This is a genomic window from Streptomyces sp. NPDC056160 (assembly GCF_042268205.1).
GTDB lineage: Bacteria > Actinomycetota > Actinomycetes > Streptomycetales > Streptomycetaceae > Streptomyces.
Map to the genome: position 1 here is coordinate 1 of NZ_JBHJUW010000038.1, position 56780 is coordinate 56780.

General features: G+C 72.1%; 53 protein-coding genes, 1 pseudogene and 2 riboswitches (1 of these 56 running past the window's edge). Of the genes and pseudogenes, 36 read left to right on the forward strand and 18 right to left on the reverse strand.

All coding sequences use genetic code 11. The annotated features are described in order from the left end of the window. Window positions 1-43: 43 nt before the first annotated feature. Window positions 44-1228, reverse strand: a complete 1185-nt coding sequence (nadA, locus tag ACFC02_RS16420) for a quinolinate synthase NadA (RefSeq protein WP_376357070.1) — start codon at window positions 1226-1228, stop codon at window positions 44-46. Window positions 1229-1539: 311 nt separating this feature from the next. Between nadA and ACFC02_RS16425 the strand changes: the two genes are divergently transcribed. Continuing rightward, a complete protein-coding gene (locus ACFC02_RS16425; protein ID WP_061919812.1) occupies window positions 1540-1896 on the forward strand; it encodes an iron-sulfur cluster assembly accessory protein in 357 nt (118 codons plus the stop codon). Between the two features lie 96 nt (window positions 1897-1992). Here the strand turns inward: ACFC02_RS16425 and ACFC02_RS16430 are convergent, their stop codons facing one another. Both ACFC02_RS16430 and ACFC02_RS16435 read right to left on the reverse strand, forming a co-directional pair. Next, window positions 1993-3708 carry a hypothetical protein gene (locus tag ACFC02_RS16430; protein WP_376357073.1) on the reverse strand — a complete coding sequence of 572 codons (1716 nt, stop codon included), beginning with the start codon at window positions 3706-3708 and terminating at the stop codon, window positions 1993-1995. A gap of 243 nt (window positions 3709-3951) precedes the next feature. Next, complete coding sequence (locus ACFC02_RS16435; protein WP_376357075.1) at window positions 3952-4209, reverse strand: hypothetical protein; 258 nt, start codon at window positions 4207-4209, stop codon at window positions 3952-3954. Window positions 4210-4340: 131 nt separating this feature from the next. On the opposite strand from ACFC02_RS16435, the gene ACFC02_RS16440 reads away from it, so the two are divergent. Further along, window positions 4341-5312, forward strand: a complete 972-nt coding sequence (locus ACFC02_RS16440; RefSeq protein ID WP_376357077.1) for a carbohydrate kinase family protein — start codon at window positions 4341-4343, stop codon at window positions 5310-5312. Window positions 5313-5363: 51 nt separating this feature from the next. On the opposite strand, the gene ACFC02_RS16445 is transcribed toward ACFC02_RS16440, so the two are convergent. Then, window positions 5364-6743 (reverse strand): cysteine desulfurase/sulfurtransferase TusA family protein, encoded by a 1380-nt coding sequence (locus ACFC02_RS16445; protein WP_376357079.1) that lies wholly within the window; start codon window positions 6741-6743, stop codon window positions 5364-5366. A 322-nt stretch (window positions 6744-7065) separates the two neighbouring features. Here ACFC02_RS16445 and coxB point away from each other — a divergent pair, with 322 nt between their 5' ends. The 4 genes from coxB (at window position 7066) to ACFC02_RS16465 (ending at window position 11567) form a co-directional block, all read left to right on the forward strand. Next, window positions 7066-8025 (forward strand): cytochrome c oxidase subunit II, encoded by a 960-nt coding sequence (coxB, locus tag ACFC02_RS16450; RefSeq protein WP_376357081.1) that lies wholly within the window; start codon window positions 7066-7068, stop codon window positions 8023-8025. Then, window positions 8022-9758 carry a cytochrome c oxidase subunit I gene (ctaD, locus tag ACFC02_RS16455; RefSeq protein ID WP_360963153.1) on the forward strand — a complete coding sequence of 579 codons (1737 nt, stop codon included), beginning with the start codon at window positions 8022-8024 and terminating at the stop codon, window positions 9756-9758. The genes coxB and ctaD overlap by 4 nt, the downstream gene beginning before the upstream one ends. Next, window positions 9755-10153 (forward strand): cytochrome c oxidase subunit 4, encoded by a 399-nt coding sequence (locus ACFC02_RS16460; protein WP_360963150.1) that lies wholly within the window; start codon window positions 9755-9757, stop codon window positions 10151-10153. Before ctaD ends, ACFC02_RS16460 begins: the two co-directional genes overlap by 4 nt. A gap of 142 nt (window positions 10154-10295) precedes the next feature. Then, window positions 10296-11567 carry an Ig-like domain-containing protein gene (locus tag ACFC02_RS16465; RefSeq protein WP_376357084.1) on the forward strand — a complete coding sequence of 424 codons (1272 nt, stop codon included), beginning with the start codon at window positions 10296-10298 and terminating at the stop codon, window positions 11565-11567. 130 nt (window positions 11568-11697) lie between these two features. Here ACFC02_RS16465 and ACFC02_RS16470 read toward each other — a convergent pair whose 3' ends face one another. Continuing rightward, entirely contained in the window at window positions 11698-12093 is a 396-nt protein-coding gene (locus tag ACFC02_RS16470; protein ID WP_376357086.1) for a hypothetical protein, read from the reverse strand. A 207-nt stretch (window positions 12094-12300) separates the two neighbouring features. Here ACFC02_RS16470 and ACFC02_RS16475 point away from each other — a divergent pair, with 207 nt between their 5' ends. The 6 genes from ACFC02_RS16475 to ACFC02_RS16500 all read left to right on the forward strand — a co-directional run bounded on the left by ACFC02_RS16475 (window position 12301) and on the right by ACFC02_RS16500 (window position 19421). Further along, window positions 12301-12921, forward strand: a complete 621-nt coding sequence (locus ACFC02_RS16475) for a heme-copper oxidase subunit III (protein WP_360963142.1) — start codon at window positions 12301-12303, stop codon at window positions 12919-12921. A gap of 62 nt (window positions 12922-12983) precedes the next feature. After that, window positions 12984-13793 carry a c-type cytochrome gene (locus ACFC02_RS16480; RefSeq protein WP_376357088.1) on the forward strand — a complete coding sequence of 270 codons (810 nt, stop codon included), beginning with the start codon at window positions 12984-12986 and terminating at the stop codon, window positions 13791-13793. Further along, complete coding sequence (locus ACFC02_RS16485) at window positions 13790-14848, forward strand: Rieske 2Fe-2S domain-containing protein (protein ID WP_376357090.1); 1059 nt, start codon at window positions 13790-13792, stop codon at window positions 14846-14848. The genes ACFC02_RS16480 and ACFC02_RS16485 overlap by 4 nt, the downstream gene beginning before the upstream one ends. Beyond that, entirely contained in the window at window positions 14845-16482 is a 1638-nt protein-coding gene (locus ACFC02_RS16490) for a cytochrome bc complex cytochrome b subunit (RefSeq protein WP_376357092.1), read from the forward strand. Before ACFC02_RS16485 ends, ACFC02_RS16490 begins: the two co-directional genes overlap by 4 nt. Before the next feature lie 149 nt (window positions 16483-16631). Continuing rightward, entirely contained in the window at window positions 16632-17696 is a 1065-nt protein-coding gene (gene trpD / locus ACFC02_RS16495; protein WP_376357094.1) for an anthranilate phosphoribosyltransferase, read from the forward strand. A gap of 83 nt (window positions 17697-17779) precedes the next feature. After that, window positions 17780-17896: riboswitch (SAM riboswitch) on the forward strand. Window positions 17897-18059: 163 nt separating this feature from the next. Beyond that, on the forward strand, window positions 18060-19421 hold the full coding sequence (locus ACFC02_RS16500) for an aminotransferase class V-fold PLP-dependent enzyme (protein ID WP_376357096.1): 1362 nt from the start codon (window positions 18060-18062) through the stop codon (window positions 19419-19421). A 60-nt stretch (window positions 19422-19481) separates the two neighbouring features. Here ACFC02_RS16500 and ACFC02_RS16505 read toward each other — a convergent pair whose 3' ends face one another. After that, entirely contained in the window at window positions 19482-19763 is a 282-nt protein-coding gene (locus tag ACFC02_RS16505) for an Lrp/AsnC family transcriptional regulator (RefSeq protein ID WP_018567420.1), read from the reverse strand. After that, window positions 19760-20512 carry a rhomboid family intramembrane serine protease gene (locus ACFC02_RS16510; protein ID WP_376357099.1) on the reverse strand — a complete coding sequence of 251 codons (753 nt, stop codon included), beginning with the start codon at window positions 20510-20512 and terminating at the stop codon, window positions 19760-19762. Before ACFC02_RS16510 ends, ACFC02_RS16505 begins: the two co-directional genes overlap by 4 nt. 155 nt (window positions 20513-20667) lie before the next feature. Here ACFC02_RS16510 and ACFC02_RS16515 point away from each other — a divergent pair, with 155 nt between their 5' ends. The 6 genes from ACFC02_RS16515 (at window position 20668) to ACFC02_RS16540 (ending at window position 27635) form a co-directional block, all read left to right on the forward strand. Further along, window positions 20668-20907, forward strand: a complete 240-nt coding sequence (locus ACFC02_RS16515) for a hypothetical protein (protein ID WP_376357101.1) — start codon at window positions 20668-20670, stop codon at window positions 20905-20907. A gap of 58 nt (window positions 20908-20965) precedes the next feature. Next, window positions 20966-22315: an NYN domain-containing protein gene (locus tag ACFC02_RS16520; protein ID WP_376357102.1), complete on the forward strand. Its 1350-nt coding sequence runs from the start codon at window positions 20966-20968 to the stop codon at window positions 22313-22315. Between the two features lie 335 nt (window positions 22316-22650). Continuing rightward, window positions 22651-23685 (forward strand): NlpC/P60 family protein, encoded by a 1035-nt coding sequence (locus ACFC02_RS16525; protein ID WP_376357104.1) that lies wholly within the window; start codon window positions 22651-22653, stop codon window positions 23683-23685. A 368-nt stretch (window positions 23686-24053) separates the two neighbouring features. Continuing rightward, window positions 24054-25109, forward strand: a complete 1056-nt coding sequence (locus tag ACFC02_RS16530) for an NlpC/P60 family protein (RefSeq protein WP_376357106.1) — start codon at window positions 24054-24056, stop codon at window positions 25107-25109. Between the two features lie 31 nt (window positions 25110-25140). Further along, window positions 25141-26331 carry a hypothetical protein gene (locus tag ACFC02_RS16535; protein WP_376357108.1) on the forward strand — a complete coding sequence of 397 codons (1191 nt, stop codon included), beginning with the start codon at window positions 25141-25143 and terminating at the stop codon, window positions 26329-26331. A 161-nt stretch (window positions 26332-26492) separates the two neighbouring features. Beyond that, window positions 26493-27635: a glycosyltransferase family 4 protein gene (locus tag ACFC02_RS16540; protein ID WP_376357110.1), complete on the forward strand. Its 1143-nt coding sequence runs from the start codon at window positions 26493-26495 to the stop codon at window positions 27633-27635. A gap of 48 nt (window positions 27636-27683) precedes the next feature. On the opposite strand, the gene ACFC02_RS16545 is transcribed toward ACFC02_RS16540, so the two are convergent. Beyond that, window positions 27684-29480 (reverse strand): AMP-dependent synthetase/ligase, encoded by a 1797-nt coding sequence (locus ACFC02_RS16545; protein ID WP_376357112.1) that lies wholly within the window; start codon window positions 29478-29480, stop codon window positions 27684-27686. A 348-nt stretch (window positions 29481-29828) separates the two neighbouring features. Between ACFC02_RS16545 and ACFC02_RS16550 the strand changes: the two genes are divergently transcribed. From ACFC02_RS16550 to ACFC02_RS16575, 6 genes are all read left to right on the forward strand, one after another. Further along, window positions 29829-30584 (forward strand): metallophosphoesterase, encoded by a 756-nt coding sequence (locus ACFC02_RS16550; RefSeq protein WP_376357164.1) that lies wholly within the window; start codon window positions 29829-29831, stop codon window positions 30582-30584. Between the two features lie 202 nt (window positions 30585-30786). Beyond that, window positions 30787-31227 carry an SRPBCC family protein gene (locus ACFC02_RS16555; RefSeq protein WP_376357114.1) on the forward strand — a complete coding sequence of 147 codons (441 nt, stop codon included), beginning with the start codon at window positions 30787-30789 and terminating at the stop codon, window positions 31225-31227. Window positions 31228-31306: 79 nt separating this feature from the next. Beyond that, on the forward strand, window positions 31307-32476 hold the full coding sequence (locus ACFC02_RS16560; RefSeq protein ID WP_376357116.1) for an ArsA family ATPase: 1170 nt from the start codon (window positions 31307-31309) through the stop codon (window positions 32474-32476). Between the two features lie 57 nt (window positions 32477-32533). Continuing rightward, window positions 32534-33175 carry a DUF5304 family protein gene (locus ACFC02_RS16565; protein WP_376357118.1) on the forward strand — a complete coding sequence of 214 codons (642 nt, stop codon included), beginning with the start codon at window positions 32534-32536 and terminating at the stop codon, window positions 33173-33175. 55 nt (window positions 33176-33230) lie between these two features. After that, entirely contained in the window at window positions 33231-34184 is a 954-nt protein-coding gene (locus ACFC02_RS16570; RefSeq protein WP_360963087.1) for an ROK family glucokinase, read from the forward strand. A gap of 225 nt (window positions 34185-34409) precedes the next feature. Next, a complete protein-coding gene (locus ACFC02_RS16575; protein ID WP_376357121.1) occupies window positions 34410-35156 on the forward strand; it encodes an endonuclease/exonuclease/phosphatase family protein in 747 nt (248 codons plus the stop codon). Between the two features lie 40 nt (window positions 35157-35196). Here ACFC02_RS16575 and ACFC02_RS16580 read toward each other — a convergent pair whose 3' ends face one another. Together ACFC02_RS16580 and ACFC02_RS16585 are read right to left on the reverse strand one after the other, a co-directional pair. Then, window positions 35197-35913: a hypothetical protein gene (locus ACFC02_RS16580; RefSeq protein ID WP_376357166.1), complete on the reverse strand. Its 717-nt coding sequence runs from the start codon at window positions 35911-35913 to the stop codon at window positions 35197-35199. 166 nt (window positions 35914-36079) lie between these two features. After that, window positions 36080-36859, reverse strand: a complete 780-nt coding sequence (locus tag ACFC02_RS16585) for an alpha/beta fold hydrolase (RefSeq protein ID WP_360963320.1) — start codon at window positions 36857-36859, stop codon at window positions 36080-36082. A 212-nt stretch (window positions 36860-37071) separates the two neighbouring features. On the opposite strand from ACFC02_RS16585, the gene ACFC02_RS16590 reads away from it, so the two are divergent. The 5 genes from ACFC02_RS16590 to ACFC02_RS16610 all read left to right on the forward strand — a co-directional run bounded on the left by ACFC02_RS16590 (window position 37072) and on the right by ACFC02_RS16610 (window position 42138). After that, complete coding sequence (locus ACFC02_RS16590) at window positions 37072-37899, forward strand: lysophospholipid acyltransferase family protein (protein WP_376357169.1); 828 nt, start codon at window positions 37072-37074, stop codon at window positions 37897-37899. 41 nt (window positions 37900-37940) lie between these two features. Then, the gene (gene macS, locus ACFC02_RS16595) at window positions 37941-39179 is read left to right on the forward strand and encodes a MacS family sensor histidine kinase (RefSeq protein ID WP_376357123.1); all 1239 of its coding nucleotides are present in this window, start codon (window positions 37941-37943) and stop codon (window positions 39177-39179) included. After that, window positions 39176-39859 (forward strand): response regulator, encoded by a 684-nt coding sequence (locus ACFC02_RS16600; protein WP_376357125.1) that lies wholly within the window; start codon window positions 39176-39178, stop codon window positions 39857-39859. Before macS ends, ACFC02_RS16600 begins: the two co-directional genes overlap by 4 nt. 154 nt (window positions 39860-40013) lie before the next feature. Continuing rightward, entirely contained in the window at window positions 40014-41042 is a 1029-nt protein-coding gene (locus ACFC02_RS16605; protein WP_376357127.1) for a 6-phosphofructokinase, read from the forward strand. A 100-nt stretch (window positions 41043-41142) separates the two neighbouring features. Beyond that, window positions 41143-42138 carry a 2-hydroxyacid dehydrogenase gene (locus ACFC02_RS16610; protein WP_376357129.1) on the forward strand — a complete coding sequence of 332 codons (996 nt, stop codon included), beginning with the start codon at window positions 41143-41145 and terminating at the stop codon, window positions 42136-42138. Here the strand turns inward: ACFC02_RS16610 and ACFC02_RS16615 are convergent. Both ACFC02_RS16615 and ACFC02_RS16620 read right to left on the reverse strand, forming a co-directional pair. After that, a pseudogene (locus ACFC02_RS16615) lies at window positions 42090-44041 on the reverse strand (anthranilate synthase family protein). The gene ACFC02_RS16610 and the pseudogene ACFC02_RS16615 overlap by 49 nt on opposite strands. Window positions 44042-44188: 147 nt before the next feature. Beyond that, the gene (locus ACFC02_RS16620) at window positions 44189-44251 is read right to left on the reverse strand and encodes a trp operon leader peptide (RefSeq protein ID WP_107474434.1); all 63 of its coding nucleotides are present in this window, start codon (window positions 44249-44251) and stop codon (window positions 44189-44191) included. Between the two features lie 75 nt (window positions 44252-44326). Between ACFC02_RS16620 and ACFC02_RS16625 the strand changes: the two genes are divergently transcribed. From ACFC02_RS16625 to ACFC02_RS16635, 3 genes are all read left to right on the forward strand, one after another. Further along, window positions 44327-45658 carry a glycoside hydrolase domain-containing protein gene (locus ACFC02_RS16625; RefSeq protein WP_376357131.1) on the forward strand — a complete coding sequence of 444 codons (1332 nt, stop codon included), beginning with the start codon at window positions 44327-44329 and terminating at the stop codon, window positions 45656-45658. A 174-nt stretch (window positions 45659-45832) separates the two neighbouring features. Next, the gene (locus ACFC02_RS16630) at window positions 45833-47152 is read left to right on the forward strand and encodes a class II 3-deoxy-7-phosphoheptulonate synthase (RefSeq protein WP_360963311.1); all 1320 of its coding nucleotides are present in this window, start codon (window positions 45833-45835) and stop codon (window positions 47150-47152) included. Between the two features lie 154 nt (window positions 47153-47306). Continuing rightward, window positions 47307-47567, forward strand: a complete 261-nt coding sequence (locus ACFC02_RS16635; RefSeq protein ID WP_360963064.1) for a (2Fe-2S)-binding protein — start codon at window positions 47307-47309, stop codon at window positions 47565-47567. Window positions 47568-47593: 26 nt separating this feature from the next. Here the strand turns inward: ACFC02_RS16635 and bfr are convergent, their stop codons facing one another. Further along, entirely contained in the window at window positions 47594-48112 is a 519-nt protein-coding gene (gene bfr / locus ACFC02_RS16640) for a bacterioferritin (RefSeq protein ID WP_376357134.1), read from the reverse strand. A 180-nt stretch (window positions 48113-48292) separates the two neighbouring features. On the opposite strand from bfr, the gene ACFC02_RS16645 reads away from it, so the two are divergent. Then, the gene (locus ACFC02_RS16645; RefSeq protein ID WP_376357136.1) at window positions 48293-48949 is read left to right on the forward strand and encodes a sulfite oxidase-like oxidoreductase; all 657 of its coding nucleotides are present in this window, start codon (window positions 48293-48295) and stop codon (window positions 48947-48949) included. A 9-nt stretch (window positions 48950-48958) separates the two neighbouring features. Here ACFC02_RS16645 and ACFC02_RS16650 read toward each other — a convergent pair whose 3' ends face one another. From ACFC02_RS16650 to thiO, 5 genes are all read right to left on the reverse strand, one after another. Beyond that, window positions 48959-49876, reverse strand: coding sequence for a deoxyribonuclease IV (locus tag ACFC02_RS16650; protein WP_376357138.1), 918 nt, complete (start codon window positions 49874-49876; stop codon window positions 48959-48961). A 62-nt stretch (window positions 49877-49938) separates the two neighbouring features. Next, window positions 49939-51879 carry a Stk1 family PASTA domain-containing Ser/Thr kinase gene (gene pknB, locus ACFC02_RS16655; RefSeq protein WP_376357140.1) on the reverse strand — a complete coding sequence of 647 codons (1941 nt, stop codon included), beginning with the start codon at window positions 51877-51879 and terminating at the stop codon, window positions 49939-49941. A gap of 594 nt (window positions 51880-52473) precedes the next feature. Then, the gene (locus ACFC02_RS16660; RefSeq protein WP_376357142.1) at window positions 52474-53268 is read right to left on the reverse strand and encodes a thiazole synthase; all 795 of its coding nucleotides are present in this window, start codon (window positions 53266-53268) and stop codon (window positions 52474-52476) included. A 3-nt stretch (window positions 53269-53271) separates the two neighbouring features. Continuing rightward, on the reverse strand, window positions 53272-53484 hold the full coding sequence (gene thiS, locus ACFC02_RS16665; RefSeq protein ID WP_360963051.1) for a sulfur carrier protein ThiS: 213 nt from the start codon (window positions 53482-53484) through the stop codon (window positions 53272-53274). After that, on the reverse strand, window positions 53481-54647 hold the full coding sequence (gene thiO / locus ACFC02_RS16670; RefSeq protein ID WP_376357145.1) for a glycine oxidase ThiO: 1167 nt from the start codon (window positions 54645-54647) through the stop codon (window positions 53481-53483). Before thiO ends, thiS begins: the two co-directional genes overlap by 4 nt. Further along, window positions 54645-54756: riboswitch (TPP riboswitch) on the reverse strand. (Overlaps the previous gene by 3 nt.) Window positions 54757-54808: 52 nt before the next feature. Between thiO and ACFC02_RS16675 the strand changes: the two genes are divergently transcribed. The 3 genes from ACFC02_RS16675 to ACFC02_RS16685 form a co-directional block, all read left to right on the forward strand. Continuing rightward, entirely contained in the window at window positions 54809-55150 is a 342-nt protein-coding gene (locus ACFC02_RS16675; protein WP_376357147.1) for a hypothetical protein, read from the forward strand. A 136-nt stretch (window positions 55151-55286) separates the two neighbouring features. Beyond that, window positions 55287-56516 (forward strand): NAD(P)/FAD-dependent oxidoreductase, encoded by a 1230-nt coding sequence (locus tag ACFC02_RS16680; RefSeq protein WP_376357149.1) that lies wholly within the window; start codon window positions 55287-55289, stop codon window positions 56514-56516. A 79-nt stretch (window positions 56517-56595) separates the two neighbouring features. Further along, on the forward strand, window positions 56596-56780 hold the 5' portion of the coding sequence (locus tag ACFC02_RS16685; RefSeq protein ID WP_360963036.1) for an Rv2175c family DNA-binding protein. 181 nt of this gene lie beyond the right edge of the window; the window shows 185 of its 366 coding nt (coding positions 1-185); it begins with the start codon at window positions 56596-56598; the stop codon falls past the right edge of the window.

Genomic DNA, 56780 nt, shown 5'->3' on the forward strand with positions numbered 1-56780 from the left:
CATCAAACCCCCTGGAAGCGCCCCTTTTCCATGCCTGTGCCTTCTACGGCAGCGCCAGCATGCGTTCCAGTGCCAGCTTCGCGTAGGTCTCCGTCTCCTTGTCGACCTGGATGTGGTTGACCAGGTTGCCCTCGGCCAGGGATTCGAGGGCCCAGACCAGGTGGGGGAGGTCGATGCGGTTCATCGTCGAGCAGAAGCAGACCGTCTTGTCCAGGAAGACGATCTCCTTGCCCTCGGGGGCGAAACGGTTCGCCAGGCGGCGGACCAGGTTCAGCTCCGTGCCGATGGCCCACTTGGAGCCGGCCGGAGCGGCCTCCAGGGCCTTGATGATGTACTCCGTCGAGCCGACGTGGTCCGCCGCGGAGACCACCTCGTGCTTGCACTCGGGGTGCACCAGGACGTTCACGCCGGGGATGCGGGCGCGGACGTCGTTCACCGAGTCGAGGCTGAAGCGGCCGTGCACCGAGCAGTGGCCGCGCCACAGGATCATCTTCGCGGCGCGCAGCTCCTCGGCGGTCAGTCCGCCGTTCGGCTTGTGCGGGTTGTAGACGACGCAGTCGTCCAGCGACATGCCCATGTCCCGCACCGCCGTGTTGCGGCCCAGGTGCTGGTCGGGCAGGAACAGCACCTTCTCGCCCTGCTGGAAGGCCCACTCCAGGGCCCGCTTCGCGTTCGACGAGGTGCAGATCGTGCCGCCGTGCCTGCCGGTGAACGCCTTGATGTCGGCCGAGGAGTTCATGTACGACACCGGAACGACCTGCTCGGCGATGCCCGCCTCGGTCAGTACGTCCCAGCACTCGGCGACCTGCTCGGCCGTCGCCATGTCGGCCATCGAGCAGCCGGCCGCGAGGTCCGGCAGGACCACCTTCTGCGCGTCGGTCGTCAGGATGTCCGCGGACTCCGCCATGAAGTGCACACCGCAGAAGACGATGTACTCGGCCTCCGGCCGCGCCGCCGCGTCCCGGGCCAGCTTGAAGGAGTCGCCCGTGACGTCGGCGAACTGGATGACCTCGTCGCGCTGGTAGTGGTGGCCGAGCACGAAGACCTTGTCCCCGAGCTTCTCCTTGGCCGCGCGGGCGCGCGCCACCAGGTCCGGGTCGGACGGGGCGGGGAGGTCACCGGGGCACTCGACGCCGCGCTCGCTCCTCGGGTCGGCCTCGCGGCCGAGCAGCAGCAGGGCGAGGGGCGTCGGCTGAACGTCGAGCTCCTGGGGCTGGGCGGTGGTCACGACACGCACCCTTTCTACTTTTCGTCGAATTGACGTTATCTATCATAACTGCTTCACGTCACTTTGACGATGCCCATCGTGTCGGTGTGACGTGAATCCCGGCGTGACGTGAATCCGGTCGCCGCCTCGCAGCCCGCCCGGCGCCGCTCCGGTTGTCCACAGGGCTCTGCCCCCTCTCCGACGGGTGTGCGAGCATGAAGGGGGCGAGCATGGACAAGAGAACAATCAAGTGCCCGGCCCGGAATGAATCCGCGGCCTTGCCGGTTGCACTCGTCGGCAAGCAGTCTCCGTACAACCCGGGAGAGATGTAGATGTCCGTATCGGACGAGACCACCACCGTCACCGACGGCATCATCCTGACCGACGCCGCCGCGTCGAAGGTCAAGGCCCTGCTCGACCAGGAAGGCCGCGACGACCTCGCCCTGCGGGTCGCCGTCCAGCCCGGCGGCTGCTCCGGCCTGCGCTACCAGCTCTTCTTCGACGAGCGTTCGCTCGACGGGGACGTTGTGAAGGACTTCGGCGGCGTCAAGGTCGTCACCGACCGCATGAGCGCCCCCTACCTGGGCGGCGCCACCGTCGACTTCGTGGACACGATCGAGAAGCAGGGCTTCACGATCGACAACCCGAACGCCACGGGCTCCTGCGCCTGCGGCGACTCCTTCAGCTGAGCCGCGGCCCCGGCGCGCCGGGAGCACGACGGCAGACGAACGGAAAGGCGGCAGCCCCCGCGAGGGCTGCCGCCTTCCGTTCGTTCCCGCCGCGGCTCACCGCACCGGCGTCCCCGACTGCGGGAGTCCGGCGCCCGCCGCCCGGGAAGGAACGGCCCTGCCGTCCGGCCCGACCACCGACCGGCCCTCCAGCGCCCGGTCCAGGTGCACCGTCCGGTGGTACACTTTCGCGATCATGATGCAGACCTTGCCCTGCCAGGGCGTCTCGGTCACCGTGACGGTCACCCGCCCGGACTCCTCCTTCGCCGACACCCGGTAGTCGGCGCACACCCCGCCCTCGAAGGTCACCGTGAGGTCCTTGCCGTGGGCGCTGTAGCCGGCCGGCCGCACCTCACGGGTGGCCGGGGCGGCCGTATCGCCCGATCCGTTCGACCCGCCCGACCCGCCCGGCGCGGCCAGGTACTTCGGGTCGACGGCCGGGTACGTCACCGTGAAGGCGTCCGGCCCGGTCGCTCCCCGCACCTGGAACAGCCAGGACGGCACCAGCGCCTGCCGCCCGCCGGACGGGTGCGCCGCCAGACCGAACACGGCCTTCTCGACGGTCAGGGTGTCCCGCGCGCCACTGCCCGGAGCGGACGCGGTGCTGCCCGCGGCGGAGGCTCCGGCGCCCGATGCGGACGTGCCGCACGGTGCCTCCAGCCGGTCCTTCAGCGGTACGGGACTCGCGCAGCCGCCGATGCCCATCCGGTGGCCGGTGCCCGGCGCCGCGTTCATCAGCTCCAGCGTCCGGCGCGCGCTCAGCACGGGATACGTGTCCGTCTCGACCGGTGCCTTCAACCGGCCGCTGCCGCCGATCACCTCGCCCTGCGGGCCCACGGTCAGGCTCGTCGCCCAGCCGTGGGTGGGCAGCCCGCCGACGACCGGGTCGGCGTCGACTACCCGCTGCGCGCCCATGGTCCCGCTCGCGTCCGCCTTGGCGTCGTCCTGCCCGGCCGCCTTGAGCACCGGTGCCGCCGCCTTCATCGCGGCGGCCACGCTCACCGGGTGCGCGGCGGGGGCCACCGGGTCGTGCGCGCACAGCACGCCCTTGCCCTTGCAGTCGTCGGTACCCGGCACGTACCGGTTGAACGTCCAGTTCCCCGGCGCCGACCGGCCGACCCGCAGTACCGGACCCGCGCCGTCCTTCGCGTTCCCCACCTGCCAGGCCTGCCCGTCGGTCACCGGCGTGCCCGTGATCCCGAGCGCCGCGGCGAGCCGAGCCGCCTCGTCCCGCGTGACCTGGCCCCGCGCCGTGTACACCGGCGCCGAACCGGGACCTGCGGGCAGTGTCCCGGCGGCCTGGTAGACGGCGCCGTACGGGTTGGGCTCCCCGGGCGCGATGCCGTTCGCGCCGCCGGTGGCGCCGGTTCCGCCCGTGGCACCCGCGCCCGCTTCCGTGGCCGTACCGGTGGATACGTGGTCGTCCAGGACGAGCGGCGGGGGAGTGCCGTGTCCGCCGGACGCCGCTGTGCCCGTACGGTCCTCGTTGCCGCCGGAGGCACCCGTGGCGAGGTATGCCCCGCCGCCGCCCACCAGCAGCACGGCCGCCGCGACCGAGGCGGCGACCAGCGGCCCCCGCCCCCGCCGAAAGCGCCCGCCCCCGCCCTCGCCGGACTCTCCTCCGTCGCCCTCGCCCTCGCCGCCGCCCGCGCCGCCGTCCGCACCGGGCCCGCCGCGGGGGACGCCGCCCGCGGCGGCCCCGGCCCCGGCCGCCGCCTCGACCGCGTCCTCGTCGCCGGGTCGCTCGGGTCGCTCCGGTCGCTCGGTGTTCACCGCATCGCTCCTTCGACTGCACAGCCGTCCCGGTGTGTTTCTGACCCGCCCCTGACAAAGTCAGCGGCCGACGGGTCGTACACCGCCTCCCCCATACGGGGGACAGCGATGGGACGTGCCGGGGGAGCGCCCGGTTCCACCCGGTGCACACCGGGTACCGAGCGCGCCGCCCGGCCCCGTGGTCCGGCGCGGCCCCGGAGCCGGACTCGGTCCCCGTGGTCCGGCGCGGCCCCGGAGCGGGACTCAGTCCCCGTAGTCCGACATCGACTCCAGCAGCCGGGCGGAGGAGTCCGGGACCGACACGCCGTGGATACGGGCGGGCGAGACCGGCCCCGGCCGGGAGGCGGCGCCGCCGCCGCCCGGCCGGGAGGCGGCGCCGCCGCCGTCCCCGTCCGGCGCCGACCAGCGCGGGGCCATCCGGGCGCAGTCCCCGCGCAGGGACGCCAGATCACCCTCCAGGTCGGCCGGGGCGGGGGCAGCATGGACCTCGTGGTTCGTCATGACCGAACCGTAAGCACGTCCCGGGCCGCCGAGAAAGATCTACTATCGGGTAGTTTCGCCCGCTTCAGCGCCCCGCACGGAACGGGTAGCGTGAACTGTCAGTCCCTCCGCCCACCAGGAGCGTCCACGCCGTGCGCATCGCAGTCACCGGCTCCATCGCCACCGACCACCTCATGACCTTCCCCGGCCGCTTCGCCGACCAGCTCGTCGCGGACCAGCTGCACACGGTCTCCCTCTCCTTCCTGGTCGACCAGCTGGACGTGCGGCGCGGCGGGGTCGGCGCCAACATCGCCTTCGGCATGGGCCAGCTCGGCACCGGCCCGGTGCTCGTCGGCGCCGCCGGCCCCGACTTCGGCGAGTACCGGGCCTGGCTGGACCGGCACGGCGTCGACACCGCCTCGGTCCGCATCTCCGAGACCCTGCACACGGCCCGCTTCGTGTGCACCACCGACGCCGACCACAACCAGATCGGCTCCTTCTACACCGGCGCGATGAGCGAGGCCCGCCTCATCGAGCTGAAGACCGTCGCGGACCGCGTCGGCGGCCTCGACCTGGTGCTGATCGGCGCCGACGACCCGGAGGCGATGCTGCGGCACACCGAGGAGTGCCGCTCGCGGTCCATCCCGTTCGCCGCCGACTTCTCCCAGCAGATCGCCCGGATGGACGGCGACGAGATCCGGATACTGCTGGACGGCGCGACGTACCTGTTCTCGAACGAGTACGAGAAGGGCCTCATCGAGACCAAGACCGGCTGGAGCGACGCCGAGATCCTGGACCGCGTCGGCCACCGGGTGACCACCCTCGGCTCGCGCGGCGTGCGCATCGAGCGCTCCGGCGAGGACCCGATCGAGGTGGGCTGCGCGGAGGAGGAGCGCAAGGCCGACCCGACCGGCGTGGGCGACGCCTTCCGCGCCGGATTCCTGTCCGGCCTGGCCTGGGGCGTCTCGCTGGAGCGCGCCGCCCAGGTCGGCTGCATGCTGGCGACCCTCGTCATCGAGACGGTGGGCACGCAGGAGTACCAGCTGCGCCGGGGGCACTTCATGGAGCGCTTCACCAAGGCCTACGGCGACGAGGCGGCCGACGAGGTGCGCACCCACCTCTGACCGCCGGCCCGCCCGCGGGACGACAGCGTCCCGCGGGCCCCGGCGAGGTCCTCAGGAGACCCGGCGGACGACGTACGCCGTACCGCGCTCCGCCCTCTCCTCGCCGACGTACTCCTGACCCCGCATCTCGCACCAGGCCGGGATGTCCAGGCGCGCGGCCTCGTCGTCCGCGAGCACGCGGACCGTACCGCCCACCGGCACGTCCCCGATGACCTTCGCCAGCTCGATGACCGGGAGCGGGCAGCGCTTGCCGAGGGTGTCGAGGACCAGCTCCCCCTGGTGCGCGGCCGCCCGGGGCGCGGGCGGCGCGCCCAGCTTCTCCCGCACCCCGGCCACCACCCCCGGCAGCACTGCCAGGAACCGCTCGACGTCCTCCTCCCGCGCCCCCGGCGGCAGCGACACCCGGACGTTGCCCTCGCTCAGCACCCCCATCGCCTTCAGCACATGACTCGGGGTCAGCGTGCTGCTCGTGCAGGAGGAGCCGGAGGAGACCGAGAAGCCCTCGCGGTCCAGCTCGTGCAGAAGCGTTTCCCCGTCGACGTAGAGACACGAGAAGGTGACGACACCGGGCAGCCGGCGGACCGGGTCGCCCACCACCTCCACGTCCGGCACCAGCCGCGGCACCTGCGCCCTGATCCGCTCCGTCAGCTCCCGCAGCCGTACGGCCTCCGCCGCCGCCCCGGCCCGCACCGCCCGCAGGGAAGCCGCCGCCGCCACGATGGCCGGCAGGTTCTCGAACCCCGCCGCCCGGCCCGACTCCCGTTCGTCCGCCGGTCCCCGGAGCGCGAACCGCACGCCCTTGCGCACCACGAGCAGTCCGACTCCGGGCGGCCCGCCCCACTTGTGCGCGCTCGCCGTCAGCAGCGACCAGTCCCCGGCCACCGGCCCCCAGCCCAGCGACTGCGCCGCGTCGACCAGCAGCGGCACGCCCGCCGTCCGGCAGGCCTCGGCCACCTCGGCGACCGGCTGCTCGGTGCCGACCTCGTGGTTGGCCGACTGGAGGCAGGCGAGGGCGGTGTCCGGGCGCAGCGCCCGCGCGTACGCCGCCGCACCGACGGCACCTCCCCGGTCGACCGGGACCCGGGTGACCGTCCCGCCGTCCGCCTCGTGCGACTCGGCCGAATGGAGCACCGAGGAGTGTTCGACGGCTGACACGATCAGGTGGCGTCCGACGCGGCGCCGCCCGGTCAGCGCGCCCGCGACACCGGTGTGCACGGCCCGCGTGCCGGACGAGGTGAACACCAGCTCGTCGGCCCGGCACCCCACCGCTTCGGCCGCCGCCTCCCGTGCCGCGTCCAGCAGCAACCGCGCCCGCCGGCCCTCCTTGTAGAGCCGGGCGGGATCGGCCCACCCCTCGTCCAGGGAGGCGAGCAGCGCCTGCCGGGCGACGGGATGCAGAGGAGCGGCGGAGGCCGCGTCGAAATAGACCACACCGCAACGCTAAGCGCCCCGACGGCGCGCGGGGAACCGCGCGACCAGCCACGACGTACCCGTGGCCGCCGCGCACGACGGAAACCACCCGAGCCGGACCGCGCCCGACCTGCCGTCACATACCAGCGCACCCGGGGGCATCCCACCCCTTCGGGGTGACCCGCGGCGCGTATGGCACCCTCCCCGCGACCCGCCCGAAGGCGTCCAGTAGGGTTTGGTCCGCATAAACATCCAAACCCCTGCCCGACGCAGGGCGGCGACCGACCAGCGAGAAGGCAGGCCGCAGCCAACCGCGCGGGCGAGACTCTCGGGAAGGCGCTACGTGAGTCCCAACGGCTCCGACCGCTCGCCGCGGCGCCCGATGCGGCGGAAGCTGCTGCAGGCACTGACTGCGGGCCTGGTCCTGGCGACCGCAACCGGTTGCACATACAAGGACTTCCCCCGGCTGGGTATGCCCACCCCAGCCACGGAAGAGGCTCCGCGGATCCTCTCGCTGTGGCAGGGGTCCTGGGCGGCCGCGATCGCGGTCGGCGTGCTGGTGTGGGGTCTGATCCTGTGGAGTGCTTTCTTCCACCGGCGCAGCCGCACCAAGGTCGAGGTACCTCCGCAGACCCGGTACAACATGCCCATCGAGGCCCTGTACACGGTGGTCCCGCTCATCATCGTCTCGGTGCTCTTCTACTTCACGGCCCGCGACGAGTCGAAGCTCCTCGACGAATCCAAGAAGCCCGACGTCACGGTCAACGTCGTCGGTTACCAGTGGAGCTGGGCGTTCAACTACGTCACGCCCGTCGCCGGTTCGGCGGGTGACGCGAGGACCGACAAGAACCTGCTGGCCATTCCGGACCGGTTCAAGAAGGACTTCCCGGCGAACGCCGGCGGTGTCTACGACTTCGGTACGCCGGCCACGCGGAACCCGCAGAACGGCAACCCGGGTCCGACCCTGTGGCTGCCCAAGGGCAAGACCGTCCGCTTCATCCTCACCTCTCGGGACGTCAACCACTCGTTCTGGGTGCTGCCGTTCCTGATGAAGATGGACGTCATCCCCGGCCACACCAACTCCTTCCAGGTGACCCCCAACGAGGAGGGCACCTTCCGGGGCAAGTGCGCCGAGCTCTGCGGCCAGGACCACTCCCGGATGCTGTTCAACGTGAAGGTCGTCTCGCCGGACCGTTACGAGCAGCACCTCAAGGACCTCGCTAAGAAGGGGCAGACCGGTTACGTTCCCGCCGGCATCGCGCAGACGAGCCACGAGAAGAACCGGGAGACGAACAACCTGTGAGCATCCTCAACGAACCTCAGGGTGCCGCGGCGGCAGCGGGCTCCTTCGGGAGCGAGCAGCCGGTCCGGCGCAAGCAACCCGGTAACGTCGTGATCAAGTGGCTGACGACCACGGACCACAAGACGATCGGCACGCTCTATCTGGTCACGTCGTTCGCGTTCTTCTGCATCGGCGGCGTGATGGCGCTCCTCATGCGCGCCGAGCTGGCCCGTCCGGGCCTGCAGATCATGTCGAACGAGCAGTTCAACCAGGCGTTCACGATGCACGGCACGATCATGCTGCTGATGTTCGCGACGCCGCTGTTCGCCGGTTTCACGAACTGGATCATGCCGCTGCAGATCGGCGCCCCGGACGTGGCGTTCCCGCGGCTGAACATGTTCGCCTACTGGCTGTACCTGTTCGGCTCGCTGATCGCGGTGGGCGGCTTCCTCACCCCGCAGGGTGCGGCCGACTTCGGCTGGTTCGCCTACGCCCCGCTGTCGGACGCGGTGCACTCGCCGGGTATCGGCGGCGACATGTGGATCATGGGTCTGGCCTTCTCCGGCTTCGGCACGATCCTCGGCTCGGTCAACTTCATCACCACGATCATCTGCATGCGCGCGCCCGGCATGACCATGTTCCGCATGCCGATCTTCGTGTGGAACGTGCTGCTGACCGCGGTGCTGGTCCTGCTGGCCTTCCCGGTGCTGGCCGCCGCCCTGTTCGCCCTGGAGGCGGACCGCAAGTTCGGTGCCCACGTCTTCGACGCGGCGAACGGCGGAGCCTTGCTCTGGCAACACCTCTTCTGGTTCTTCGGCCATCCAGAGGTGTACATCATCGCGCTGCCGTTCTTCGGCATCATCAGTGAGGTCATCCCGGTCTTCTCCCGCAAGCCGATGTTCGGCTACATGGGTCTGATCGGTGCCACGATCTCCATCGCGGGTCTGTCCGTGACGGTGTGGGCCCACCACATGTACGTCACCGGTGGTGTGCTGCTGCCGTTCTTCTCCTTCATGACCTTCCTGATCGCGGTCCCGACCGGTGTGAAGTTCTTCAACTGGATCGGCACCATGTGGAAGGGCAGTCTCTCCTTCGAGACGCCCATGCTGTGGGCGACCGGCTTCCTGATCACCTTCACCTTCGGTGGTCTGACCGGCGTCATCCTGGCGGCCCCGCCGCTGGACTTCCACATCTCCGACTCGTACTTCGTGGTGGCGCACTTCCACTACGTCGTCTTCGGCACGGTCGTCTTCGCGATGTTCTCCGGCTTCCACTTCTGGTGGCCGAAGTTCACCGGCAAGATGCTCGACGAGCGCCTGGGCAAGATGACCTTCTGGATGCTGTTCATCGGCTTCCACGGCACCTTCCTCATCCAGCACTGGCTGGGCGTCGAGGGCATGCCGCGCCGGTACGCCGACTACCTGTCGGCCGACGGCTTCACCGCCCTGAACACGGTGTCGACGATCTTCTCCTTCCTGCTCGGCCTGTCGATCCTGCCGTTCTTCTACAACGTCTGGAAGACGGCCAAGTACGGCAAGCCGGTCAACATGGACGACCCGTGGGGCTACGGCCGCTCGCTGGAGTGGGCGACCTCCTGCCCGCCGCCGCGGCACAACTTCCTCACCCTGCCGCGGATCCGCAGCGAATCCCCGGCGTTCGACCTGCACCACCCGGAGATCGCCGCGCTCGACCAGCTCGAGAACGCCGGTCACGGTGAGAAGGCCCTCGCTGGCGGCAAGGAGGCCGGCAAGTGAAGATCCAGGGCAAGATGTTCATCTGGCTGAGCGCCTTCCTGCTCGTCATGGCGATCGTCTATGGCGTGTGGTCGAAGGAGCCGGCCGGTACCACGGCCCTCTTCCTCTCCTTCGGCCTGAGCATCATGGTCGGCTTCTACCTCGGCTTCACGGCCAAGCGGGTCGACGCGGGCGCTCAGGACAACAAGGAGGCCGATGTCGCGGACGACGCCGGTGAGCTGGGCTTCTTCAGCCCGCACAGCTGGCAGCCGCTCGCCCTCGGTGTCGGTGGCGCGCTGGCCTTCCTGGGCGTGGCCCTCGGCTGGTGGCTGCTGTACTTCGGAGCGCCGATCGTCTTCATCGCTCTGCTCGGCTGGGTCTTCGAGTACTACCGCGGTGAGAACCGCACCCAGTAGGCCCCAGTAGCACGAACTGAAGACCGGGCAACCCGGGCACTCCGTCGAACGAGTGCCCGGGTTCCTTCTTTTCGTCGTACCTGTATCCCCCGAATGGACGACCCACCGTGCCGGAGTTGACGGAGCTACTTAGCGTGCTGCCATGAGCACCACACTGTTCTCCCGGGGCGCAAAGGCCGGTGTCAGTTGCACTCTTCTGGTGGTCGCCCTCGGCACGGGTCTGACCGCCTGCGGAGGGAACGACAACCCCCTGGCAGCCGACCCCTACGACGCGGCGGACCAGATCACCTTCAACGGTCCCACGGAGGCCGGCAAGCAGGCCGACCCGGAAAAGCCCTTGGTCATCACCACCTCGGGCTCCGACGGGCGCATCACGGACGTGACAGCCGTGGACGCCACGGGGCGGCACGTCTCCGGCGAACTGGCCGCCGACGGCCGCCGCTGGCACAGCACCTCACCCCTGGCCGCGGGCGCCCACTACACGCTGACGGTGAGGACCGAGGACGACGACGGCTCCCCCGGCCGCAAGGTCCTCACCTTCGACACCAGCAAGCCCACCACCACCAAGCGCCTGAACGTGACGTTCGGCCCGGAGGCGGGCACCTACGGGGTCGGTGAGCCCATCGTGGCCGAACTGGACCAGCCGGTGAAGGACAAGGCGCAACGCGCCGTCGTGGAGCGCGGCCTCCAGGTCGATTCCACGCCCGCCGTGCGCGGCACCTGGTACTGGGTGAACGACAAGACGCTCCACTACCGGCCCAGGGACTACTGGCCCGTCGGCGCCACCATCAAGGTGCGCAGCACGCTCCAGGACATCCGCATCGGCGACCTCCTGTACGGCGGCACCGCCAAGCCGCTGACCATCACCACCGGCAACCGCGTCGTCGCCGTCACGGACGCCGCCACGCACCGGCTGACGGTCTACAGGAACGACGAGAAGATCAAGGAGATCCCCGTCACCACCGGCAAGGCCGGTTTCGAGACCCGCAACGGCGTCAAGGTGGTCCTCGCCAAGCAGTACTTCGTGCGGATGAAGAGCTCCACCGTCGGCATCGCCGCGGGCAGTTCGGACTCCTACGACATGCCGGTGTACTACGCCACCCGGGTGACCTGGAGCGGTGAGTTCGTGCACGCCGCCCCCTGGTCCGTGGGTTCCCAGGGCAGCGCCAACGTCAGCCACGGCTGCACCGGCATGAGCACCTCGAACGCCAAGTGGTTCTTCGACAACATCCACGAGGGCGACGTCGTCCAGGTCGTGAACTCCAAGGGCAAGGCGATGGAGCTGTTCGACAACGGCTTCGGCGACTGGAACCTGCCCTGGCAGAAGTGGCTCCAGGGCAGCGCCCTGAGCTCCGGCGCCCAGTCGGCCACCCCCCAGGGGAACCCGGCCAGACTGAGCCCCCAGGGCCTCTGAGGAGGCGGCAGGACCAGGAGGGGCCCGGGACGGTACCGGCACGCGGCTTGGCCGCGTGGGCGAGCCCGGCCCGGGACCGCCCGCTGCCGCGAGGCACCGGGCCGCCCCCGCCCCTCGGACGCCCAGCCGCTCAGACCAGCGCGGGCTTGCGCAGCAACGCGGCCAGCGCGGTGGCGAACTCCACCGGGTCCACCGGCGAGGTGACCGCCGCGTCCGCACGGCTCCACGTCGCCAGCCAGGCGTCCTGGGGCCGTCCGATGAGCAGCAGCACCGGCGGGCAGCGGAAGACCTCGTCCTTGATCTGGCGGCACATGCCCATGCCGCCCATCGGTACGGCCTCGCCGTCCAGGACGCAGACGTCGATCCCGCCCCGGTCCAGCTCGGCGAGGACCGCCGCGGGCGTGGCGCACTCCACGAACTCCACCACGGGCGCGTCCTGCGCCGGCCGCCGGCCGGTGGCCAGCCGCACCTGCTCCCGGGTGTTGGCGTCGTCGCTGTAGACCAGGACCGTCGCGGTCGCCTGCATTGTTCCTCCACGCCTCTTGGGAAGACCTTGAGAAGACACAGCAAAGTGCGGGAACTTCCGGGTACCGATGGCGCGGATGCTACTCCCTCCCAGACTCGCCCAACACCGCCTGGAACACCCCTTCGATGGGCCATACGGGCTGGACACACCCCACAGACACTCCGAACGGCACCCCCCGGAGTGAGGGCGGGATAAGCGACCGACATAATGTCGGTCGTGGCGACAGCAACGACAGTAGAAACCGGGCACGCGCACCCGTCGGTCAACCGGCCGAACCTCACCAGCGTCGGAACCATCATCTGGCTGAGTTCCGAGCTGATGTTCTTCGCGGCCCTCTTCGCGATGTACTTCACCCTGCGATCGGTGACGGGTCCGGCGCACTGGAAGGAGATGGCGGACCACCTCAACGTCCCCTTCTCGTCGGCGAACACCACGATCCTGGTGCTCTCCTCACTCACCTGCCAGCTCGGCGTCTTCGCCGCCGAGCGCGGTGACGTGAAGAAGCTCCGGGGCTGGTTCACCGTCACCTTCATCATGGGTGCGATCTTCATCGGCGGTCAGATCTACGAGTACACCAGCCTGGTGAAGGAGGACGGGCTCTCCCTGTCCTCCGACCCGTACGGCTCGGTGTTCTACCTGACCACCGGCTTCCACGGCCTGCACGTGACGGGCGGTCTCATCGCCTTCCTGCTGGTCCTCGGCCGCACCTACGCGGCCAAGAGGTTCACGCACGAGCAGGCGACGGCGGCCATCGTCGTGTCCTACTACTGGCACTTCGTCGATGTCGTCTGGATCGGCCTCTTCGCCACGATCTACCTGATCAAGTAGCCGAAGAACCGATCCGAGTCCGCAAAGCATCGACGCAGAAGATCCTGACACCGGGGTAATCCGTGAAAAAGCTCTCCGCACGACGACGCCATCCGCTGGCGGCGGTCGTCGTCCTCCTTCTCGCGCTGGCGGCCACGGGGGGGCTGTACACCGCGTTCGCGCCCGCGAGCAAGGCGAAGGCCGACGACTCCGCTCAGTCCCTCACCATCGAGGAGGGCAAGAAGCTCTACCAGGTCGGCTGCGCAAGCTGCCACGGCACCGGTGGTCAGGGCACCACTGACGGTCCGACCCTGGTGGGCGTGGGCGCCGCGGCAGTCGACTTCCAGGTCGGCACGGGCCGTATGCCGGCCCAGCAGCCGGGCGCGCAGATCCCGCGCAAGAAGGTCATCTACAGCCAGGCCGAGATCGACCAGCTGGCGGCGTACATCGCCTCCCTGGGCTCCGGGCCGGCCGTGCCGACGAAGAACCAGTACAGCCCGGAGGGCGCGGACATCGCCAAGGGCGGTGAGCTGTTCCGTACCAACTGCGCCCAGTGCCACAACTTCACCGGCAAGGGCGGTGCGCTCACGCACGGCAAGTTCGCCCCGGACCTCACGGGCGTCGCCCCGAAGCACATCTACGAGGCCATGCAGACCGGCCCGCAGAACATGCCGTCCTTCCCCGACACGACCATGTCCGGGAAGAACAAGAAGGACATCATCGCGTACCTGAACGCGATCAACGGCGACCAGACGACCAACCCCGGCGGTCTCGAGCTGGGCGGCCTCGGGCCGGTCAGCGAGGGTCTGTTCGCGTGGATCTTCGGACTGGGCGCGCTGATCGCCGTCGCCGTGTGGGTCGCCGCTCGGACCGCAAAGGCCAAGAAGTCATGAGTAGCCAAGACATTCCAGAAGAGAACCTGCCTGCCGAGCAGGGCACGGCGCACGGCGCCGTAGGGGTCGCGGACGACAAGAACCCGTTCGCCGACCCGGGCCTGCCGCCCCACGAGCACCGGATCCAGGACATCGACGAGCGGGCCGCCAGGCGGTCCGAGCGTGCCGTCGCCCTGCTGTTCACGGTCTCCATGCTGGCCACCGTGGGCTTCATCGCCTCGTACGTGACCATCCCGAACGACAAGTCGATCTTCGTCTTCCCGCTCGGGCACATCAGTGCGATGAACTTCGCGCTGGGCCTGACGCTGGGTGTGGCGCTGTTCTGCATCGGCGCGGGCGCGGTCCACTGGGCCCGCACCCTGATGTCCGACGCGGAGGTCGCCGACGAGCGTCACCCGATCGAGGCGTCCCCCGAGGTCCGCGCGAAGGTCCACGCCGACTTCAAGCAGGGCGCCAAGGAGTCCGCGATCGGCCGCCGCCCGCTGATCCGCAACACCATGCTGGGCGCGCTCACCCTGGTCCCGCTCTCCGGCCTGTTCCTGCTGCGCGACCTGGGCCCGCTGCCCAAGGAGTCCCTCCGCCACACCATGTGGGCCAAGGGCAAGCGCCTGGTCAACATGAACACCAACCTGCCGCTGCGTCCCGAGGACGTCGCCGTCGGTTCGCTGACCTTCGCCAAGCCCGAGGGCCTGGAGGAGGCGAACGAGGACTTCCAGACCGAGATCGCGAAGGCGGCCCTGATGATCGTCCGGCTCCAGCCGGACAACATCAAGGACAAGCGCGAACTCGCATGGTCGCACCAGGGCGTCGTTGCCTACTCGAAGATCTGCACCCACGTCGGTTGCCCGATCTCCCTGTACGAGCAGCAGACGCACCACGTGCTGTGCCCGTGCCACCAGTCCACCTTCGACCTCTCCGACGGCGCCCGAGTCATCTTCGGCCCGGCCGGTCACGCCCTGCCGCAGCTGCGCATCGGCGTGGACAGCGAGGGGTACCTCGAGGCGCTCGGCGACTTCGAGGAGCCCGTCGGTCCTGCATTCTGGGAGCGCGGATGAGTACTACTGCGAGCAACCCGACCCGCTCGCGCGGGAAGGCACCGGCCGGCGAGAAGCTCGCCGACTGGGCCGACGGCCGGCTGGGCATCTACAGCCTGGCCAAGGCCAACATGCGCAAGATCTTCCCCGACCACTGGTCGTTCATGCTGGGTGAGGTCTGCCTCTACAGCTTCCTGATCATCATCCTCACGGGTGTGTATCTGACGCTGTTCTTCCACCCCTCGATGAACGAGGTGGTGTACCACGGCAGCTACGTCCCGCTCCAGGGACAGCTGATGAGCGAGGCGTTCAACTCGACCCTGCACATCTCCTTCGAGGTGCGCGGTGGTCTGCTCATCCGGCAGATCCACCACTGGGCCGCGCTGATCTTCCTCGCGGGCATGTTCGTGCACATGATGCGCGTGTTCTTCACCGGCGCGTTCCGCAAGCCGCGTGAGATCAACTGGATGTTCGGCTTCCTGCTGTTCGTCCTGGGCATGTTCACCGGTTTCACCGGTTACTCGCTCCCGGACGACCTGCTGTCCGGCACCGGTGTCCGCTTCATGGAGGGTGCGATCCTGTCCGTGCCGATCATCGGCACGTACATCTCGTACTTCCTCTTCGGCGGCGAGTTCCCCGGTCACGACTTCGTGGCCCGGTTCTACTCGATCCACATCCTGCTGCTGCCGGGCATCATGCTCGGCCTGGTCGTCGGCCACCTGATCCTGGTCTTCTACCACAAGCACACGCAGTTCGCGGGCCCCGGCAAGACCAACAACAACGTCGTCGGCATGCCGCTGCTGCCGGTCTACATGGCCAAGGCCGGAGGCTTCTTCTTCCTGGTCTTCGGTGCCATCGCGGCCATCGCGGCGATCGCGCAGATCAACCCGATCTGGGCCATCGGCCCCTACCGGCCGGACCAGGTGTCCACCGGCGCCCAGCCCGACTGGTACATGGGCATGGCCGAGGGTCTCATCCGCGCCATGCCTGGCTGGGAGATCAACTTCTGGGGCCACACGCTGGTCCTGGGCGTGTTCATCCCGCTGGCGCTCTTCGGTGTGGTCCTCGCCGCGATCGCGCTGTACCCGTTCATCGAGGCCTGGGTCACCGGCGACCGGCGCGAGCACCACATCCTGGACCGCCCGCGCAACGTCCCGACCCGCACGGCCTTCGGTGCCGCGTGGATCGCCTGGTACTTCGTGCTGCTGGTCGGTGGTGGAAACGACCTGTGGGCCACCCACTTCCACCTGTCGATCAACGCCATCACCTGGTTCGTCCGCATCGCGTTCTTCCTGGTGCCCGTCGTCACGTTCGTCGTCACCAAGCGGATCTGCCTCGGCCTGCAGCGCCGGGACAAGGACAAGGTGCTGCACGGCCGCGAGTCGGGCATCATCAAGCGCCTGCCGCACGGTGAGTTCATCGAGGTCCACGAGCCGCTCAGCCAGGAGCAGCTGTACACCCTCACGGCCCACCACCAGTACGAGCCGGCCGAGATCGGCCCGACGGTCGACGAGAACGGTGTCGAGCGCAAGGTCGGCGGTACGGAGAAGCTGCGCGCCAAGCTCAGCAACGCGTACTTCGGTGAGGACAGCCAGATCGCGAAGCCGACCGTCGAGGAGTACAAGGAGATCACGAGCGGCCACGGCCACCACTGATCGCTTAACCCTGAGCGTCGCCACGCCACGGTCGAAGGGCCCCGTCCGAACCCCGGACGGGGCCCTTCGCCCTGCCCGGGGCTGGATAGGGTGGAAGGCGATACGACAGATACGTCCGGGCGTCCCGGACACCGATTCAGGAGCGGCTTATGAGCGCTGTGACCCCCGCTGGAGGCGACACCGCGGCGGGCCGTTCCTGGCCCCGGATGCTGAACGGTCTGCTGGAGGGCCGGAACCTGGCCGCCGACGACACTGCCTGGGCCATGGACCGGATCATGGGCGGCGAGGCGACGGACGCCCAGATCGCGGCCTTCGCGGTCGCCCTGCGCGCCAAGGGTGCGACCGTCGAGGAGATCACCGGACTCGTCCGCACGATGTACGAGCACGCGAACGTGATCCAGGTACCCGGCGCCACCGTCGACATCGTCGGCACCGGCGGCGACGGCGCCAAGACGGTGAACATCTCCACCATGTCCTCGATCGTCGTCGCGGGCACCGGCGCCAAGGTCGTCAAGCACGGCAACCGGGCCGCGTCCTCCGCGTCCGGGGCCTCCGACGTGCTGGAGAAACTCGGCGTCAACCTCGACCTGACCCCGCGACGGGTCGTCGAGGTCGCCGAGGAGGCCGGGATCACCTTCTGCTTCGCGGTGAAGTTCCACCCGGCGCTGCGCCATGTCGGCGCCGCCCGCGGGCAGTTGGGCATCCGTACGGTGTTCAACCTGCTCGGCCCGCTGACCAACCCGGCGAAGGTGAAGGCCCAGGCGGTCGGTGTGGCCGTGGCGCACGAGGCGCCGATCGTGGCGGGTGTCTTCGCCGAACGCGGCAACTCCTCCCTGGTCTTCCGTGGCGACGACGGGCTCGACGAGCTGACCACCACCGCGACCTCGCGGGTGTGGGTCGTCCGGGACGGCGAGGTCACCGAGGAGGCCTTCGACCCGCGCGACGTCGGTCTGGAACTGGTGCCGGTGGAGGCCCTGCGCGGCGCGGACGCCTCCTACAACGCCGAGGTCGCCCGACGCCTGCTGGACGGCGAGAGCGGCCCCGTTCGGGACGCCGTGCTGCTGAACTCGGCGGCGGCCCTGGTCGCCCTGGAACCGGGTTCCGGGACGCTGGCGGAGCGGATCCGGGCCGGGATGGAGCGGGCGGCCGAGTCGATCGACTCCGGGGCGGCACGGCGCACGCTGGAGCGCTGGGTGGCCGCGAGCAACGCCTGAGGCGTGCGGTGCGACGCAGGGCGCAGTCCACGATCCGGACTGCGCCTTGCGCGCACAAGATCGTATGGCAGGATGTTGGACCAGGTCATGAGTGACAGCCATATGGCCCCGGCCGGCTGTCCGGCAACCCTCCGTCCGTGGCGGGGTGCCCCGGGTGAAGACCAGGTCGTAGGCAGCGAGGTCTACGGCAAGCGCGGACCCCTCGCGTCACCAGGGGTCCTGGTCGTACGAGGGAGCCTTCCGTGAGCAAGCGAATGCGTTAGGGCGTCGAGCCCCGCCTCCGCACATCCTTTTTCACCTTCGCCGCGCTGGAGCTGTGTCCGCTCGCGCGGTGATTCCACCTGCTTTCACGGGAGTTCCCCCATGTCTGTCTCCAGCGTTGCCGCCGACCAGTCCGTTTGTGCCCCGCTGCCCGTTCTGGGGCGAGATGTCACCGTGCCGCTGGTGACCGGTGGCGAGGTCAGCTACGCCGCCCTCGACTACGCGGCCAGCGCCCCCGCGCTCCAGCGGGTCTGGGACGACGTGGCGGCGTACGCGCCGTACTACGGCAGCGTCCACCGCGGCGCCGGTTACCTCTCGCAGCTCTCCACCGACCTCTTCGAGAACGCCCGGCGCACGGTTGCCGAGTTCCTCGACTGCCGCGCGGACGACCAGGTGGTGTTCACCCGGTCCACCACCGACTCCCTCAACCTCCTGGCCCGGGTGGTCCCGGCGGACTGCCGGGTGTTCGTCTTCGAGACCGAGCACCACGCCTCGCTGCTGCCGTGGCGGGACGCGCAGGTGACCTACCTCAATGCCCCGCGCACCCCCGAGCAGGCCGTGGCCACCCTGGATCGGGCCCTGGCCGACCGTGAGCCGCACGGCCCCGCCCTGGTCTGCGTCACCGGCGCCTCCAACGTCACCGGTGAGCTGTGGCCCGTACGGGAGCTGGCCGCCGCCGCGCACGCGCACGGCGCCCGGATCGTCCTGGACGCCGCCCAGCTCGCCCCGCACCACCCGGTGTCCGTCGAGGACCTCGACGTCGACTGGGTCGCCTTCTCCGGCCACAAGCTCTACGCCCCCTTCGGCTCCGGCGTGCTGGCCGGGCGCGCGGACTGGCTGCGCGCGGCCGAGCCGTACCTCGCGGGCGGTGGCGCCAGCCGCCGGGTGACGCGGCGCACCGACGGGGGAGTGGACGTGGAGTGGCACGACAGCGCCGCCCGCCACGAGGCCGGCTCGCCGAACGTCATCGGCGCCTACTCCATCGCCGCGGCCTGCAAGGCGCTGACCGAGGCCGGGTTCGACACGCTGGTGGCCCGCGAGCAGTACCTCGTCGGCAAGGTCCGCGAGGGGCTGGCCGCGGTCCCGGAGGTCAAGGTGCTCTCCCTGTTCGGGGACGACGCCCCGCGGGTCGGCGTGATCTCCTTCGTCGTGGAGGGCTGGAACAGTTCGCACTTCGCCGCCGCGCTCTCCGCCGAGTACGGCATCGGCGTCCGCGACGGCCTGTTCTGCGCCCACCCGCTGGTGCGCACCCTGCTCGGCAGCGACCCGCAGACCCAGGGCGAGTGCGGCGCCCCCGAGGCCGCGCCCGGCGAGAAGTCCCTGAACGCCATCCGCGTCAGCTTCGGCGCCGGCACCCCCGACGAGCACGTGGAGCGCTTCGTGACGGCGGTGCGGGAACTGGTGGCCGAGGGTGCGAAGTGGTCGTACCGCACGGAGGACGGCCGCTGCGTCCCGGCCGTGTGAGGCCCGGCGCCCCGGACGCGGTGTCCGCAGGGTGGTGTCCAGGAGGCGGTGTTCAGGCGGTCAGGAGTCAAGACCGATCGCGAACGCCGCCTCCAGGTCGTGCTGCGAGTATGTACGGAAGGCGACGTGCGTGTCCGTGGCCTCCACGCCGGGGATCTTGCTGATCCGGCCCGGGATGATCTCCGCCAGGTCCTCGTGCCGGCCCACCCGCACCATGGCGATCAGGTCGTACGTCCCGGTGACGGAGAAGACCTCGCTCACGCTCTCCAGCGAGGCGATCCGCTCGGCGATCTCGGGGATCCGGTCTACGCTGGTCTTGATGAGGACGATCGCGGTGATCACGGCTGGTTCTCTCCCTCGGAGGCCGGAGCAGGGGTGACCTTCACTCTAGTCGGCCGCCCGAACCTGGCCCACGCGTAGCCGAAGCCGAGCGCGAAGCCGATGACGTGGGCCAGGTAGGCCACGCCGGGCCCGTCGGCCGCCCGTCCCGCCGCCAGCCACTGCAGGGCCGCCCAGAACGGCAGGACGACCCAGGCGGGCAGGCGCAGCGGCAGGAAGAAGAGGAACGGCAGCACGCTGGTGACCCGGGCCCGCGGGAAGAGGTACAGGAAGGCGCCGAGCACCGCCGAGATCGCGCCCGACGCCCCCACCAGGGTCTGGACGGAGTCCGCGTGGGCGCCGGCGTACCCCAGCAGGGCCAGGTAGCCGCAGCCGACGTAGAACAGCGTGAACTCGACGCGGCCCACGCGTTCCTCGGTCATCGCGCCGAAGACGTACAGGAAGAGCATGTTGCCGAGCAGGTGCACCCAGCTGCCGTGCACGAACAGGGCCGTCGCGGGGGTGAGCGCGGCCCGCGCCGAGCCCGTGAAGAGGTCGGCGGGGATCACGCCCCAGTGCCGGAAGTAGGCCTGCTGGGCCCGCACCAGGGCGTCCCCGGTGCCGTAGGCGGGGACGAGGCCCGCCCCAGGGCCGCTCGCGAAGGCCGCGCAGCACAGGACGATCAGGGTGGTCGTCACCGGCGCCGGTGTGGTCCGTGCCGCTCTGAGGGCCCTGACCGCCCGGGCGGCGGCAGCGTTCCTGTAGCTGATCATGTGCACAGAGCATGACGCAACGGGACGCATCAGCACAGATCGCCTCGCCGCCGTGGACAGCCGGGCGCCGAGGGGCCCCCAGGCCGTAGGGTTACGAGCCGGCGCACCGGGAAGCCGGCGCGTCACGGACTCCGGAAGGAAAGTGAGCAGCCCCGATGACGGTTCCCCTGCCGACCGCCACGACGCGGTGGCGCTGCACCCTCTGCGGCAACCTCACCCGTTTCGACGTGACGCGCTCGTCGAAGGTCGTCGAGTACGTCCATCTCGACCTTGCCGGAGAGCCCACGGTCGAGGAGCGCGAGATCGTCAGTGAGACCATCGAGTCGGTGCGCTGCCGCTGGTGCAACGCCGTGGACAAGGTCGAACTCGTGGACAGGCCGGGCACCGGCTCCTGAGCGGAGCGGGCCCGCACAGGTGACCCCGCGGGGGTCCCGTGAGGCATTGGGGTGACGGATGGTGGAGACACAAGGCGGGGAGCCGGGCGACGGCGCCGCCGAGGTGCTCGACCGTCCGCTGCCCGACGGCGTGCGCCGCCGGGTCGTGCAGATCGTGGCCGACGCCTTCGGCCGGCTGACCGTGAGCGAGCTGCCCGCGCAACTGCGCCAGTACGCCCGGTTCGCGCCCAACCGCCGGGCCAAGTTCGCGGGCAACGCGATGGCGGCGGCGCTGGAGACGGACGCGCTGTTCCGGCAGCGGGTCGGGGAGAAGTTCCGGGAGGCGCAGGAGGAGTTGTGCGGCGCTCTCGACGCCGGCTCGCCGCCCCCGGCCGCGGACCCGCTCGACGTGGCCGCCGCGGCCTACGTCCTGCGCCCGGCGGGCTGGGTGAAGCTGGTGACCGCGGCCGGCGAGGAGGCCCTGCGGGCGCACGCCGAACGCGCCGACGAGGAGAACCGCGCCGAGCTGGAGCGGCTGCGCCGGCAGGTGGCCGCCACCCGCGAGCAGACCCGCGCCGAGACCGAACGGCTGCGCGCCGACCTGGACGCGGCCCGCAAGGAGGCCGAGTCGCTGCACCGCAAGCTGCGCGCGGCGCTCAGCGACGTCAAGCGCGGCGAGGCGGCGCTGCGCAAGCTGCGCGGCGAGACCGAGGCGGTGCGCGCCGAGGCGCAGGTGCAGGTGTCGGCCGCCGAGAGCGAGAACCGGCGGCTCAAGGCCCGCCTGGGCGAGGCGGAGGCCGCTCTGGAGGCCACCCGCAAGGCAGCCCGCGAGGGGCGCAGCGTCGAGGACATGCGGGTGCGGCTGCTGCTGGACACCGTGCTCGACGCCGCCCAGGGGCTCCGGCGTGAACTGGCCCTGCCACCGGTGTCCGTACGGCCCGCCGAGACCGTGGACGCGGTGGAGCCGGGCCGCATGACACCGAAGGACATCGCCGCCCGGGCGCTGTCCGAGCACGACCCGGCGATCCTCGACCAGTTGCTTGCGCTGCCGCAGGCGCACCTGGTCGTCGACGGCTACAACGTCACCAAGACCGGCTATCCGCAGATGCCGCTGGAGAAGCAGCGCCTCAGGCTCCTCGGGCAGCTCTCGCAGCTCGCCGCGCAGACCGGCGCGGAGGTCACCTGTGTCTTCGACGGGGCCGAACTGGCCGCGCCGGTGCTGCTCGCGCCGCCGCGCGGAGTGCGGGTGCTCTTCTCCAAGCCGGGTGTCACCGCGGACGAGTTGATCCGTCAGCTGGTGCGCGCCGAGCCGCCGGGCCGGCCGGTCATCGTCGCCTCCACCGACCGTGAGGTGGCCGACGGGGTGGCCCGGGCGGGAGCGCGTCCAGTGGCGTCGGCGGTGCTGCTGAAGCGGCTGTCACGCGGCTGAAGTTCCCTCACCGCGCGGCTGAGGGGCCTGCCCGACTGAAGGGCCTGCCCCACGACTGAAGGGCCTGTCCGCGGCTGACGGGCCTGTCCGCGGTTGAATTCGGGCAAAAGGCAATCTACTCCTCATTCGCAACGTAGAGGTTTGATGCCCGAATTGACGGAACCGTCACGCGACGTAGCGTCAACCGTGCCTCACTCGTCGTGAGTTGCGTGCAAAGAATGCGCACTGTGACGGGATTTCTTGGTGGGAGGATTTGAATTCATCACGATGAGGTCACTAGGGTCTGGCTTCGAACCTCCGAGCGGGTGGTCACTCACAAGAAGGAGCTCGCTTCCGTGGCGTCCCACCGTCGACCCAAACAGCCCAGTCGCGCACGCGTGACGATGCTCACCACCGCAGCCGCCGCTGCCGTCGCGATCAGCGCGCAGGCGGCCAACGCGGCGCCGAGCGAGAAGCCGAGCAAGGACGAGGTCAAGTCCAAGGTCGACACGCTCTACGAGCAGGCGGAGCAGGCCACCGAGAAGTACAACGGCGCCAAGGAGAACCAGGAGAAGCTCCAGAAGGAGATCTCCACCATCCAGGACAACGTCGCCCGCGGCCAGCAGGACCTCAACAAGCTGCGCGACGGCCTCGGTTCGATGGCGGCTGGCCAGTACCGCACCGGCGGTATCGACCCCTCCCTCCAGCTCTTCCTCTCGTCCCACCCGGACGACTACCTGGACAAGGCCGCCACGCTCGACCAGGTCAGCGGCCAGCAGGCCGACGCGCTGAAGAAGATCCAGGACAAGCAGCGCCAGCTCGCCCAGCAGCGTGCCGAGGCCACCGCGAAGCTCAAGGACCTCGCGGCCACCCGCACCGAACTGGGCAGCAAGAAGAAGGAAGTCCAGGGCAAGCTCGCCGAGGCGCAGAAGCTGCTCAACACGCTCACGGCCAAGGAAAAGCAGCAGCTCGCCGCCGCCGAGCAGACCCGCGCCACCCGCGGCACCGAGCGGGTGGACATGGGCAAGATCACCCCGGGCAGCGGCCACGCGGGCGCCGCCTTCTCCGCGGCGCAGAGCAAGATAGGCACCCCGTACGTCTACGGCGCCACCGGCCCGTCCTCCTTCGACTGCTCGGGCCTGACCTCCTGGGCGTACGCGCAGGCCGGCGTCTCCATCCCGCGCACCTCCGAGGCGCAGGCCAACGCCGGCCAGCGGATCTACTCGCAGAGCCAGCTCCAGGTGGGCGACCTGGTCCTGTTCTACGGCGACCTGCACCACGTCGGGCTCTACGCGGGCAAGGGCATGGTCCTGCACGCCCCGCACACCGGCGCCAACGTGCGCTACGAGTCGATCGGCAACATGCCCTTCCAGTTCGGCGTCCGCATCTGATCCGGACCCACCCGCACGCGCACCGGGCTTCCCTGCCCGGCGGCCGGGCCTCCCGGCCCTGTCGGCCCGTGGGTCGGACCTCCTGGCCCCCGGACCGGATCTCCCGGCCCGTGGACCAGCCTCCCCGGCACGCTGTCACACCGCCCGAACGGGCGAATCGCATCAACGCATGCTGACCCCGCGCCCCGCCCCTGACCTGTGTCGGAGGCGGGGCGCCGCGTCGTGCGCCCGCCGAGGTCTTTGGCCGGTGCGTGTCCGCGCGGCTACTGTCTGCCGCGTTTCCCCCTGCCGCCGTGGCGCACCCCGCCCCGGTACCCGGCATGCGGGGAGGCAGTCCTTGCTGACCAGTGGAGGGAGTTCGGCTTCCCGTGGGGTCCCATCGCCGCCTTGCACCGTCCGGGTTCGACCGGGGCGCCGGTGCCGCCCGTGCCGCCGTCACCGCGCTGTCCGCCGCGGCAGCCGTCCTCGGCGCCCTTCCGGCCACCTCGGCCGTCGCCGCGCCGCACGGCGGCACGCGGGCCGAGGTGGACCGGCTCTACCACGAGGCGGAGAAGGCGACCCAGGACTTCGACCGGGCCGACGAACGCGCCGATGTGCTGCGCCGTCAGGTGCGCGACGCGCAGGACCGCATCGCCCGGCGGCAGCAGCGCGTCAACGCACTGCGGGAGTCGATCGGCTCGGTGGCCGGGGCCCAGTACCGCTCCGGCGGCCTCGACCCGTCCCTGGCGCTGCTGTTCTCCCGCGACCCCGCCGAGTACCTCGACAAGGCGACCACGCTCGACCGGCTCGGCGCCCACCAGGCCGGCGAACTCCATGAACTGCGCCAGGCCCTGCGCGAACTCGCCCAGGAACGCGCCGAGGCCACCGGTGCCCTCGCCGCACTGGAGAAGAGCCGCGCCGCCGTCGCCGCCCACAAGCACACCGTCGAGCGGAAACTGGCGCAGGCCCGGCGGCTGCTCAACTCCCTGACCCGCTCCGAGCGCGACGCCTACGACCGGGCGTCCCGCTCCGGCGGCGACGGCGTCCTGCCCGGCCGCGACGACCTGCTGTCCGGCCCCGGCGGCGGACCGGCCGCCTCCGGGCGCGCGGCGGCCGCCCTCGCCGCCGCCCGCTCCGCCCTCGGACGCCCCTACGTCTGGGGCGCGAGCGGCCCCTCGGGGTTCGACTGCTCCGGCCTGATGCAGTGGTCGTACGCACAGGCCGGGGTGCATCTGCCGCGCACCTCGCAGGAACAGCGCTACGCCGGCCGGCAGGTCCCGCTCTCCCAGGCCCGCCCCGGCGACCTCGTGGTCTACCGCTCCGACGCCAGCCACGTGGCGATGTACGTGGGCGGCGGCCGGGTGATCCACGCCCCCTACCCGGGCGCCCCCGTGCGCTACGACCCCGTGCACATGCTGCCGGTCTCGTCGGTCACCAGGGTCTGACGCCGCCCCCGGGCAGCCGTACGATCGGGAAATGGCTGGTCGATGGCGGGTGCAGGGAACGTCGGTGGCGGCGGCGTCCCTGCTGCTCGCGTCCCTGACGGCATGCGGCGGGCACTCCGCGACCGACACCGCCCGCGACCAGGTGCAACGGCTGCTCGACACCCGGGCCGCCGCGGTGCTCCACCACGACCCGGCGGCGTACGCCACCACCGGCACCCGGGCCCCGTACGCCGAACTCGGCGCCGTGCCGTTCACCGCCTGGTCCTACCGCGTGACCGCCCTGCGCCGCAGCGGCGACCGCGCCACCGCCGACGCCGACCTGAGCTACCGGGTGACCGGCTACGACACGGCCCCCGTCACCGTCGCGCGCACCCTGACCCTGTCCACCACCGCCGACGGGAAGTGGTACGTCGACTCCGACCGGCCCGCGCACAGCTCGGTCCAGCAGTTGTGGGACCAGGGGACCGTGTCGGTGGTCCGGGGCCGCAGCAGCATCGTCCTCGGCGTCGGGCAGAGCGCGGGTACGCTGCGCGGCTACGCCGGTCTGGCCGACCACGCGGTGCCCGCCGTGTCGGACGCCTGGGGCACGGACTGGAGCCGCCGGGTCGTCGTCCTCGTCCCCGGCTCGCTGGACGGCATGGCGGCGCTGCTCGGCTCGCCCGCCGACGACTACCGGGGCATCGCTGCCGTCACCACCGGCGAGGCGGGCGGCGGCGGTCGGGCACCGGCCGACCGCGTGGTCATCAACCCCGATGCGTACAGCCTGCTCGGCCCGCTCGGCAGACAGGTCGTGCTCACCCACGAGACCACCCACGTCGCCACCCGCACCCACACCGACGCCGCCACCCCGCTGTGGCTGTCCGAGGGCTACGCCGACTGGGTCGGCTACCGGCGCTCGGGGCGCACCCCGGAGCAGGCGGCGCCGGAACTCCAGCACGCCGTGGCCGCCGGACACGTGCCCGCCGCGCTGCCGACCGACAAGGACTTCGGCTTCGCCGAGGACGCCACCCGGCTCGCCCAGGCCTACGAGGGCGGCTGGCTCGCCTGCCGGATGATCGCCGCCCACTGGGGCGAGGACCGGCTGGACGCCTTCTACCGGGCCGTCGGCGCCCACGAGCGACGGCCCGGCGCGGTCGAGGAAGCGCTCCGCACGGTGCTGGGCACGACCCTGGAGGGCTTCACCGCGCGGTGGCGGGAGTACGTGCGGGCGCAGCTGGGCTGAGCGGGCGGCGGTGCGTCAGGGGGAAGCGGGCCAGGGGCCGTGCACGTACCGCCGCGCGAGGCCCGTGCCCTGGGGACGGGCAAGGAGACGGGACAACGGGGCAAGGGGACGGGACAACGGGTCGGGAGACAGGACAGCGGGATTGGATAAGGTCTGCGGCGATGCACAAGACCCTCGTCGTGACCAACGACTTCCCGCCCCGCCCCGGCGGCATCCAGGCGTTCCTGCACAACATGGCGCTGCGTCTGGAGCCCGAGCGGCTCGTCGTCTACGCCTCCACCTGGAAGCGGAGCGCGGAGGGCGTCCGGGCTACGGCCGCCTTCGACGCGGAGCAGCCCTTCACCGTCGTACGCGACCGTACGACGATGCTGCTGCCCACCCCGGACGCCACCCGGCGCGCGGCCGGACTGCTGCGCGAGCACGGCTGCACGTCCGTCTGGTTCGGCGCGGCGGCCCCGCTCGGACTGATGGCGCCCGCGCTGCGCAGGGCCGGCGCCGAGCGGCTGGTGGCCACCACCCACGGCCACGAGGCCGGGTGGGCCCAGCTGCCCGCGGCACGGCAACTGCTGCGCCGCGTGGGGGAGTCCACGGACACGATCACCTACCTCGGTGAGTACACCCGCTCCCGGATCGCCGCCGCGCTGACCCCCGGCGCCGCCTCGCGGATGGTGCGGCTCCCGCCGGGCGTGGACGAGAAGACCTTCCACCCGGGATCGGGCGGGCACGAGCTACGGGCCCGGCTCGGCCTCGCCGACCGGCCGGTGGTCGTGTGCGTCTCCCGGCTGGTGCGGCGCAAGGGCCAGGACACCCTGATCCGGGCGATGCCCGCGATCCTGGCCGCCGAGCCGGACGCGGTGCTGCTGATCGTCGGCGGCGGGCCGTACGAGAAGGACCTGCGCAGGCTGGCGCGGGAGACCGGGGTGGCCGCGTCCGTCCGGTTCACCGGCCCGGTGCCCTGGAGCGAACTGCCCGCCCACTACGGCGCCGGTGACGTCTTCGCCATGCCCTGCCGCACCCGACGCGGCGGCCTCGACGTCGAGGGCCTCGGCATCGTCTACCTGGAGGCCTCCGCCACCGGCCTCCCCGTCGTCGCCGGTGACTCCGGCGGCGCGCCCGACGCCGTACTCGACGGCGAGACCGGCTGGGTGGTGCGCGGCAACGCCCCCGAGGAGACCGCCGACCGCATCACCGCCCTCCTGGGCGACCCGGAACTACGCCGGCGCATGGGAGAGCGGGGCCGCCGCTGGATCGAGGAGAAGTGGCGCTGGGACCTGCTGGCGGAACGGCTCGAGGAGCTGCTCTGAGGCCTGTCCGGCGGGTGGGTGAAGCCGTGGAGCCCGCCCCCTGGCGAACTACTTCGCGTAGATCGCCTCGATCTCGTCCGCGTAGTCCTTCGCCACCACGTTCCGCTTCAGCTTCAGGGACGGGGTGAGGTGTCCCGATTCCTCGGTGAACTGGTCGGACAGGACACGGAACTTGCGTACGGACTCCGCCTTCGACACCGCGGCGTTGCCGTCGTCGACCGCGCTCTGGATCGCCGCGAGCAGATCCGCATCCTCGCGCAGCGCCGCCGCCGTGGACCCCGCGGGCTTGCCGTGCTCGGCGCACCAGCGGCCCAGGAACTCCTCGTCGAGCGTGACCAGCGCGCCCACGAACGGCCGTCCGTCACCCACCACCATGCACTCCGCGACCAGCGCGTGCGCGCGGATGCGGTCCTCGATCACGGCCGGCGCGACGTTCTTGCCGCCCGCGGTGACGATGATCTCCTTCTTGCGGCCGGTGATGCGCAGGTAGCCGTCCTCGTCGAGGGTGCCGATGTCCCCGGTGTGGAACCAGCCGTCGGCCAGCGCCTCGGCGGTGGCGGCCGGGTTGTTCCAGTACTCCTTGAACAGGTGCTCGCCGTGCAGCAGCACCTCCCCGTCGTCCGCGATCCGGATGACCGAGCCGGGCAGCGGCTGCCCGACCGTGCCGATCTTCGGCCGGTCCCACGGGTTGAACGCGGTGGCCGCGCAGGACTCGGTCAGCCCGTAGCCCTCCAGGACCGTGAACCCGATGCCGCGGAAGAAGTGGCCGAGGCGCTCGCCGAGCGGGGCGCCCCCGGAGATGGCGTACTCGCCGCGCCCGCCGAGGACCGCGCGCAGCTTGCTGTAGACCAGCTTGTCGAACACCTTGTGCCTGAGCTTGAGGCCGAACGACGGTCCGGCCGCGCTGTCCAGCGCCCTGCTGTAGGCGATCGCCGTGTCCGCCGCCCGGTCGAAGATCTTCCCCTTGCCGTCCGCCTGCGCCTTGGCGCGCGCCGAGTTGTAGACCTTCTCGAACACCCGCGGGACGCCCAGTATCAGCGTCGGGCGGAACGCGGCCAGCTCGTCGGTGAGGTTCTTGATGTCCGGGACACAGCCCAGCCGGATCGGCGCCATCATCGGCGCGATCTGCACCAGCCGGCCGAAGACGTGCGCGAGGGGGAGGAACAGCAGCACCGAGCACTCGCCGGTGCGGAACAGCGGACGCAGCCGTTCCACCACGTTGCCGCACTCGGCGAAGAAGCTGCGGTGGGAGAGCACGCACCCCTTGGGACGGCCCGTGGTGCCGCTGGTGTAGACGATGGTCGCCGGGTCGTCGGCCTTGGCCAGCGAACCGCGCTCCTCCACCGTGGCGTCGCTGATCCCCTGGCCCGCCAGGCCCAGCTCCGCGACCGCGCCCGCCTCGATCTGCCAGACGTTCTTCAGCGCGGGCAGGCTCTCGCGCACCGACTCCACGGCGGCGGCGTGGGTGTCCGTCTCCACCAGGCAGGCCGTCGCGCCCGAGTCGCCGAGGATCCACCGCACCTGCTCCGGCGAGCTGGTCTCGTACACCGGCACCGTGACGGCGCCCGCGCTCCAGATCGCGAAGTCCAGCAGCGTCCATTCGTAGCGTGTGCGCGACATCAGGCCCACCCGGTCGCCCGGCTGGACACCGGAGGCGATGAGGCCCTTGGCGGCGGTGTGCACCTCGGTGAGGAAGTCCCGCGCGGTGACGTCCTGCCAGACGCCTCCCGCCTTGCGGGCGATCACGGCGACCTCGGGATGCTGCGCGGCGTTTCTGCGGACGATGTCGGTCAGATTCCCGTCCGTGGGGACCTCGTACAAAGCCGGAAGGCTGAACTCGCGCAAGACTGCTGCTCCTCATAGGGCGCCGGCGCCACGACGTTGTGTGATGCGACGGTGCGGTCCAAGGCTCGGTCGGGTGCCCAGGGGCTTCGCCAAGGAGCCGTTTCGGGCCCGGTGGTTGAAATCCAGAGCACGACTGGACTGCCCGGAGGTTACCCGTCGGTATGGCTTTTTCGACAGGGGGTCCCCGTGAGATGTTCGCTGCGTCACACGATGGGTGTTTCCTCGCGCACAGTAGTCGACCCGCTGAACGACTGGCCAGTAACCGCAGGTCCGGCCGCCACTGTTCACCGCATACCCTTTGTCTCCATGGCACCCACACCAGTCCGTCGCAGCGGTACACGTGTCCATGTGGTCAGCGACGTGCACGGCAACGCCCGTGACCTGGCCCGAGCCGGCGAGGGTGCCGACGCCCTGATCTGCCTCGGCGACCTCATCCTCTTCCTCGACTACGCCGACCACTCGCGCGGCATCTTCCCCGACCTGTTCGGCGTGGAGAACGCCGACCGCATCGTCGAGCTGCGCACCGCCCGCCGCTTCACCGAGGCCCGCGAACTCGGCGCCCGGCTGTGGGCGGGCCTGGACGGCGAACGCACCCAGGTCGTCGAAGAGGCCGTGCGCAAGCAGTACGCCGAACTCTTCGCCGCCTTCCCCACCCCGACGTACGCGACCTACGGCAACGTCGACATGCCGCCGCTGTGGCCCGAGTACGCCCGCGAAGGCACCACCGTCCTCGACGGCGAACGCGTCGAGATCGGCGGCCGCGTCTTCGGCTTCGTCGGCGGCGGCCTGCGCACCCCCATGAGGACGCCGTTCGAGATCAGCGACGAGGAGTACGCCGCGAAGATAGAGGCGGTCGGCGAGGTCGACGTGCTGTGCACCCACATCCCGCCCGACGTGCCCGAACTCGTCTACGACACCGTCGCCCGCCGCTTCGAGCGCGGCAGCCGCGCCCTGCTCGACGCCATCCGCCGCACCCGCCCCCGCTACGCCCTGTTCGGCCACGTCCACCAGCCGCTGGTCCGGCGCATGCGCGTCGGCGCCACCGAGTGCGTGAACGTGGGCCACTTCGCGCGCACCGGCACCCCCTGGGCCCTCCAGTGGTGACAGCGGCCCCCCGGCGCGCGGCGGCCTCCTGAGGGCGTAGCCGACCCTCCCGCGGCGGGGGCGGCCCAGCCCCCGGATGCGGCTTCGCGCCATGTCCGCAGGTGGGGGTGGCGTCCGCCGTTCGGCTGCGCGGTAGCCTTCACGCTGCACACGCGTGCGCACGACGACCGACTTCCGGCCCGCATCTGGAGGAGCCACGGCGATGGCGGAACACACCAGCTCGAGCATCACGATCGAGGCGGCCCCCGCCGACGTCATGGGGGTGATCGCCGACTTCGCCCGCTACCCCGACTGGACCGGCGAGGTCAAGGAGGCCGAGGTCCTCAGGACCGACGACCGCGGCCGCGCCGAGCAGGTCCGCCTCGTCATGGACGCGGGCGCCATCAAGGACGACCAGACCCTCGCCTACACCTGGACCGGTGACGACGAGGTCTCCTGGACCCTGGTCAAGTCCCAGATGCTCCGCTCACTCGACGGTACCTACCTGCTCAGGCCGGCCGGCGCGGGCGCCACCGAGGTGACCTACCGCCTCACCGTCGACGTCAAGATCCCCATGCTCGGCATGATCAAGCGCAAGGCCGAGAAGGTCATCATCGACCGCGCCCTGGCGGGACTGAAGAAGCGGGTGGAGTCGGGCGAGTAGGCGGCGGCCGGCGCCGGGCGAGCAGGAGGCCCGGCCGCGGGCGCCCGTGCGACGGAGCGCGAAGGTAGCGTTCACCCCCATGCGCACCCTGCTGATCACCGGCCCGGGCGGTTCCGGTCGCACCACCGTGGCCGCCGCCACCGCGATCGCCGCCGCCCGCGAGGGCACCCGCACCCTCGTCCTCAGCGCCGACCGCACCGACACCCTCGGCGCGGCCCTGGGGGTGCCCACCGGCGCGCGGCCCGGGCCGGCCGCACCGGACCTGACCGCCTGGCGCCCCGACGCCGCGGCCGGCTTCCGCGCCGACCTCGCCGCCTTCCAGGACCGCGCGGCAAGCGTCCTCGACCTCCTCGGGGCCTCCCGCCTCGACGCCGAGGAGGTCACCCCGCTGCCCGGCGCCGAGGAACTCGCCCTGCTGCGCGCGCTGCGCGACGCCGCCCTCTCCGAGCGCTTCGAGCTGCTGGTCGTCGACCTGCCGCCCGCCCCGCAGGCCCTCGCCCTGCTCGCCCTGCCCGCCGAACTCCGCCGGTACCTGCGCCGCCTCCTGCCGGCCGAACGGCAGGCCGCCCGCGCCCTGCGCCCGGTCCTGGGCCGCCTCGCCGGCGTCCCCATGCCCGCCGACTGGCTCTACGAGACGGCGGGCCGCTGGGACGTCGAGCTGGCCGCGGTCGAGGCCGTCGTCGCCGACCCGGGCACCGCCGTCCGCCTGGTGGCCGAGCCCGGCCCGGCCGGCACCGACGCCGTCCGCGCCACCGCCCTCGGCCTGGCCGTGCGCGCCCTGCCCGTCGAGTCCCTGGTCGCCTCCCGCGTGCTGCCCGACACCCCGGCGGACTCCTGGCTGACCGGCCTGGCCGCCCAGCAGCGCAAGGCACTGGAGGAGTGGCAGCAGACGTACACCGTCCACCCGGCCGCCCACCTGGGCCGGGACCCGCGCGGCCCCGACGACGTCACCGCCCTCGCCGTCCCCGCGGCCGGCCCCGCCCCCGCCGTCGTCGAGTGGCCCGTCGAGGACCGGCTGGCCGAGGACGGCGTCCTGGTGTGGCACATCCCGCTGCCCGGAGCCCTGCGCGACGAACTGGACCTCGTGCGGCGCGGCGACGAACTCGTGCTCACCGCGGGCGTCTTCCGCCGCATCGTGGCACTGCCCTCGGCGCTGCGCCGGTGCGCCGTGGACGGCGCCGCCCTGCGCGAGGGAGCACTGCGCATCCGGTTCGCGCCGGACCCGGCGCTCTGGCCGCGCGACAGGTGAACCAGGGACCCCCGGTCGGGTAACGTCGGAAGGACGAACCGTAGTCAGGAGCCCGCCATGAGCGAAGAGCGCCCACCGTCCGACGACGCCGCGCGGGACGACGCCGCTCAGGAGCAGACCGCCGGCCGTGGCAGCGCCCCCGGTGCGGACGGGACCCGGCAGCAGGGGGAGCGGCGGACGGCCGGCGAGGGGCAGGGGCGGGCCGCCGACGCCGACGCGTGGGCCACGGCCTGTGCCGAGGACCTGGAGGCGGAGAAGGCCCGGCGCCGCACGCAGTACGGGCCGCCGCCCGGTTCGGCCGCCGAGGAGCTGCGCAAACTCGTCGACACCGTCGCCGACAGACTGTCCTCGCTGCGCTCGCCGCTGCTCGGCGCGGTCGCCGGACCCACCGCCCAGCAGGTGGTGCGGCAGGTCGTGCAGCAGGCCAAGGCGGCCGTGGAACCGGTGCTGGAGCGCAACCCGGACGTCTTCGACCACCTCGCGGCGGCCGGCGGCGAACTGCTCGCCGCCTACCGCTCCGCCGTCGAGGCCCAGGAACGCCACTGGACGTCCCGTACGGGCGGCGCCGAGGACGGCTGGAGCGGCGCCGGCCCGAAGGACGGCCCGCGGGACCGCCCGCACGGCGCCCCGAAGAACACCGACGACCGACGGGACCGGGGCGAGGGCACCGGCGGCGGGGAACGCATCGACTTGGACTGACCCCATGCTCGGGTACGGTTGGCCGTAGCGGGGCTCGACCGGAACTGAGGGATTCATGGGACTCACCATCGGCGTCGACATCGGCGGCACGAAGATCGCGGCCGGCGTGGTCGACGAGGAAGGCAACATCCTCTCGACCTTCAAGGTGCCGACCCCCACCACGCCCGAGGCCATCGTGGACGCCATCGCCTCGGCGGTGGAGGGCGCACGCGCGGGGCACGACATCGTCGGTGTGGGCATCGGCGCCGCCGGATACGTCAACCGGCAGCGCTCCACCGTCTACTTCGCGCCCAACATCGACTGGCGCCAGGAGCCGCTCAAGGAGAAGGTCGAGGCGCGCGTCGGCCTCCCGGTCGTCGTGGAGAACGACGCGAACGCCGCGGCCTGGGGCGAGTACAGGTTCGGCGCCGGCAAGGGCCACCGCAACGTCATCTGCATCACGCTCGGCACCGGCCTCGGCGGCGGCATCATCATCGGCAACAAGCTGCGCCGCGGCCACTTCGGCGTGGCCGCCGAGTTCGGGCACATCCGGATGGTCCCGGACGGCCTGCTGTGCGGCTGCGGTTCGCAGGGCTGCTGGGAGCAGTACGCCTCCGGGCGCGCCCTCGTGCGGTACGCCAAGCAGCGTGCCAACGCCACCCCGGAGCGCGCCGAGGTGCTGCTCGCCCTCGGCGACGGGACCCCGGACGGCATCGAGGGCAAGCACATCTCCATGGCCGCCCGCCAGGGCTGCCCGGTCGCCGTCGACTCCTACCGCGAGCTGGCCCGCTGGGCCGGCGCGGGCCTGGCCGACCTGGCGTCCCTGTTCGACCCGTCCGCCTTCATCGTCGGCGGCGGCCTCTCCGACGAGGGCGACCTGGTCCTCGACCCGATCCGCAAGTCGTACAAGCGATGGCTGGTCGGCGGCAACTGGCGTCCGGTCGCCGACGTGATCGCCGCCCAGCTCGGCAACAAGGCCGGTCTGGTGGGCGCGGCCGACCTGGCCCGGGAGCCCGACCCGGTCATGTGAGGCACCTGCCGCCGTGAGCGCCCACCGTCCCCTCCGCCCGGGCCGGTGGGCGCCGTCGTACGGAAGGCGTTGGGAAGCGTCGTACGGAACGGTGTGGGGAAGCGTCGTACGGAACCGGCGTACGGGCCGGTCGGGGCCGCCGCACACGGGGCGTACCCGGGGTGCGCGGGGCATCAGCCCGACCGCCGTGCGGAAGCGGTCCCGTCCCCGCGTATGTTGATCGTCATGCAGCTGCCCAACTCCCGCACTGAACCCGACGGTTCCGCCGTCGTCCGCGTCCTGAGCCTGAACATCCGGTCGATGCGGGACGACACCGCCGCCCTCGCCCGGGTCATCAGCGCCTGCGCGCCCGATCTCGTCCTCCTCCAGGAGGCGCCCCGCTTCTTCCGCTGGCGCAAGAAGCTGGCGCGGCTGGCGGCGGCCTCGGACCTGGTGGTCCTCACCGGCGGCGGGACGGCGGCGGGACCGGCGGTGCTCTGTTCCCTCCGGGCCACCGTCGAGCGCACCGAGGACGTCCTGCTGCCGCTCACACCGGGCCTGCACCGGCGCGGCTTCGCCACGGCGGTGGTCCGCTTCGGGGGCGCCAGGCTCGGCGTGCTCGGCTGCCACCTCTCGCTCGACCAGGACGAGCGGTACGCGCAGAGCGGCCTGCTCCTGGACCGGCTGGCCGGGATGGGCGTGCCGCACGCGGTCGCGGGCGGCGACCTGAACGAGGGGCCGGAGGGCCCCGCCTTCCGCAGGCTGGCCGGCACGCTCCAGGACGGCTGGGCCACGGCGCCGTGGGGCGGGGAGCGCACCTGGCCGTCGCGCGACCCGCACCGGCGCATCGACGCGGTCTTCGCGACGCACGGCGTCGAGATCTTCGGCTGCGGGGTGCCGCAGGGGCTCGCCGGAGTGACGGACGCGGACCTCAGGGCGGGCACGGACCACCTCCCGGTCCTGGCGGCCCTGCGGGTCCCGGCAGGCGCGTGACCCCTGCCGTCCACCCCGGCCCGGGACGGACCGGGGTGGGCTACACCACGGCGCCGCGGCCCGGGTCGTCGTCGTCCTCGTCGCCCGGGTTCATGCGGGCCACCAGCGTCGCGACGCCGCCGACGAAGCCGCCGATGCCGAGGGTCGTCAGCCACCAGGTCATGTCCCAGCCCAGCAGGACGGCCAGCAGGAGCAGGACGGGGCCCCCGATCACCCCCAGCCACGCGAACTTCGCGGTCGCGTCCGCGTCCGGCAGCGGCGGCGGCTCCGGCGGGACGAAGTGGCCCTCGTCGTCCGAGCCGAAGTCGTCGTCGGACGGCTCGTCGGGCGCGTAGTCGCGCGGGCCCGTGCCCGGCGAGGCGACGCCCGGCGCGAAGGAGACCGAGCCACCCAGCGGCGTCCTGGCCGGGTTCGGCTCCCCGCCCCCGGCACCGTCCGTGCCGTCGGCGTTCGGCGGTTCCGGCAGCAGCAGGTCCTCGATGGGCTTGAACGGCTTGGCCCCCGGCGGGTCCGGCGGCTCCTGGCCGTACCCGGCGACGATCGCGGCCCACGCCGCCTCCTCGTCGAGCGCGAACCCCTCACCGCCGTGACCACTGTGACCACCGGGGCCTGAGGGTCCGGTGGAACCTGAGGGGCCAGTGGCAGCGGAGGCCCCGGAGGATTCGGCGGCACCGGTGGGAGCGCCGGGGCCGACCGGATCGACGGACCCGGCGGTACCGGCCGCGTCGGCGGCCGTGACCGGCTCGACGGGCGGCACGGGCTGCACCGGTTCCCCGGGCTGCACGGGCGGCGCCGGGTCCGCATGCCGATCGGACTGCGCGGGCTCCACCGGCCGCGCGGTCTCGGCCGGCTGCCCGGACTGCGCGGGTCGCCCGGGCTCGCCCGGGTCACGGCCCTCGCGGCCCTCGCGGTCGGAGTCGTGCTCAGCCACCTGCGGCCGTCCCTTCCTTGCCGACACTGGGTGCGATCCGGCCGATGAAGGCGAGGCTCTCCTCGAAGATCCGGTCCGCGTCGTGGTCCAACGTCGCGACGTGGTAGCTCTGTTCCAGCAGGACCTCCGTGACGTCCACGGAGGAGACCCGGCCGAGGATCCGCGCCGAGTCGGCCGGCGGCACCACGTGGTCCTGCGGGCTGCGCAGGAGCAGCAGCGGCTGCGTGACCTGCGGAAGCTCCCCGTCCACCCGGCGGAAGAAGGTCCGCAGCGAGTGCGCGCAGTGCAGCGGTACCCGGTCGTAGCCCAGTTCCGCGCTGCCCTCCTTCGCGATGTCACTGGCGATCCCCTTCGCCGTGCGCACCAGGTGCCGGGCCACGGGCAGCGCGTACGCGGACAGGCCGTGCACCTTGTTGGCCGGGTTGACCACCACGACCCCGGCGACCGCGTCCCCGTGCCGGGCCGCGAGGCGCAGCGCCAGTGCCCCGCCCATGGACAGCCCGGCCACGAACACCTGCGCGCACCGCTCGCTCAGGGCGCGCAGCTCGCGGTCCACCTCCGCGTACCAGTCCTGCCAGCCGGTGAGCTGCATGTCCTCCCAGCGCGTGCCGTGCCCGGGCAGCAGCGGGAGGGAGACCGTCAGGCCCCGCTCGGCCAGGTGATCGGCCCAGGGGCGCAGCGACTGGGGGGAACCGGTGAAGCCGTGGCAGAGGAGGACGCCGACCTCCCCGCCCTCGTGGCGGAACGGCTCGGCTCCGGGGAGGACCGGCACGTCGGTCTCCTGTTCGTGAAGTGGGCTGGGCACGTCGATGACAGGTGTGCGCGGGGCAGGGTGGTGCGCCTGCGGCACACGGCCGCCGATCGCAGGTACTTCACCGTACGCGACGGCACTGACACCGACCAGGGCCGCAGGCGCCTTCCGCGTCGCCCCGGGTTATGGTCTGAGCGACACACACGGGAGGCAGTCGGTTGTTCTACGGCACGATGAAGGTCGCCATCGGGGGGCCGCTGAAGCTCGCCTTCAGGCCCTGGGTGGAGGGCGCGGAGAACATTCCGGCCGAGGGCCCCGCCATTCTGGCCAGCAATCACCTCTCGTTCTCGGACTCGTTCTTCCTGCCCACGATGCTCGACCGCAAGGTCACGTTCATCGCCAAGGCCGAGTACTTCACCACGCCCGGCGTGAAGGGTCGGCTGACCGCCGCGTTCTTCAAGGGCGTCGGCCAGCTCCCCGTGGACCGCTCCGGCGCCCGCGGCGCGGGCGAGGCGGCGGTGAAGAGCGGCATAGAGGTGCTGGAGCGCGGCGAGTTGTTCGGCATCTACCCCGAGGGCACCCGCTCGCCCGACGGCCGCCTCTACCGCGGCAAGCCGGGCGGCCTGGCCCGGGTGGCGCTGGCCACCGGGGCGCCGGTCATCCCGGTCGCCATGATCGACACGGAGAAGATCCAGCCGCCCGGGAAGGTCGTTCCCAAGCTGATGCGCCCCGGCATCAGGATCGGCAGGGCCCTCGACTTCAGCCGCTACCAGGGCATGGAGCACGACCGCTTCGTCCTGCGCGCCGTGACCGACGAGGTCATGTACGAGATCATGAAGCTCTCCGGCCAGGAGTACGTCGACATCTACGCGACCGCGGCCAAGCGCCAGATCGCGGAGGCGGCGAAGGCCGAGAAGGAAGCCGGGAAGGCCGAGAAGGAAGCCGGGAAGGCCGAGAAGGAAGCCGGGAAAGAGGCGGAGAAGGCGGCGCAGGCCGCTGCCGCGGAGGGCGGCCCCGCGGCCGGCGAGGGCCGCGCCGAGCGGGAGACGGGCGCGCAGTAGCCCCCGCCGGGGGGCGGGGACGGAACGGGGACCGGGGGGACATGGCCAGGCGCGAGCGCGTCATGAGGATGTCGGTCGAGCAGCCGCTGTGGCGTGCGCTCGCCGGCTACCGGGTGCTGACCCTGTTCTACGCGGTCGGCCTGTTCGCCACCGCCTACGGCCGCTTCCCCCGCCCCGGGGTCGCCATCGCCTACTACTGCGTGCTGTTCGTGTGGACGCTGGCCACCCTGCCCAGGGTCGCGAGCGCCGCGCACTGCACCAAGCTCTTCCTCGCCGCCGACCTGGCGCTGGCGGTGGGCGGCATCCTGCTCACCCCGCTCGCGGACGCGCACGCGCGGATCGCGGACGGCGGCCCGACGCTGCCGTCGATATGGACGGCCGGTTCCGTCCTCGCCTTCGCCGTCAAGGGCGGCTGGCGCTGGGCCGCCGTGGCCTCCACCGCCGTCGCCCTCGCCAACCTGGTCGAGCGCGGCACCCCGGCCCGCGACACCGTGCACAACGTGATGCTGGTCTGGGTCGCCTCCATCGCCATCGGCTACGTCGTCGAGGTGGCCCGCGCCTCCGAACGCACCCTGGCCCGCGCCCTGGAGATCGAGGCGGCGACCAGGGAACGCGAGCGGCTGGCCCGCGACATCCACGACGGCGTGCTCCAGGTGCTGGCGATGGTGCAGCGGCGCGGCGCGGTCATCGGCGGCGAGGCGGCGGAGCTGGGCCGGCTGGCGGGTGAGCAGGAGGTGGCGCTGCGCACCCTCGTCTCCGGCGGGCTGGTGCCCGTCTCGCGAGTCTCCGAGAGCGCGGCCGACGGCGCGGTCGTCCGGGTCGTCGAGGACGACGGGTACGACGGGGAGGGGGGCGAGGAGCCCGTCGACCTGCGCGCGCTGCTCGCCCCGTACGCCGGTTCCCGTACCGCGCTGGCCGAGCCGGGCGCCCCGGTGCCGCTGCCGGCCGCTGTGGCCCGGCAGGTGGCCGCGGCGGTCGGGGCCGCGCTGGACAACGTACGGCACCACGTGGGCGAGGACGCGCGGGCCTGGATCCTGGTGGAGGACGAGCCGGACGCGGTGCTGGTGACGGTGCGGGACGAGGGGCCGGGCATCCCCGAGGGGCGGCTCGCGCAGGCCGAGGGCGAGGGCAGACTCGGTGTGGCCCAGTCGATCCGGGGCCGGCTGCGTGACGTCGGCGGCAGAGCCGAGCTGATCTCGGTGCCCGGGCAGGGCACGGAAGTCGAACTGAACGTACCGAAGCGGGCGAAGCCGGCCCGGGGGAAGACGGAGGGCCGATGAGCGCACAGCAGGAACCGATCAGGGTGATGGTGGTCGACGACCACCCCATGTGGCGGGACGCCGTCGCCCGTGACCTGGCCGGGTCCGGGTTCGAGGTGGTCGCCACGGCGGGCGACGGCGAGCAGGCGGTGCGCCGGGCCAAGGCCGCGGCGCCCGACGTGCTCGTGCTCGACCTCAACCTGCCCGCGAAGCCCGGCGCCCAGGTCTGCAAGGAACTCGTCGCGCACAACCCCGCGTTGCGGGTGCTGGTGCTCTCCGCGAGCGGTGAGCACGCCGACGTGCTGGAGGCCGTGAAGTCGGGGGCGACCGGCTATCTGCTGAAGTCGGCCTCGACGGAGGAGCTGCTGGACGCCGTGCGCCGGACCGCCGTCGGTGACCCGGTGTTCACCCCCGGTCTGGCCGGGCTGGTCCTCGGCGAGTACCGGCGCCTGGCCGCCGAACCCGTGCCCGCCGACGCCGCGGCCGACGGCGGCCCGAAGGCCCCGCGCCTGACGGAGCGCGAGACGGAGGTGCTGCGCCTGGTGGCCAAGGGCCTGAGCTACAAGCAGATCGCCGAACGCCTGGTCATCTCGCACCGCACCGTCCAGAACCACGTGCAGAACACCCTCGGCAAGCTCCAGTTGCACAACCGGGTGGAACTGGTCCGGTACGCCATCGAACGCGGACTCGACGGCGAGTAAACCGCCGTACCCGGCCCACCCACTCTTTCGAGCGGATTTGCCGTGATCAACTACCGGACATTCCACCGGAATTGACTTTTCCGCCCATGTCGGAGTGACGTGGGTCACCATTAACGTGCCCTTCACCAGGTAACCGTGGCGAAGGGACATTTCCATGCGCGTCGGAGTACTGACCGGTGGCGGCGACTGCCCCGGGCTCAACGCCGTCATCCGGGGTGTCGTCCGCAAGGGCGTCCAGGAGTACGGCTACGACTTCGTCGGCTTCCGGGACGGCTGGCGCGGCCCCCTGGACAACGACACCGTCCGCCTCGACATCCCCGCCGTCCGCGGCATCCTCCCGCGCGGCGGCACCATCCTCGGCTCCTCGCGCACCAACCCGCTCAAGCAGGAGGGCGGCATCCGGCGCATCAAGGACAACCTCGCCAAGCAGGAGGTCGAGGCGCTCATCGCGATCGGCGGCGAGGACACCCTGGGGGTGGCCGCGCGACTGAGCGACGAGTACGGCGTGCCCTGCGTCGGCGTGCCCAAGACCATCGACAACGACCTGTCGGCCACCGACTACACCTTCGGTTTCGACACCGCCGTAGGCATCGCCACCGAGGCCATCGACCGCCTGCACACCACCGCCGAGTCCCACATGCGGGTCCTGGTCTGCGAGGTGATGGGCCGTCACGCGGGCTGGATCGCCCTGCACTCCGGCCTCGCCGGCGGCGCGAACGTCATCCTCGTCCCCGAGCAGCGCTTCGACGTCGACCAGGTCTGCGCCTGGATCACCTCCCGCTTCAAGGCGTCCTACGCCCCGATCGTGGTCGTCGCCGAGGGCGCCATGCCCAAGGACGGCCAGATGGTGCTCAAGGACGGGTCGCTGGACTCCTTCGGGCACGTCCGCCTCTCCGGGGTCGGCGAGTGGCTGGCCAAGGAGATCGAGAAGCGCACCGGCAAGGAGGCGCGGACCACCGTCCTCGGGCACATCCAGCGCGGCGGCACGCCCAGCGCCTTCGACCGCTGGCTCGCCACCCGCTTCGGCCTGCACGCCGTCGACTGCGTCCACGACGGCGACTTCGGCAAGATGGTCGCCCTGCGCGGCACCGACATCGTCCGCGTCCCGATCGCCGAGGCCACCGCCAAGCTGAAGACCGTGGACCCGAAGCTGTACGAGGAGGCCGGGGTCTTCTTCGGCTGACCGCAAGGGACCGACGGGACCGGTCGCGAGGGGTATGAGCCGTACGGCCCCCGTACATCCCCGTATATTCGGCTCATACCCCACCAGAACGGGAGTCGCCGTGGAGATCCTGGCCTTCGGAGTGCAGGCCGACGAGAAGCCCCTGATCGAGCACGCCTTCCGGGACCACCAGGAGGTCCGCTGCCTGGACGTCTTCCTCAACGAGGACACCGCGCCCATCGCCGCCGGCTACGAGATCGTCTCCACCAGCGTCAACGCCCAACTCGGCGCCCGCGTCCTGGAGACCCTCGCGGCCGGCGGCACCCGGCTGGTCGCCCAGCGCTCCACCGGCTTCAACAACATCGACCTGCACGCCGCCGAACGGCTCGGCATGACGGTCGCCCGGGTCTCGTTCTACTCGCCCTACGCGGTCGCCGAGTTCGCCTGGACGCTCGCCCTCGCGGTCAACCGGCGCATCGTGCGCGCCTCCACCCGCACCCGCGACTTCGACTTCCGGCTCGACGGGCTGATGGGCCGCGACCTGCACGGCCGCACCGCAGGAGTGCTCGGCACCGGCAAGATCGGCGAGGCGTTCGCCCGGATCGCCCACGGCTTCGGCATGCGGCTGCTGGGCTGGGACATCGCCGAGAACCCCGCCTGCATGGAACTCGGCATGACGTACGTCCACAAGGACCAGCTCCTCGCCGAGTCCGACCTGGTCTCCCTGCACGTGCCGCTGATGCCCCAGACCCAGCACCTCATCGACGCGGACGCCCTGAAGGCGATGAAGGACGACGCGATCCTGGTGAACTCCAGCCGCGGCGGCCTCGTCGACACCGCGGCCCTCGTCACCGAACTGCGCGAGGGCCGCTTCACCGGCGTCGGCCTGGACGTCTACGAGTCCGAGGCGGGTCTGTTCTTCCTCGACAAGTCCCTGGAGGCCATCGAGGACGACATCCTGGCCCGCCTGGTCACCTTCCCCAACGTCCTGGTCACCTCCCACCAGGCGTACTACACCGAGGACGCCCTGCGGCAGATCGTCGGCACCACCGTGCGCAACGTCCTGGACTACAAGGCGGGCCGCCGCTCGGAGAACGTGCTGGTCCCGCGCAGCTGACCCACCAGGCCCGTCACGATCGACGCCCCGTTCAGCGTCAGCACCGACTCCGGGTGGAACTGCACCGACGCGAACCCGCTCCCCGGCGCGCCCGCGAGCCCGCGCAGTGCGTGCACCTCACCGTTCGCGCCGCGGCTCACCTCGATGCCGTGCGCGGCCAGCTCGGCGTGGACCTCGTCGTCGCAGCGCGCCACGAAGCTGTTGTAGAAGCCGACCGTCTCCGGCCGGCCGAACAGGTCGACCGTCGTCTGCGCACCCTGGTACGGCACCTCCTTGCGGACGATCTCCAGGCCCAGCTCGGCCGCGATCAGCTCGTGCCCGAGGCAGACGCCGAGCACGCCGTGCCGGTGCGCGGCGATCACCTCGGCGGTCAGCGCGCGCAGCATCCGCATCTTCGCATCGTCCAGGTCGGACGGGTCGCCGGGGCCGGGCCCGAGCACGACCGGCCCCTCGTGCGCGAGGACGGCCGCGCGCAGCCCGGGCTCGTCGTAGCGGCGGACGGTGACCTCAAGACCCGAGGACCGCAGGACGTGCGCGAGCATCGCGGTGAACGTGTCCTCGCCGTCCACCACCAGCGCGTGCCCCGACAGCACGTCCGACGTCTCCTGCATCCGCAGCCAGAACGGCGCCAGCGAGGCCCGGCGCCCGTCCAGCGCCGCCCGCACCCGCGGGTCGTCGGCGAGGCGCGGCCGCTCCCGCTCCGCGCGCGGCCGGGCGGGCCGTACGCCCAGGGCGGCCAGCACGCCCGCCGCCTTCGCATGGGTCTCGGCCACCTCGCTCGCCGGGTCGGAGCCGCGCACCAGCGTCGCGCCGACCGGGACCCGCAGCCGCCCGGCCGCGTCGATGTCGGCGGTGCGGATCAGGATGGGGGAGTCCAGGGTCTGCGCGCCGCCCGCGTCCCGGCCGAGCAGGGCCAGGGCGCCCGCGTAGTAGCCGCGCCCGCCGACCTCGTGGCGTTCGATGACCCGGCAGGCGTTCTGCACCGGCGACCCGGTGACGGTCGCCGCGAACATGGTCTTTCTGAGCACCTCGCGCACGTCCAGCGAGGAGCGGCCGCGCAGCTCGTACTCGGTGTGCGCGAGGTGCGCCATCTCCTTCAGCCGGGGCCCGACCACGACCCCGCCCATGTCGCCGACGGTGCACATCATCTTCAGTTCCTCGTCGACGACCATCGACAGCTCCTCGATCTCCTTGCCGTCGGCGAGGAAACCGAGCAGGTGCTCGGGGGTCGGCCCCTCGGCGGGGTAGCGGTACGTGCCGCTGATCGGGTTCATGACGACCGTGCCGCCGGACATCCGCACATGCACCTCGGGGCTCGCGCCCACCAGCGTGCGCCCCGCCTCCCACCCCCGCCCTTGCGAGGAAGGCCCTTCGGGCCCCTTCCGGTCTCCGGTGTGCACGACGAACGTCCAGTACGCCCCCCGCTCGCCCTCCAGCAGCCGCCGGAACAGCGCCAGCGCGTCGGCCCGGCCGAAGCCCGGGATCCCGCCCTCGTACGTCCGCCGGATCACGAAGTTGGCGCCCTCGCCCGTGCCGATCTCCTCACGCAGCACCCGCCCGACGATCCGCGCGTACTCCTCGTCACCGACGTCGAAACCGCCGCCCTCGACGCGGACCTCGTGCGCGGGCAGCTGCGCCAGCGCCTCGGCGAGCGGCAGGGTGTACGTCTCCTCCGGGGTCAGCACCGTCAGCGGGGTGCCGTCGTCGCGGACGTCGAAGCCCCGCTCGCGGATCTGCCGGAACGGGACCAGGGCCAGAGCCCCTCCTCGGGCAGGTCGGCCAGGCGCTCGCACGTGGACACCGGGCCGAGGAGCACCTCGACCAGGTCGTGGTCGTGTCCGGGCGTGCGGCGCCTGAGCAGGGCGAAGGGGCGCTCGTCGTGCAGGAGCCGTGCCAGGTCCAGGTCCATGGGTCCTCTTCCGTCGATGAGAGTGACCACCGCCGCGATCACTGTCGTGATCGATGCCGTGATCGATGTCGGTGAGGAACGACCCCGAAAACGCCGAAGGCCGCCCCTCGGGCGGCCTTCGCGAAGTCTGGATACGCGCAGTCAGCGGGCCGCCGGAGAAGCGGTCCACCACCAGTTCTGGATCTGGGTCGAGTGCGCGAACATGCCCCGCACCTTACCGCACCCGGCGCGCGGGGTCGCCCGGACGCACCACACGCCGGTTTCACCCGGGCACGGGAGGTGGAAGGAGGGCGGGCGTCCGAGCCCCGCCCGACCGAGGAGCCCGCCATCCGCCCACCACGCCCGCCCCGGCCCCACCCGCACTCCTCCCGCCCGTACCGCCGTACGCCCCGCGCCCGGGCCTTCCTGTCCGCGCTGACCGCCTGCGCCGCCCTCGCGGTCGGCGCCACAGGCGTTCCGGCCGCCGCCGGCACCGCGTCCGGTGGCCCGCCCAGTGGGCCGTCCGGCGGCGCGACGAGGACCGTCGCCTACCGCGGCCACACCTTCACCGTCCCCGCCGGCTGGGAGGTCGTCGACCTCGCCGCGCACCCCTCGGCCTGCGTCCGCTTCGACCGGCACGCCGTCTACCTGGGCGATCCGGGCGGGGACCAGGACTGCCCGGCCCGGGTCGCCGGCAGCACCGAGGCGCTGTGGGTGCGGCCGGCCACCGCGGCGAAGGCCGCCGTCACCGAGAACCGCACCGCCCACCTCTTCCACGCCACGGCGGCGGCCGAAGGGATCGCCGTCACGGCCCCCTACCGCGACGACCGGGCCACGGTCGAACGCGTGCTGGACAGCGCGGGGCTGCCCGTCTCCGCCGCGCGCTCCGAGACCGCGGACCCCGCCGTGTCCGTCCCGGCCCTTCCCGCCGACGCCACCGCCCACCGGGGGAAGGGCTTCGACACCTGTACGGCGCCGGGCCAGAGCGCCATGGACGCCTGGAAGGCCGGCTCGCCCTACGGCGCCGTCGGCATCTACATCGGCGGCGTCAACCGCGGCTGCGCCCAGGCGAACCTCACTGCCGGCTGGGTGCGCACCCAGTACGCCAAGGGCTGGCGCCTCCTCCCGCTCTACGTCGGCCCGCAGCCGGCCGCCGACGCCGGGAGCTGCACCGCCGGCTGCGCGGCCATCACCGACCCGGCGGCCCAGGGGAAGGCCGCCGCCGACGACGCCGTCGCCCAGGCCGGCGCGCTCGGGCTGGGCAAGGGCTCGGTGCTCTACAACGACCTGGAGCAGTACACGCCCGGCGCCGCCCTCACCGCCCGCGTCCTCGGCTACCTAGAGGCCTGGACCGGCCGGCTGCACGAGCTGGGCTACCGCTCCGGGGCGTACGGCAGCGTCTCCTCCCTGGTCGCCGACCTGGTCGGCAACGCCACCAGGACCACCCTGCCGGACGTGATCCACTTCGCGCGCTGGAACGACGAGGCCGTCACCACCGACGCGGCCCTGCCCGCCGCCCTGTGGACCGACGGGCAGCGCGTCCACCAGTACGCGGGGGACCGGACCGAGACGTACGGCGGCTCGAAGATCAACGTCGACCGGAACCAGCTGGACGTGGGGACCGGCGCGTGAGGGCGGCCGGAAGGCCCGGGCCCGCCTGAGACGGCGCGATCTGTTCCCCGCCGGGTGCGGGGTGCCGGGTGCCGGCTCCCCGGGACCCGGTGTCCCACAGTTTGGGCATGGGGCCGGCACCGCGCACGCAGCCCGTAGGCTGGGGGCGTGAACCCAAACGCCTCCATCATCGACATGAACACCTGGCGAGACCTCCCGGCGGCCCAGCAGCCGGAGTATCCGGACCAGGGCGCTCTCCGTAAGGTGATCACCGAGTTGGAGAGCTTCCCGCCGCTCGTCTTCGCCGGGGAGTGCGACAACCTGCGTGCCCGGATGGCGGCCGTCGCCAAGGGAGAGGCGTTCCTCCTCCAGGGCGGCGACTGCGCCGAGGCGTTCGACGCGGTGTCCGCCGACGACATCAGGGCCAAGCTCAAGACGCTCCTGCAGATGGGCGCCGTGCTGACGTACGCCGCCTCGGTGCCGGTGGTGAAGGTCGGCCGGATCGCCGGCCAGTACTCCAAGCCGCGCTCCAAGCCGACCGAGACCCGCGACGGCGTGACCCTGCCGACCTACCGCGGCGACTCCGTCAACGGCTTCGACTTCACCGAGGCCGCCCGCGTCCCCGACCCCGAGCGGCTGAAGCGGATGTACCACGCCTCGGCCTCCACGCTGAACCTGGTGCGCGCCTTCACCACCGGCGGCTACGCCGACCTGCGCCAGGTGCACGCCTGGAACCAGGACTTCGTGAAGTCGTCCCCCTCCGGTCAGCGCTACGAGCAGCTCGCCCGCGAGATCGACAACGCGCTGAACTTCATGCGGGCCTGCGGCACCGACCCGGAGGAGTTCAAGACCGTCGAGTTCTTCTCCTCGCACGAGGCGCTGCTGCTCGACTACGAGACGGCGCTCACCCGCGTCGACTCGCGCACCGGACAGCTCTACGACGTCTCCGGGCACATGGTGTGGATCGGCGAGCGCACCCGGCAGCTGGACCACGCGCACATCGAGTTCGCCTCGAAGATCCGCAACCCGATCGGTGTGAAGCTCGGTCCGACCACGACGGCCGAGGAGGCGCTGCAGTACATCGAGCGCCTGGACCCGGACCGTGAGCCCGGCCGGCTGACCTTCGTCGTCCGCATGGGCGCCGACAAGGTCCGCGACAAGCTGCCCGAGCTGGTCGAGAAGGTCACCGCTTCGGGCGCGACCGTGGCCTGGGTGACCGACCCGATGCACGGCAACACCTTCGAGGCGGCCTCCGGGCACAAGACCCGCCGCTTCGACGACGTGCTCGACGAGGTCAAGGGCTTCTTCGAGGTGCACAAGGAGCTGGGCACGCACCCCGGCGGCATCCACGTCGAGCTGACCGGTGACGACGTCACCGAGTGCGTGGGCGGCGGCGACGAGATCTTCGTCGACGACCTGCACCAGCGCTACGAGACGGCCTGCGACCCGCGGCTCAACCGCAGCCAGTCCCTTGACCTGGCCTTCCTCGTCGCGGAGATGTACCGCGACCAGTGAGGCATCGGGCCGCCTGAAGGGGTGGGGCGCGGATCACATACGGTCCGCGCCCCACCCGCTTTCACAGGCCAGGAGCTGACGGTAAGGTTAGGTTTGCCTCACCGAGAAGTCGGGGCGGCACCACTGATCGATCCCGGCGGGAGGTGAGCGAAGCGTGTACGTCTGCAGTTGCTTCGGCATCACCGAGCAGCAGGTCAAGCAGCACGCGGAGAGCGGCGCCTGCACGCCCCGCCAGATCGCCTCGGCCTGCAAGGCGGGCACGGACTGCGGTGGTTGCGTCCGTCGCATTCAGGCGCTGCTCGGCCGGGGCGCCTGCCCGCGCCGTGAACTGATCGAGCGCCGCGCCCCGGCCCTCGCCCGGCTCGCCCCGCAGGCCGACGGCGCCGCCCCGGAGGAACTGGGCGACGCCGCCTGAGGAACCCGTCCGGCCGGGTGGCCCCGTCAGTGGGCGGAGAAGCCGCCGGTGCCGGGGCCCGACGAGTCCGGCTGGCTCTGTTCGATGACCGTCGAGAGGTACAGCGCCTCGCCCAGCTTGTCGACCAGCTCCAACTGGGTGTCCAGGTAGTCGATGTGGTGTTCCTCGTCGGCCAGGATCGCCTCGAAGACGTTGGCCGACGTGATGTCGCCCTTGTCGCGCATCACCTCCACGCCGCGGCGCAGCCGGTCGATGGCCTCCACCTCGATCTGCCGGTCGGCCCGGAACATCTCGGTCACCGTCTGCCCGACCTGCACGTGGAAGAGCCGCTGGTAGTTGGGCAGGCCGTCAAGCAGCAGGATGCGGTCGGTGAGGATCTCCGCATGCCGCATCTCGTCGAACGACTCGGCCCGGGTGTACTCGGCGAGCTTGGACCACCCCTTGTGGTCCTGGAGCTTGGCGTGCAGGAAGTACTGGTTGATCGCGGTCAGCTCGGCGGTGAGCTGCTCGTTGAGCAGTTCGATGACCTCGGGGTCGCCTTGCATGCGGAGAACTCCTTCTGGGCTGACGGGCCTGACTGGGACGATTTGGGCCGGTACGGTCCGATAGCGCCGCATGATTGCACCGGCACCTACACTCGTCCAGTAAGTGCACACTTATGCGAGTTGTCCGAATGCATGCGGGGCTGGTCATGTGCACCCCGCCCGGTCTGTCAGGATGGAGGCATGGGTCAGCCGGTGGAACGCTCGTCTGGGGAGGCGTCGGGAGCAGCGCGGGGAGCGGCGGCACAGCCGGAGCTTCCGCCGGGGCAGCGGCTGCAGCGCGGCTGGCCTGTCACCCACTACGGGCCGGTGCCCAAGTTCCGCCCCGAGCGCTGGGACTTCCGGGTCTTCGGCGCGACCGCCGACGGCGAGAAGCACTGCTGGACCCACGAGGAGTTCACGGCCCTGCCGTACACCACGCGCGTCGCCGACCTGCACTGCGTGACGAAGTTCAGCATGCTCGGCGCCGAGTGGGGCGGCATCCCGGCCCGTACGGTCCTGGACATCGCGCCGCCCGCGCCGGACGTCACCCATGTGATGGTCTGGGCGGAGTACGGCTTCAGTTCCAACCTGCGCCTCGCGGACTTCACGGCCGCAACCACCCTCTTCGCCACCCACAAGGACGGCGAACTGCTCACCGCCGAGCACGGCTTCCCGCTCCGCCTGATCGTCCCCCACCTGTACGCCTGGAAGGGCCCCAAGTGGGTCCGGGGCGTGGAGTACATGACCACGGACCGCCGTGGCTTCTGGGAGGAACGCGGATACCACAACATCGGCGACCCCTGGAAGGAACAGCGCTACTCCTACCAGGAGGAAGCCGAGGACGGCCCGGGGCTGTGAGGCTCCGGCTCAGCCGTCCCTGAGCCGCTTCAGACGGGCCACGTCCGCCGCGTGCCCCTCCTTGCCGCCCGGCGTCTCGATGACCAGCGGCACGCCCGCGGTCGCCGGGTGCGCCATCAGGGCGCGGAACGGATCCTCGCCGATGTGGCCCGCGCCGATGTTCTCGTGCCGGTCCTTGTGGGCACCCGCCACGTCCTTGGAGTCGTTGGCGTGGATGAGCCTCAGCCGTCCCTCGCCGACGGTGTCAACCAGCAGGTCGAGCGTCTGGCGCATCCCGTCCGGGCCGGTCAGGTCGTGCCCGGCGGCGAAGATGTGGCAGGTGTCCAGGCACACGCCCAGCTTCGGATGGGCGTCCAGTGCCTCGAAGTACGGTCCGAAGTCCCAGGTGCGCGAGCACAGCGACGCGCCCTGGCCCGCGGTCGACTCCAGGAGCAGGTACGGGTCGTCGTCATGGGTCAGCTCGTCGAGCAGCGGCAGCATGTGCTCCCGTACCTGCTTCAGCGCCACCGCCCGGTCCCGGCCGCCGGTGGCGCTCCCGGTGTGCACGACGACGCCCAGCGCGCCGATCTCGCGCCCGCGCCGCAGCGAGTGCCGCAGCGAGTGGACCGAGCGCTCCACGGTCGCCTCGGTGTGCGAGCCGAAGTTGATCAGGTAGGGCGCGTGGACGTAGGCCGGGACGGACTCCTCGGCACAGGCCGCGCGGAACGCCTCGTCCTGGCGCGGGTCACCGGCCGGCGTCGCCCAGCCGCGCGGGTTGGCGACGAAGACCTGCACCGTCTCGGCCCCCAGCTCACGGGCGTAGGACAGGCCGACGCGGTGGAGACCGCCGGCCACCGGGACATGGCCGCCGACCGGATTGCGGAGGGCGACCGGTTCGCGGACGGCGCCGGGCCGGGAGGGGGAAGCGGGGGACGGCTGACTGCTCACCCGTTCAGGGTGTCACGACGGCCCGCGGCCGGTGGCGGCGGGCCGTCGTGATCCCCGTCTCGTCACCTGATGGTGATCTTGATAGTGGACCCCTTCGGCGCCTGCTCGCCGCCCACCACCGACTGCTTCTTCACGGTGTCGCCGAACAGCCCGAGGAACCCGCGGTCCTCCTCGACCTGGAAACCGGCGTCCCGCAGTGCCTTCTTCGCGTCGTCGACGCTGTCTCCCGTCACGTCCGGGACCTCGACCATCTCCGGGCCCTTGGACAGCGTCAGCGTGACCGTCTCGCCCTCGGCCGCCTTGCCGTCGGCCGCCGGGGTCTGCCGGGCGACCTGGCCCTTGTCGAACTCGGAGTTGACCTGCTCGGAGGCGACCGTCACCTTCAGGCCCGCGTCCTCCAGGTCGGACTTCGCCTGATCCAGGTCCTCACCCGTGACGTCCGGGACGTCCACCGGGCGGCCCTTGCTGACCACGAGCGCTATCGCCGAGCCCGCGTGCCGCGCGGTGCCCGGGTCGGGGTTCGTGCTGATCACCGAGCCCGCGGTGACGTCCTCGCTGAACGCGCGGCTCACCATGCCCGGCTCCAGCCCGGCCTTCTTCAGCAGGCCCTGGGCCGCGCCCAGCGGGCGGCCCTTGAGATCCGGCACCTTCACGGTCTCCGGGCCGTCGGAGACGGTGAGGGTCACCCCGTCGTGGCTGCGGATCCGGGCGCCCGCGGCGGGGTCCGTGCTGATGACCGTGCCGCGCCTCACGGTGTCGCTGTAGGCGTGCTCGACGGCCTTGACATCGAGCCCGGCCTTCCCGAGCCGCGCCCGGGCCTGCGTCTCGGTCTTCGCCAGCAGCGGCGGCACCTTCGTGAACTGGCCGGAGTTGATGTACCACACGCCACCGCCGACACCGAGGACCAGCAGGACGGCGGCGACCACGGTCAGCACCAGCCGCCGGGGCCGCCGCCCCGGGCGCCGGGCCGCGAGAGCCGCGGGCGTCTCCAGGCGGCTGGTGCGGTGGAGCGCGGCCCCGGTCGCGGCGGCTTCGGCGTCCTCGTCGACGGGCAGCGGGCGCGGCACCGTCAGCGCGCGCGGGATCACGCTCGTACGGTCCTGGGCGTTGTCGTGCCCGGCGCTGCGGGCCTGCGGCGGCAGGGCGTCCAGCTGCTGCGCGGTGAGCGCCGCGCGGGCCTCGCGGACCCGGGCGAGCAGCGCCACGGCGTCGTGCGGGCGGACGTCCGGGGTGCGCGCGGTGGCCGCCGCGACCAGCTCGTCCAGCGCGAACGGCAGTCCGGGGACGGTGGCGGAGGGGGCCGGCACGTCCTCGTGCAGGTGCTGGTACAACACCTGGGCGGGGCTGTCGCCCTGGTGGGGCTTGCCACCGGTGAGCATCTCGTACAGCACGACACCGCACGCGTACACGTCGACCCGGGGATCGGCGGTGCCCTGCTTGATCTGCTCGGGGGCGAGGTAGGAGACGGTCCCGAGGACGGCGCCGGTGGTGCTGGTGACCGAGTCCACGGCCCGGACCAGTCCGAAGTCGGCGACCTTGACCCGGCCGTCGTCCCCTATCAGGACGTTCTCCGGCTTCATGTCCCGGTGCACGAACCCGGCGCGGTGCGCCGCACCGAGCGCCGCGAGCACCGGCTCCAGGATGTCCAGCGCGGCCCGCGGCTGGAGCGCCCCGCGCTCGCGCAGCACGTCACGCAGCGTGCAGCCGGCGATGTACTCCATGGCCAGGTAGACGTACGACCCGTCGGTGCCCTGGTCGAAGACCTGCACCACGTTCGGGTGGTCCAGGCGGGCCACCGACTTGGCCTCCCGTATGAACCGCTCCACGAACGAACCGTCGGCCGCGAGCGCGGGGTGCATCACCTTGAGCGCGAGAACGCGGTCCAGGCGGGTGTCCAGGCCCCGGTAGACCGTGGCCATCCCGCCGACGGCGATCCGCGCGTCGACGCGATACCGGCCGTCGAGCACCTGCCCGACGAGAGGGTCCTGAAGGGTCGTATCCACGCAGGGGAGTCTACGAGCCGCCACGGACACCCGAGCCGCCGAGCGGGCCCCCACCCCGGGACTGCAGCCGAGCTGTGACGCTTCCCACGCGCGCGGGCGCCGAGCGGAGAGCTCACACGGGGCGCACGGGCCCGGCCCGGGTCACGGGCGGGGCCCGGGCGGGGATCACGGGCGGCCCGGCCGGGGGCCTACGGGTGGCCCACCAGGGGCCGCGGGAGCCCCACCGGGCCCCCCAGTGGCCTCGGCCTGGCTTCGTGCGTGGGCTCGGCCCCCGGTTCGGCGGGCGTGCTCGCTCCGAGACCTCGCGCTCCCTCGGCCGGGCTCCGGACCCGGGACCGCTCCCGTTCCGAGGTGTGCTCGCTCCGGAACCTCGCGCTCCCTCGGCTGGGCAGGGCGCGGGCTCGGTCGGGGTACGGACGCGCCCCGGCCGCGCTCCGGACAGGGGCGCGTCCGTCTTCACGCGTGGGCTCGGCCCGGTTGCGCGGGCGGGCTCGCTCCGGTCGCCCACGTGCCCTCGGCCGGGCTTCGGACACGGGGTCGGGCCGGGTACGCACGTGGGCCCGGCCGGATTTCGGACGCCGGCCCCGCCCCGCTTCAGAAGGCCGGGCGTTCCGGGTCCAGGTCGGCCAGGCCGTCCGCCGGGGAGGACGCCTGGGCGAAGTGCCGCCGGGGGATGCGGCCCGCCAGCCGGGCCAGGCGGCCGGCCGTCACCGCGTGCCGCATCGCCTCGGCCATGAGCGCCGGTTCCTGCGCCCGCGTCACCGCCGAGGCGAGCATCACGCCCGCGCAGCCCAGCTCCATGGCCAGCGCCGCGTCCGAGGCCGTGCCGGCGCCCGCGTCCAGGATCACCGGCACGCGCGCGTGCTCCACGATCAGCTGGAAGTTGTGCGGGTTGCGGATCCCGAGCCCGGACCCGATCGGCGAGCCCAGCGGCATGATCGCGGCGCAGCCGACGTCCTCCAGCTTCCGGGCGAGTACGGGGTCGTCGTTGGTGTACGGCAGCACCGTGAAGCCGTCGTCGACCAGCGTCTCCGCCGCGTCCAGCAGTTCGATGGGGTCGGGCAGCAGCGTGCGCTCGTCGGCGATGACCTCCAGTTTGACCAGGTCGGTGCCGAGCGCCTCCCGGGCGAGGCGGGCGGTGAGGACCGCCTCGCCGGCCGTGAAGCAGCCCGCGGTGTTGGGCAGCACCCGGATGCCGAGCTCTTCCAGCACGGACAGCACGGAGCCGTGCACGGAAGGGTCCACCCGGCGCATCGCGACCGTGGTCAGCTCCGTGCCGGAGGCCACCAGCGACCGTTCGAGGACGTCCAGGCTGGGCGCCCCGCCGGTGCCCATGATCAGCCGGGACGTGAAGGACGTACCACCGAGGACGAAGGGGTCGTCGGCCATGGGTCAGCCTCCTTGGACGGCGGTGAGGATCTCGACGCGGTCGCCCTCGGTCAGGGCGGTGGCGGGCCACCGGTCGCGCGGGACGACGGTCTCGTTGAGGGCGGCGGCCACCCCGGAGGGCGCCGCGGTCAGGGCCCGCACGACGGTGTCCAGGGCTGTGCCGGGCGCGAACTCGCGCGGCTCGCCGTTGACGGAGATGCGGACGGGGAGGGTCATGCGGACTGCTCCGTGAGGGCGGCGGCGCGAAAGCGCCGCGGGGTGAAGGGGCGGGCCTCGTCCGGCAGCTCGCCGGTCGTCAGCACGTGGGCCATGACGTCACCGGTGACCGGCGTGAGCAGCACGCCGTTGCGGTAGTGGCCGGTCGCCACGAGCAGCCCGTCCAGACCGGTCGGGCCGAGCAGCGGCGCGTTGTCGGGGGAGCCGGGGCGCAGCCCGGCCCGGGTCTCGGTCAGCGGCAGCTCGGTGATGCCGGGCACCAGCTCGTGCGCGTCGCGCAGCAGCTCGTAGACGCCGCCCGCCGTCACCGTGGTGTCCCAGCCCAGCTCCTCGCTGGTGGCCCCGACGACCAGCTCGCCGCTGAGCCGCGGCACCAGGTAGAGGTGGCCGCCGCGCACCACGGCCCGCACCGTGCGGCTCAGGAACGGCGCGTACCGCTTCGGCACGGTCAGCCGCAGCACCTGCCCCTTCACCGGCCGCACCGGCGGCAGCAGCTCGTCCGGGACCCCCGCGAGGCGTCCGCTGAGGCTGCCGGCGGCCAGCACCACCTGCTCGGCGCCGAGCGCGGTGCCTTCGCGCAGCACGCAGCCCGTGGCCCGCTCCCGCTCGACGGTGAGCCGCTCGGCCCACGTGCGGTGGAAGAGGACGCCGGTGCGCTCGCAGGCGGCCACCAGGGCGGCAGCCAGCCGCCGCGGGTCGATCTGGTGGTCGCCGTCCACCCGGAGCCCGCCGCGCACGCCCGGCGCCAGCATCGGCTCCAGGCGCCGGCACTCACGGCCCGACAGCCATTCCGACTCCAGGCCGGAGCGCTGTTGCAGGGCGTGCAGCTCCCGCAGGTGGGCGCGGTCGTCGGCGTCCAGCGCCACGGCGAGCGTCCCGCACCTGCGGTATCCGAGGTCGAGGCCGGTCAGCTCGGTCAGCTCGGCCGCGAAGTCCGGGTAGCGGCGGGCCGAGGCCAGGTTCAGCCCGAGCAGCGTCTCCTCGCCGTAGTGCAGTTCCGTGACGGCGGCCAGCATCCCGGCCGCCACCTGCGCGGCACCGCCGCCCGGCTCGGGATCCACCACGGCCGTGGCCAGCCCGCTGCGGGCCGCGCGCCAGGCGGTCACGAGCCCGATGATCCCGCCCCCGACGACGAGGACGTCTGACGTACGTGGCAACGACATGGGCGTCCAGCCCCTCCCTTCGCCGGCATGACCCGGATCAGGTTCGTACGGTCGGAGGCCGCCAGCCTCCCTCTCAGCCCGGTGCGTCCGGGCTCCCGCGAGTGCTTGTACGGTGGCCACCCTAGCCCCTGGAGCAGCGCTTTTGTAAGGGAGCCTCCTGTATGCCGCCCTCGCTGGACGGTCTCGTCCTCGCCCCCGTCGCCGACCAGGCCCCCGGCCAGGTGGGGACCCGCACCCGCTTCACCTACCACGAGCGGGGCGGTGAGATCTGGGCCGAGTACGCGGGCGGTGACGTCGTCCGCGGTCATCTGGTGGGCACCCGGGCGGGCGACCGGCTCGACTTCCGGTACGTCCAGCTCAAGCACGACGGCACCACATCCTCGGGGCACTGCGTCTCGACGGTGGTCGAACTCCCCGACGGACGGGTGCGGCTGGAGGAGACGTGGGAGTGGGAGTCGCAGGCCGGGAGCGGCACGAGCGTGGTGGAACAGGTGGGCGGGTGACGTCCGCGGGCATGGCGTCGGCGGCCGCGGCGTTCACGGGCGTGGCCCCGGGGGACGGGGCGGCGGCGGGCGTTGTGGAGCACGTCACTCCGCACGCCCCCTGACTGACAAAACGTCAGGTGACTATGGTGATCAGGTGAGCGAGCAGACGCAGGAACAGGGCACCGCCCAGCCGCGGCGCGTGGTCGTCGTCGGCGCGGGCATGGCCGGCGTGCAGACCGCGGTCGCCCTGCGCGAGCAGGGCTTCACCGGCACCGTCGTCCTGATCGGCGCCGAACCCCACCAGCCCTACGACCGGCCACCGCTGTCCAAGGCCGTCCTGCTCGGCAAGGCCGAGGGGTCCGCCTTCGACGTCGACTTCGAGGCGCTCGGCCTGGAGCTGCGGCTCGGCTGCGAGGCCCTGGCCGTCCGTCCCGAAGCCCATGTGCTCGACACCTCCGAGGGACCCGTCCCGTACGACGTGCTGGTCCTCGCCACGGGCGCGGAGCCGATGCGGCTGCCCGGCGCCGAGGACGTCCCGGGCGTGCACCTGCTGCGCACCCTGGACGACGCCGAACGGCTGCGGCCGGTCCTCGCCGAGCAGCACGACGTCGTCGTGGTCGGCGCGGGCTGGATCGGCGCCGAGTTCGCCACGGCCGCGCGCGAGGCGGGCTGCGCCGTGACGGTCGTGGAGGCCGCCGACCGGCCGCTGGCGGGCGTCCTGCCCGCCGAAGTGGCTGCCCCGATGACCGCCTGGTACGCCGACAGCGGTACCGAGCTGCGCACCCACGCGCGCGTGGCGCGCGTCGAGCCCGGCGCGGTCGTGCTCGACGACGGGGCACGCCTGCCCGCGGGCGCTGTCGTCGTCGGCATCGGCGCCCGCCCCGCGACCGCCTGGCTGGCGGGCTCCGGCATCGAGCTGGGCGAGCGCGGAGAAGTGCTCGCCGACGACCACCTGCGCGCCGGTGCGGCGGACGTGTACGCGGTCGGCGACTGCGCCTCCTTCCCGTCGGGCCGGTACGGCGAGCGCCTGCTGGTCCACCACTGGGACAACGCGCTCCAGGGACCGCGTACGGTCGCCGCCAACGTGATCGGCCTGACCCCGGCCGTCTACGACCCGGTGCCGTACTTCTGGTCCGAGCAGTTCGGCCGCTTCGTGCAGTACGCCGGACACCACACCTCGGCCGACACCACCGTCTGGCGCGGCGACCCCTCCGGCCCCGCCTGGACGGTCTGCTGGCTGCGCGGCAGCCGCCTGGTCGCCCTGTTGGCGGTAGGCCGGCCGCGGGATCTCGCGCAGGGCAGACGGCTCATCGAGGCGGGCACGGCGATGGATCCCGCGCTGCTGGCCGACCCGTCACGGCCGCTGAAGGCGGCCGCCGCCTAGCGAACCGCACCGAACGGCCTCCGCCCAGGTGGGCGGGGTCGGCTTCCGAGTGTCAGTGGCAGATGGCACGCTTGGTTCCGTGACCGAGATTGACGCGAAGACCGATGCGCTCGTCCCCGCCTGGCTGACCCTGCCCGACATCGCCGAGAAGCTCGGCGTCGAGGTGACGCGTGTGCGGCAGCTGGTCAAGGAGGGCCAGCTCATCGCCGTACGCCGTGGTGAGAACCGCGCGCTGCACGTCCCCGCCGCCTTCATCGACGAGGA

Coding starts and splice junctions, on each gene's coding strand:
- ACFC02_RS16425 (WP_061919812.1), top strand. CDS start 1,540: ATGTCCGTATCGGACGAGACCACCACCGTCACCGACGGCATCATCCTG.
- ACFC02_RS16435 (WP_376357075.1), bottom strand. CDS start 4,209: ATGACGAACCACGAGGTCCATGCTGCCCCCGCCCCGGCCGACCTGGAG.
- ACFC02_RS16465 (WP_376357084.1), top strand. CDS start 10,296: ATGAGCACCACACTGTTCTCCCGGGGCGCAAAGGCCGGTGTCAGTTGC.
- ACFC02_RS16470 (WP_376357086.1), bottom strand. CDS start 12,093: ATGCAGGCGACCGCGACGGTCCTGGTCTACAGCGACGACGCCAACACC.
- ACFC02_RS16475 (WP_360963142.1), top strand. CDS start 12,301: ATGTCGGTCGTGGCGACAGCAACGACAGTAGAAACCGGGCACGCGCAC.
- ACFC02_RS16485 (WP_376357090.1), top strand. CDS start 13,790: ATGAGTAGCCAAGACATTCCAGAAGAGAACCTGCCTGCCGAGCAGGGC.
- ACFC02_RS16490 (WP_376357092.1), top strand. CDS start 14,845: ATGAGTACTACTGCGAGCAACCCGACCCGCTCGCGCGGGAAGGCACCG.
- trpD (WP_376357094.1), top strand. CDS start 16,632: ATGAGCGCTGTGACCCCCGCTGGAGGCGACACCGCGGCGGGCCGTTCC.
- ACFC02_RS16500 (WP_376357096.1), top strand. CDS start 18,060: ATGTCTGTCTCCAGCGTTGCCGCCGACCAGTCCGTTTGTGCCCCGCTG.
- ACFC02_RS16510 (WP_376357099.1), bottom strand. CDS start 20,512: ATGATCAGCTACAGGAACGCTGCCGCCGCCCGGGCGGTCAGGGCCCTC.
- ACFC02_RS16515 (WP_376357101.1), top strand. CDS start 20,668: ATGACGGTTCCCCTGCCGACCGCCACGACGCGGTGGCGCTGCACCCTC.
- ACFC02_RS16520 (WP_376357102.1), top strand. CDS start 20,966: ATGGTGGAGACACAAGGCGGGGAGCCGGGCGACGGCGCCGCCGAGGTG.
- ACFC02_RS16535 (WP_376357108.1), top strand. CDS start 25,141: ATGGCTGGTCGATGGCGGGTGCAGGGAACGTCGGTGGCGGCGGCGTCC.
- ACFC02_RS16540 (WP_376357110.1), top strand. CDS start 26,493: ATGCACAAGACCCTCGTCGTGACCAACGACTTCCCGCCCCGCCCCGGC.
- ACFC02_RS16555 (WP_376357114.1), top strand. CDS start 30,787: ATGGCGGAACACACCAGCTCGAGCATCACGATCGAGGCGGCCCCCGCC.
- ACFC02_RS16560 (WP_376357116.1), top strand. CDS start 31,307: ATGCGCACCCTGCTGATCACCGGCCCGGGCGGTTCCGGTCGCACCACC.
- ACFC02_RS16565 (WP_376357118.1), top strand. CDS start 32,534: ATGAGCGAAGAGCGCCCACCGTCCGACGACGCCGCGCGGGACGACGCC.
- ACFC02_RS16570 (WP_360963087.1), top strand. CDS start 33,231: ATGGGACTCACCATCGGCGTCGACATCGGCGGCACGAAGATCGCGGCC.
- ACFC02_RS16575 (WP_376357121.1), top strand. CDS start 34,410: ATGCAGCTGCCCAACTCCCGCACTGAACCCGACGGTTCCGCCGTCGTC.
- ACFC02_RS16590 (WP_376357169.1), top strand. CDS start 37,072: ATGAAGGTCGCCATCGGGGGGCCGCTGAAGCTCGCCTTCAGGCCCTGG.
- macS (WP_376357123.1), top strand. CDS start 37,941: ATGGCCAGGCGCGAGCGCGTCATGAGGATGTCGGTCGAGCAGCCGCTG.
- ACFC02_RS16600 (WP_376357125.1), top strand. CDS start 39,176: ATGAGCGCACAGCAGGAACCGATCAGGGTGATGGTGGTCGACGACCAC.
- ACFC02_RS16605 (WP_376357127.1), top strand. CDS start 40,014: ATGCGCGTCGGAGTACTGACCGGTGGCGGCGACTGCCCCGGGCTCAAC.
- ACFC02_RS16630 (WP_360963311.1), top strand. CDS start 45,833: ATGAACACCTGGCGAGACCTCCCGGCGGCCCAGCAGCCGGAGTATCCG.
- bfr (WP_376357134.1), bottom strand. CDS start 48,112: ATGCAAGGCGACCCCGAGGTCATCGAACTGCTCAACGAGCAGCTCACC.
- ACFC02_RS16645 (WP_376357136.1), top strand. CDS start 48,293: ATGGGTCAGCCGGTGGAACGCTCGTCTGGGGAGGCGTCGGGAGCAGCG.
- ACFC02_RS16660 (WP_376357142.1), bottom strand. CDS start 53,268: ATGGCCGACGACCCCTTCGTCCTCGGTGGTACGTCCTTCACGTCCCGG.
- thiS (WP_360963051.1), bottom strand. CDS start 53,484: ATGACCCTCCCCGTCCGCATCTCCGTCAACGGCGAGCCGCGCGAGTTC.
- thiO (WP_376357145.1), bottom strand. CDS start 54,647: ATGTCGTTGCCACGTACGTCAGACGTCCTCGTCGTCGGGGGCGGGATC.
- ACFC02_RS16675 (WP_376357147.1), top strand. CDS start 54,809: ATGCCGCCCTCGCTGGACGGTCTCGTCCTCGCCCCCGTCGCCGACCAG.